Genomic DNA, 54,790 nt, shown 5'->3' on the forward strand with positions numbered 1-54,790 from the left:
CTTCTTGATCTGGTGCGCCGTGGACTTCAGTGCCGTGGTCAGCGCGTGGTCGATCTCCGTGGTGCTGATCACGACCAAGCCGGCCTCCCCGGCATCGAGCCACTCGCCGAGCTCCTTCAGGTCGTCCCGGAACAGCCCGTGCCACAAGTGCCCGACAAGGCCGCCGGCGGCCGCGGCGACCACAGTGCTGACGATGAACGCCGGCGGGAAAAGCACCCCCACCAAGGCGCCCACAGCCGCACCGTGCCAAGCCGAATGGGCGGCCGTGTGCTCGTGGCGGCGCACATGAACCTTCTGATCGGCCTCCTTCGTCACCACGGCCGCGTCGTAGGTCCGCAGCACCCCGTCGCCGTAGAGATCACGCACAACCTCCAGGTCGGACTTGGCCGCCTGCTCGTCGGCATAGGTACCGATGTAGACGTAGATCGGTTCTGACATACCTTCACTTCCTCGAAATCGGGCGGGCTCTGAAGCACACGGGAGGTGCCGAAAAGCTCGACAGCGCCCTGTAGGCACAGCAAACGAAGAACAGGCCGTGATGGAGAATCAGGCCACATCGTCCCCGGCCCCGGGCGTGCCTCGATCGTAGGTATGCGCCCGACCCGACGTCATCGGCGCCGGCCACGCAATCCTTTGGACACCGCGACAACAGCCTCCGAAGCATTCCGCCGGACCCCCAGCAGCAGCCTCCGGGCATGCGGAGACTGCGTCCCGGCTTCCACCTGAATTTCAGAGAGCCTAAATATCATCCACGCGGCCGACGACGACGGCTTCCACAACATGATCACCGCCTTCCCGCCGCGGTCTCGCGGACGCGGCGGCGATCGAACATCGCGTGCCACAGTTCACCATCCTCACGGCGTTGATCGGATATGAGGTTCATACAGCGCGGGAGTCGCGGCCCGACGGAGGCCGACGACACGCCCCTGGATTTCCAGGCGTTCGTCGCGGCCAGCGGAGCGCGGCTGTTCCGTTCCGCCTGCCTGCTCACCGGTGGGGACACCCATGCCGCCGAGGATCTGGTGCAGGAGACCTTCGGGCTGCTGTATCGGCGGTGGCAGCGCGTCTGCAGGGTGGACAACCCGGTCGGTTACGCACAGACCACCCTGGTCAACCGGTTCGTGTCGGGGCGGCGCAAACGGAGCAACACCGAGCTCCCCGCAGGTACCGGCGGGTTCGGCGACGTGGCGGATCGGCCTGACCGCGGTGACGACGTCGCGCTCCGTCTGGCGTTGCTGGCGGCGTTGCGGTCGCTGCCGCCGGTCGACCGTGCCGTGCTGGTTCTGCGGTTCTGGGAGGACCTGACCGTCGCGGAGACCGCGGCGCGGCTGAACCTGTCCGACACGGCCGTTCGCTCCCGCTCCTCCCGCGCGCTGGCGCGGGTTCGTGACCGGCTCGGTGGCGATTTCGCCGACCTGGCGCGTTCCTGAGCCACTTCATCAGCACCGGTCTGACACGAGCACTGATCCGCAACGAGAGAGGTGTACTTCCATGTCCACCGACCACTTTCAAGACATCGACCACGATCGACCGGACGGCATCGCCGAAGTGATGCGCGAAACCGCCTACTCCTTCGACGCGCCGGCTTCCACCGCGCTGCACGCCGGTGCACTGGCCCACGCGCGGCGCCACCGGCGCCGCTCCGCCACCGCCGGGACTCTGGCCGCGGTCGCGCTGGTAGGCGTCGCAGGAGCCGTCGTCACCCAGATCCCGACGCACGGCGGGGTGTCTGGCTCGTCGTCGACCGGGCCGGCCACGGGCGCTCCCTCGACATCGGGCTCGAGTCCGAGCCCGGACCACTCGACGTCGCCGACGACCGCGGCCCCGCCGAAGCACGTGACAGCGGCTGAAGGGAAAGCACTCGCGTACTTCGTCCTCAACACCGCGTTGGGCGCCCTTCCGCCCGGCTCGCATCCGGTCAACACGGGATTCGGCGCGGGCGGCACGAAGATCCCGGACGGGAAGCATCTGCCCGTCAACGGCGCTCCAGCGGACATCCTCGGCCTCGTCAACGGCACGTGGAACATGGGCACCACGGACGGTCCGGGCGCAGCGGTCGACGTCGCGGTCCGCACCGACGCACTCACCTGCCAGAAGTTGAAGCTGAACCCGCAGGACGTGTGCGCCATCACCCCGTTCGCCAAGGGCGGCGAACTCATCACGTACAGAAGCCGGAAGGATCCCGTAAACCAGACCGGCCCCTACTTCTTGGACTACATCTGGCTGCGCCCAGACGGCGCCGAGGTCGAGGTCAACATGGTGGGACCGTCGGCCTCGCAGTTCGCGTTGACCAGCGACCAGGTGAACGCACTGCTGGCGGCGCCGGGCTGGGACCAGGCCGCCGCGAGTTTGGAGGCCCTCATCGCCGACGCGGCCAACGCCACCGCGGAAAGCTGACGGCGTCGCTTCCCGCGGCCGGTCGAACCAGCGGTGACACAGGGCGCATCCATCTCACCGCCGGTTCAGCTCCGCCTTCATCTGAACCGTTCCGAATTTCGAACGCATACGGTAACCGGTGCAGATCACGGCCAGCGGCCTTTTGTAGCTGCCGACCAAATCCGTTGGCCACCTGAACAAACCCGCCCACGATGACTGGCCGTGAGGAGCCACACCAGGTGCCGTCGTCGTTACACACATAGTTTGAGGCCATGGGACTCGTCGACAAGATCAGGCGATCACGTCGCTGACGACCACTGAGCCCTTGCCAGGGGTCCGCCCCGTCGGCCCGGCCGGCGACCGCCCGGCCGGGCCAGACGTTCCGAGGCGTGAAGCAGGGTCCTGAGTCTCTATCGGCCATGAGGTGTTCGCGTGACGTTCAGTGCCGAATCAGGATTATGCAATGTCACACGTGACAGACTTCCCTTGGCGGACGGCCGGTCCCCAGACCGTCCGCAGTACCGATAAGGAGCCACCATGAAGAAGTCCCTCAGCCTGCTGGCCTCCGGCGCCGCGATCGTCGTCGGCGGCGTGGCCCTGGCCGCCCCCGCCTCGGCGGACGCGAGCACCACGACCAAGTGCAGCGACTGGAAGCTCAACGCCGACCGTTACATCCAGTCCTGCGTCGACATCACCGGCGACCAGGTGCACACCTACGGATTCATCAGCTCGGCTTCGTCGCGCGACAGCGCCGTCGGCATCACCGGCCGGATCGACCCGTTCGGCGCGAGTCTCGGCCGCGGGGAGAGCTCGGTCCAGCTGAACGCCGACACCGTGCTGGTCGACGGATCGACCACCACCGTCGCGGCCGGCACCAAGGTCCACTCCACCATCTACCTGCCGAACACCCCGGGCACCGGCACCCTCGTCGGTCCCGACGGGGCCACCTACGTCGACCCGGACGTCCCGCCCGGCCCGGCCGGCCCCACCGGCCCCGGCGGCGTGCCGAAGCCGACGGTGACCGAGCAGGTCACGGTGTGGGCGTACACGGCCGGCTGAACGATCGAGCCGGGCCGTGATCCGGCTCGGCGATAGCGCGAAGCGGGGCCCGAGAATCCTCCTCGGGCCCCGCTTCGCGTCCTGCCGCCCCACCGCGCCGGAGCAATCAACGGCGACGGATGAGCGCGGGCAGGCAGGACAGCACGGCGCCGGCCTCGACGAACAACGAGACCAGTCCCGAGAAGGCCACCACCCATGGCGCTCGCCGCGATCAGCGCCGCGGCCCACCGCACCGGGCCCCGGCCGTTGACGGTCAGCAACTGCGTCGACGCGACCGCCGACCCTGCGCGCTCAACGGCTCGACAGCTGTGTGATTCGACGTGCCAGCATCGAAGAAGTCCGCGTCGTCGGCGCCGGGCGGTGTCGAGCGAATTCCGTGCTGAGGTCATTGCCGCTCTCCCAGGCGCGAAGGGCTGCCACCAGGATCGAACACGAACGAACAGATCTCGCGCAGACCATCGAAGGTCCGGGCCATATCAATACCGTACCTCGGCCCGGAATCGCTTCCGTCGCTTGCGTGCAATGTTATACGCCATACCCTGCCACCTGGTTCCATACGGTTCATCTCGCCGATATCAGGGCTCGGAGGAGCCCGACCATTGACAGCGCCATATGACATGGTTACCGTCCAGCAACGTTGAGACTTGTTGACAGATGGGTGAACTCGTCGGGAAGACTCAGCCACCGACGAACGCCCCGGCACGCCTCAGGCGAGGTCACAGCTCAGTGCTCGCCCAGCACCGCCAGCTCGCAACCAGCAACTCCCATCTGCCGGTCCCCACTACCTGCCACCTGGAATGAGGCTGTTCATGGCACGAACACGCTCCTGGACACGTCGAAGAACTTCATTGCCGTCCTCAATGGCGGTCGCGCTGCTGCTGGCCGCGATCGGGTCGGTGCCCGCGGCCCACGCCGCCACAACGGTTCCGCGGTCGACCATGACGGCCATCGCGTCCACCACTCCGCCCTTGAACAACGGTCTGGCCCGCACACCTCCGATGGGGTGGAACTCCTGGAACACGTTCGGAACCCAGGTCACCGAGGCGCAAGTGGTCCAGACGATCGACTTCATGTCCGCCAGCGGCTTGGTGAACACCGGCTACAACACCGTGACCATCGACGACGGCTGGTCGCTGAACCACCGCAGCGGTCAGGCCTCTGATCCCGTCAAGACCTCATACGGCGCCCTGCAGCTCTACGGCACCGACGGCAATCCGGTCAGCGGCAGCGACGGCACCGGCGTGGACCCGACGTCCGGGCACCTCATCCCCGATGCGAACTTCCCGTCCCAGGTCGTGAACGGCCAGACGGTCAACGGCGTCGCCTACCTCGCCTGGTACGCGCACAGCAAGGGCATGAAGTTCGGGCTCTACACCACCGACACCTACCTCACCTGCCAGGGGCATCCCGGAAGTCTGGGGCACGAGGCCACCGACGCGGCCGACTTCGTGTCCTGGGGCGTGGACTACGTCAAGGACGACAACTGCCCGGACTGGAGCGGTCCCCACATCGTCGGACCGGACGGCCACGACTACGGCCCGCAAGGCGAGGGCAAGGAACTGACCCAGTCGATGTACGCCCGGATCCAGACCTTCCAGAAGGCCCTCGACGCGGCCTCGGCCGCTCAGGGACGTCCCAAGGTCGTGGTGAGTGTCTCGGCCCAGCCGCCCCACACCGGCGTGCCGTTCCTGGAGTCGCCGAGCGATCCGGCGCGCTCCGACTCGGTGATCGCCGCCGCCGGGACGCCGCAGTACGACGCCCCCGGTGACGCGCCGACCGGCGTCTGGTGCGGGCAGGTCGCGAATCTGTGCCGGATCGGCGGCGACCGGAGCAGCGATCTGAACGGCGTGCTCTACAACGGCCAGTTGGGCACCGCGCTGCAATACGCCGCCAACGTCCGGCCCGGCTCGTGGAACGACATGGACATGATGTTCGCCGGGTGGAACGACCCCTACGGCGACTACGGGGTCACCGACACCGATCCTGGCCACAAGCCGTTCACCGATACCGAGTCCCAGACCGAGATCTCCATCCTGTCGATGATGGCCGCCCCGCTGATCACCGGCGCCGACCTGCGCAGCGCGGCCGACTCCCAGCACACCGACCCCTCCACCGGCCAGACCTGGACGACCGGGATATCGGCCTCCAATCTGGCCCTCTACGAGAATCCGGACGTCGTCGCCGTGGATCAGGACTCGCTGGGCGTGCCGGCGACCCTGGTGGGCGGGCCGCCGTCTCCGACGCAGACCGGGCCCGTGACCCTCGAACGCCGACTCGCGGACGGCAGCACCGCCGTGCTCCTGATCAACCAGGACCCGGGCACCTGGCAGTGGATCGCCCCGACCGCGGCTTCGCTGGGCCTGACCGGGGGCAGCTACACGTACGAAGACCTGTGGACCAAGGCCACCGGCACGCTCACCGGTTCCGGAACCCTGGGCGGATGGGTCGCGGCGCACGGCGTCAGCATGTACCGGATCACTCCGACGGCCCCGGCGGCGCCGCCGTCCATCGTCGGCGACGGCGCGTTCCACGGCATCACCAACGTGGCGGCCGCCGGCGACGCCCTGGAGGTCGCCGGCGGGTGCGCCGCCCCGGCCAACGGACCCGTGGATATCAACCCATGGGTATCCAGTCACTGGTCGGAGTCCTGGCAGTTCATCCCCAACGCGGACGGGACGGTCCGGATCTACGACGCCTGCAACGGCTACGGCGGCTCCCAGGAATTCGGCACGCTCACAGCACCGAACTCGGCCGACGGCCCCGTGACGGATCAAAACGCCTTCGATCCCACGAACTCCCACCAGAAGTGGTTCGTCACGCAGTCCAACGGAGTCCTGACCATCACGAACGCCGCGACCGGCGGCGCCTTGGCAACCGCCGCGGCCTCAGCCGGGTCCGCGGTCGTCCTGGTCCCCGGCAACACCTCGGCTACCAGCCGGCAGTGGACGGCAGTCAGTTAGTTCCCACACCGTGCAGGGGTGGCGGCACGATGCCGCCACCCCTGTCCCCCTGTGCCGACTGCGACGGCCCGGTCCGTCGAGGCGATCAGGGCAGGCTGGTCGGCGCACGCCCGACACGGCGACGCCGCGGTGGAGCCGGCCCTGTGGTTCGCATGGAGCTCGTTCGGGTCGGGTCAGGGTTCTGTCCAGCGCGGCTGGATGACCTCGATACCGAGGAGTGATCAGGCGGGCGTCTTCACCGTCAACTCCTCGGCCCGGGCCTGGCCCGACGCCGCCACCGCGTCGGAGGCGGGTGGCGGCGTCGCTGAAGGCTTCTGTCGGTCAGTACCGCGTCGAGACGCTGACTCCGTTGAACGACGTGGCCGCGTACAGGCTGATGTAGCGGTACCCCGCTGTCGTGTTCGTGACGGTGATGCTGTGATCGGTGCCGCTACCGGTCGACTTCGCCGTGTGGGTCTGCTTCGTCGCCCATGTGTCGGGGTCGTAGTAGAGGTCCACGTCGCCGGTGCCGCCGCTGGTGGCGAGGTTCAGCGTCGTCGTTCCGGCGGGGAGGTAGATCCACAAGTAGTCATAGTTGCCCGCGGTCTCCGACTGGTTCCCCCGGGAACAGTTGCGGTCCATCGCCTGCGGGTTGGCCGACGGGCACGGCGGCGTGGCGGCGCCGGTCACCGTGACGTTCTGCGCGATGGTCGAGCTGAGCCCCTTCGCGTCGTCGACGGTGAGCGCGATCGTGTAGGTGCCGGGGGCAGGGAAGGTGTGCGTCGGGTTGGGGCCGTCGGTGGTGGAGATGGTGTTGTCGCCGTAGCTCCAACGCTCGAAGTTCAAGGGGCTGCCTGTGTCGGTGGAGACGTCGGACAGGTGGACGGACAGGCCGTCGGCAATAGAGGTGAAGGCTGCGGTCGGTGCGCCGGAGACCAGGCACGCACCGGCGGCGCAGGCGTCGAGCCAGGCGTCGAAGTCCGTGTCGTACTCAGTGCCGATCGAGTTGTAGACCGCGTATCCGCCGGCGAAGTCGCCGACCCGGAACCTGGCCAGCATCGCCTGGACGTCCTCGGGGTGCTTCTCCAGCATGTACCGCACCGCCAGGTAGCCCCAGGTGTAGGTGCGGTCGCTGGTGGTGTTGTCGTAGGTGGTCTGGAACAGGGTGCTCAGCGAGAAGGCGTGCTGGCTCGCCTCGCTGATCGCCTGGGTGTTGTTGATGCCGCGGTAGGTGTAGGAGACGTACTCGGCCTCGCCCTCGACCCACCAGATGTCGGGGACCGAGATCTCCTGCTCGAAGGTGCCCTTGATGTCGTACTCGCCCTGCAGCAAGTGCGTGTACTCGTGGTTCAGATTCCACACGCTCGCCGGGAAGCCGTCGCCGGGGAACTTCACGTACATCACCGAGATCGGCTGGTTGGCCGGGTCGGTGAGGTCGCCGCTGAGTGTCTCGCCGCCGTTGTCGGTGTCGTTGCCGAACAGCGCCGTGGAGTACATGGTGTAGTCCCACTTGGTGGCGAAGACCGCCAAGCGCAGGTTCGTGTCGTACTGCCCGGCGATCGGACCGTTGTCCTTCACCAAGGCGTGGTAGAACGCGTCTTCGCCTTGCAGGCTGGTGCAGGCCGCGGTCAAGTCCGCGGCAGTCATCGCCTGCGCCAGGATGGTGCGCGTCGTGCCGCAGGGGTAGGTCGTCGGCAGGATGGCCGCCTTGAGCGTGGCCGTGTAGTCGCAGACGTTGAACGTCCCGCAGTCCGCGTTGTCGACGTAGTCCACGACGATCGCCGCCCGAAGCCAGAGCGGCCCGTTCGGCCCGGGCAGCGGCGAGACCGCCAGCAGATGCGCGGTCAGCGGACGCACCTTGGCCTGCAGCGCCGGGGTGTCCAGGAAACGCACGGTCTCGGCGGCGGCGTTGGTGTCCAGCGCGTAGTTCGCGCCGGGAAGCAGGGCGGTGTTGTTCAGTGCGAACGTGTCGAGCGCGTCGATGATGCTCGGGTCCGCGGTGACCGCCGCTATGTACGCGGGGAAGAAGTGGCCGCGATAGATCGGGGTGAAGACCGCGTTCACCGCCGTGTCCATGCTCGGGAAGGCATCGTAGGAGCTGGTGTAGCCGCTCAGTATCCGCTTGTAGACGCTGATATAGCGGGCTTGCAAGTCGGCGCTGTCGCTGAGAATGACGATGTTGCCCAGGACGTCGCCGTTGGCGGCGCTGACGTCTGTGGAGTGGCGGGCGGAGAAGAAGGCGTCCAGGCCGGTCTGAACCGGATCGGCCAGGGTCGGGCCGTACGTCCCGACCGCGGCGGCGTTGTTGTACTGCACGTAGTAGCCGGCGGTCAGGAACAGACTGAGCTGCCAGATGCCGCTGGAATCATCGCCCCGGTAGCTGCGCGCCGCATTCTCGAACGCGTTCGCCACGGCCGTCATCTGCGACTCGTTGAAGACGGCGGCGGCATCGGAGCCGGTGAGCGAATACAAAGTGTTGATGCAGTCGGTGGTCGAGCTCTTGACATAGGCCGCCAGCTTGGCGCCGTTGCGGCTGCCGAAGTCGGCCGCGGTACAGGATTGCGTACTCGGCGTCGTGCCCGCGGGTGCGGCGGAGGACGCGGCGTCCGGGCCGGCCGGACCCGCCGGGTTCGTCACCGCCAAGGACGTGGCGGCGCCGATGGCGATCGGCGGCCCGGGCGGCGACGGCTTGGCAGCCCGGTGGCCGTCGGCCTGCTCCGGATCTGTCCCCGTCGCGGCGGACCCGCTCGGCGCGGGAGCAGCCGCCGGGGCGGCGTTCGGCCTACCCGACGCGGCACCGGCCGGGCCGGCGGCCAGCCCGACCGACGCGGCGCAGACCGCGAGGCCCAGGGCCAGGATTCTGGGCAGGGCGGATCGGTGGCGCATCAAATGCTCCTTCGTGAATTGGTGGGGATGCCACGCGAAACGATCAGCGCGGGGTGTGCCATGAAGCTCTCATCCGCACGAGGCGCTGACAATGGAGTGCGCGATAGAACAACTGCCTACGCGCGATAACACCGAGAAGCCTCACGTCGCGGTCGGTATCTGGAGCAGTGCGCGGTTCGGCCTTCCGCCTTGACGGAACGGTTGGCGCGCGGCCCCAGTGCGTCCATGCGGGCCGGCACGTCACGCGCCTGGGCCACGATCTCGGCGCCGAGGGCGGTCGGCGCGACGCCGACGCTGCTGCGGGCGAACAGCGGCTCCCCGAAGTACAGCTCTATACGTTGGAGTTGGGTAGTCAGCGCCGGCTGAGAGTATCCCTGAGCAGCGGCGGCACGGCGCAGGCTGTCGGTGTCGGCTATAGCGCACAAGGTGCGCAGATGGCGAACCTCCAGTCGCTCCATCAGCTCTCCCGCATCGGATTCGGTGCTATCACGGCGCCTGGCGAGGACTTATCGGGGCGCCGCTACGTGGACCAGCCACCCACGCCGGGCCGCCCATCCCGGCCGGGTGCCAAACCGGGTGGGGGGCGGGCGGATGGCTGAACCAAGGAAGTACCCGGACGAGCTGCGTGATCTCGCGGTGCGTCTGGTCCAGGAATCCGGCCGCCCGACCGCACACGTCGCCGACGATCTGGGCGTGCATCGCGAGGCGCTGCGCGGCTGTGTCCGCCAGGCTGCGGCCGATCGCGGACAGAGGCCCGACTTGCTGTCCACGACCGAGTATGAGGAGCTCAAGCGGCTGCGGCAGCAGGATCTCGACGGCCGACGTGCTGAGCCTCACCGGCTTGCCGTCAGGGGCCGTCGTGGCCGTGACGTCGGCGGGGACAAGGCAGATCCGCGCCGCATAGGTACCCGCGGTGTTGTTCTGCGCGGTGATAGCCAGGCGATACGCACCAGTGGCCAGATTACGCACAGCTACGCCTTGGCAGTCGTATCTACGGGTCACGAGAGAGAGTTCGCGTCGAAGAGCCGCCATTCCAAGTTCTCGGTGTTCGACGGGCACGACTGGAGGCCGACGAAGATGCCCTGGCCGGCCTGAACGGTGAAGGTGTAGTCGTCCTCCGCCGACGAGGTCTCGAGGTTTCCGACCCGGTCGCCGCCATGCAGGGGCGTGGTCGTCAGTTTTCGGTGTCCAGGCGGACGTGCTCGATGTCTTCGTCCAGGAAAAGGATCAGGTGCTGGGCTTCGGCGCGGACGGCTTCTGCTTCCAGGGCCGTGAGGGGACGGAGGGGGGCGATGCGAAGCCGGCGCTCGCGCACGGTCCAGGTGGCGGAGACGCGTCCGTCGACGACGACCACGCGATGGCCCGCGACGGACAGACCGAGGTGGGGGGTATCGATGATGCGGCTGCGATCGTGGTAGCCGAGGATGGCGTTGTCGAAGGCCGGTAGGAAGCGGACGGGGGCCGGGGTATCGGGGTGGGGGCGAGGCGCGTCGGGCAGGTCGAGGAGTTCGCGGCCGCGTTCGTCGCGGAAGGCGACGAGTCCTTCTCGGGAGGCTTTGACCGCGGCGGGAAGACCGGCAAGCCCACACCAGGCGCGGAGGTCCGCGCTGGCGGCGGGCCCGTAGGCGGCGAGGTAGCGGTGCAGCAACTGCTGCCCGACGGGATCGTCTCCGTCGGTGGGCAGGGGATCGATGTCCCGGTTCAGCCAGGCGGCCAAGGGCAGGTTGTGTACGCCGGCGTTCTGGTGCCAGAGGCCGCGAGGCGGGAGTTGGGCCATCGGGATGAGGGCTGCGACGAGCAGTTCGCCCAGGACACGGCGTGGTGGGCCGGGCCAGCGGTCTTCGAGGGCTTGTACGAGCTCGCTCATAGTGCGGGGCTGCCCGTCGGCCATGACCGCCCGGCCGGCGGCGGCGACCTCGTCCACGTCGATGCTGCCCAGTTCGCTCCGGTAGGTGCCCAGCACTCGCTGGCGCAGCATGCTGTCGTGGCGGGCTCGCCAGGACAGCGCGTCGTCAGAGGTGACGAGGTGCACGGTGCGGCGCATCAGGTGGGTGCGCACCACCGTGCGGCCGGTCAGGGCGTCGTCCAGGTGCTCGGGTTTGAAGTCGGCGAGGCGCGACCACAGCCCGATGAACGGTTCCTGTGGCTCTTGCGCCTGCAAACCGCACAGGTGCGCCACTGCCTCGGGTACGGATGTGCCGCTGCGCGTGAGCAAGTGTTGGCGGGCGAGGGTGGCGCGGTTGAGGGCGCGGCTGTCGAGGATGGTCATGGCGTTCTCAGGCTGCGGCTCGCTCGTGGGGCGGGCGTCGGCGCAGGTCCGTGCGGGTCAGGGAGAGCGGTGTGTAGGAGACGTCCAAAGGGTTGATGTCGGTGCCGGGCGGGACGATCGCGTCGATCTTGTCGAGGATGTCGTCGCCCAGGGTGAGGGTGGCTCCGGCGAGCAGGTCGTCGAGCTGGTCCATGGTGCGTGGGCCGATGATGGCGGCGGTGACGTCGGGGTGGCTGGTGGCGAAGGCCATGGCCAGGTGGGTGAGGGGGTGGCCGGATTCTTCGGCGAGGGTGAGCAGCTGCTCGACGGCATCGAGTTTGCGTTCGTCGGTGAGGTGCCGGGGGACCCAGCGCATGCGGGCGTTGTCGGGCCTCGGGGCGTTCTTGCGGTAGCGACCGGTGAGCAGGCCCATGGCCAGCGGACTCCACACGAGGACGCCCAGGCCGTAGCGGCGGCAGGCGGGCAGCACCTCGCGCTCGATGCCGCGGTTGAGGATGGAGTAGGTGGGCTGCTCGGTTCGCAGACGATGCAGGCCGCACCGCTGAGACACCCACTGGGCTTCGACGATTTCCGAGGCCGGCAGGTTGGAGGAGCCGATCGCGCGGACCTTTCCGGCCCGCACAAGGTCGGTGAGCGCGGAGAGGATCTCCTCCACGTCGGTGTCCGGGTCGGGGTGATGGATTTGGTAAAGGTCGATGCAGTCGGTCTGCAACCGCTTCAGCGAGCCCTCGACCGCTTGCATGACCCAGCGCCGCGAGCTGCCGCTGCGGTTGGGGCCCTCGCCCATATGCCCGTTGAACTTGGTCGCCAGCACGACCTCCTCGCGGCGTCCCTTGAGGGCCTTTCCGACGATCTCCTCGGTCTCGCTGTAGCCGTAGACGTCGGCGGTGTCGACGAAATTGACGCCGGCGTCGAGCGCGCGGTGGATCATTCGCACGCACTCGTCCTGATCCGGATTGCCGATCTTGCCGAAAACCATGGTGCCCAGGCAGTAGGCGCTCACTTCGATCCCGGTCCGTCCCAGCTTCCGCATTCGCACGGCGACCTGTTCCTTCCACTGCTGCTGTACGTGTTTGGTGGGTGCGTCGTCCGGACGGCCCGCGTTTCTGCGGCCGCCCGGACGACGCAGGTATGTCGGTGTCGGGCCGGCTGGTTCAGCCGGTGTACGGGGCGGCCCCGTCCAGGACCCAGGTGACGCCGAAGCGGTCGGTGAGCATGCCGTACAGCGGCGTCCCGGCGGCCGCCGTGACCAGGAGCGATGCCTCCCGAACGGCTCGTACACCACCATGACAGAGGTAGAGGACAGGCCGTGTCCTGTACTGCGGCGAGGATGGATCTCATGCAGAAGCCCTCCTCCCGGCTGCTCGCGCTGTTGTCACTGCTTCAAACGCACCGTGACGGGCCTGGCGGGGAACTCACCGAGCGCGACATCACCTCGCCCGCTGTGGGCCGTGACCACTGGTGCACATTGCCTGGCTACGAAATCGAACGTGCGATCCACGGGAGCGGCAACCTTCCGCCGGGCCGTCGCGCAGGATCCTCCTCGGCCACATAGCTTGGTTTCGTGAAGTCGCCTCAGACTCCTGCTGCTGAGCCTGCCAGCGCAGGGCTGCGCTACGGCACCGGCCCGGGCCGGTGGGTGCTCGCCGCGACCGTGCTCGGGTCGGCGCTGGCGTCCATCGACGCCACGGTCGTCGGGATCGCACTACCGGCGATCGGACGCGACTTCGGCGTGGGACTGTCTGCGCTGCAGTGGGTGGTCACCGCCTACACCCTCACCCTGGCCGGCCTGTTGCTGGTCGCCGGTTCGCTGGGCGACCACTACGGGCGCAAACGCTTCTTCGTGATCGGCGTGATCTGGTTCGCTGTGGCCTCTGGTCTGTGCGGGGTGGCCCCGGACGCCCCCACGCTCATCGTCGCCCGCGCGCTGCAGGGAGTGGGCGCGGCGCTGCTGACGCCGGGCAGTCTGGCGATTCTGGAGGCGTCCTTCACCCCGGAAGACCGCGGCAAGGCGATCGGGGCTTGGTCCGGGCTCAGCGGCGTGGCCAGCGCGATCGGGCCGTTTCTGGGCGGCTGGCTGGTGCAGGCAGTCTCCTGGCGGCTGATCTTCGCGATCAACCTGCCTCTCGCCGCGCTGGTCGTCGTGCTCGCCCAGCGCCACGTCCCGGAATCCCGCGATCCGGCCACCGTCGGGACCCGCATCGACGTGACCGGCGGCGCGCTGGTCACTCTCGGCCTTGTCGGCCTGACCTACGGGCTGATCGAGGGGCCGTCCGGCCACTGGGGCGAACCCGGCCCGCTCACCGCGCTGATCGGCGGGGTGCTGCTGCTGGTCGCCTTCGTCGGGTGGGAGCGGCGCGTTCCCGCGCCGATGCTTCCCCTGTCGCTGTTCTCCTCGCGGCAGTTCTCGGCGACCAACGCGGTCACCTTCGTGCTGTACGGCGCACTCGGTGGCGTCCTGTTCCTGCTGCCGATCCAACTGCAGGAGGTCTCCGGCTACACCGCCCTCCAGGCAGGCATTTCGTTGCTGCCACTGACAGCAGTGACCCTGGCGTTGTCGGCCCGCTCCGGCGCACTGGCCGCGCGGATCGGTCCCCGGCTGCAGATGAGCGTCGGCCCGTGCCTCGTCGGCCTGGGCTTGATGCTGCTGGTCCAGGTCGACGCCACTGGCACCTATGCGACGCAGGTGCTACCCGCCGTGCTGGTCTTCGGCCTCGGCCTGGCCGCCACCGTCGCTCCACTGACCGCCACCGCGCTTGCCGCTGCGCCGGCCAGCCAGGCCGGCGTCGCATCCGCCGTGAACAACGACGTTGCCCGCACCGCCTCGCTGATCGCGGTGGCGGTTCTCCCCGCGATCGCCGGGATCACCGGTGCTGCGTACCTGCACCCGGCTGTGTTCTCCCATGGTTTCCATAGGGCTTCGCTGGTTTCGGGAGCGCTGTGCGTGCTCAGCGGCCTGATGGCCGCGGTGCTGATCCGCAACCCGCGACCCGCCGCAGGCGCGCAGGCGCCCTCGGAGGCGTACTTCAGCCACTGCGCGCTGGACGCACCACCCCAACGAACGCGTGTATGAGCTCCTGGGCTCTGTTGGCAGCGCGGACGGTTCCGCAGCAGTGCGCGCCGCGGTCTCACCAAGTCGGGATCAGGCCGCCGTCGATCCGGAAGTCAGCCCCGGTGACGTTCCCCGTCCTCGGGCCGGCCAGCATGACGGCCAGGTCTGCGACTTCCTCCGGCCGGGTGAACCGGCCGGTCACGGTCGCGGCGGCGGCCGCGGCGGCGACGTCGTCGGGCCTGACCCCGGTGGACCCGCTCACCACGTCCGCCACGCCGCCCTTGCCGAGCCACAGATCGGTGGCGACCGGCCCGGGACTGATCGTATTCACCCGGATGCCCTTGGCGCCGACCTCCTTGGACAGGGCCTTGGAGAATGCGGCAAGCGCGGCCTTGGCCGCGCTGTAGTCGATGACCATCGGGTCGGGGAAGGAGGAGTTGACTGAAGCGATGTTCACAATCGACCCCCCGCCGTTGGCGAGCATGAGCGGAAGGGCGGCCCGTGTGGTGCGGACGGCAGCGAGCAGGTTCAGCGTGAGTGAGTCCAGCCACTGCTCGTCGGTGACGGACAGGAATCCACCAGGCCGGGGCGGCGCAGCCCCGACATTGTTGACAAGGATGTCAAGAACGGGACCAGCCCGCCCCACCAACAGGGCAGGTCCGTCCGTGGTGGCCAGGTCAACCTCCACCGCTTCCAGCCTGTCCGTCTCGGCCAGGCGGGCCAGGTCTGGGCTGGCGCTCCGAGTACCGGCGACGACTCGGGCTCCGGCGGTTGCCAGGGCCCGCGTGATAGCCAAGCCGATCCCGCGGCCCGCTCCGGTGACAACGGCGGTTCGTCCGGCAAGTTCGGACTCCATGGATCTGTCCTTTCGCCGGTTCAAGAATCGCGCAGCCGGTGCGTCGGTGCCACATCGCGAAATCCGGCAGCCGGCTCGCGGCCGTACCGCGATGGCTGCCGAGATCCTGTGCGGCTCGGAATTACGAATCTGGGGTTGACCTGCCTTTCTCCGCCGACGAGCGTGAGGTGCGGTCGGGCTGGAATCTGGTACTCGTGGGTGCGTCCTGTCGTAGTGCAAATCCGACCTGCGGAGTTCAATAGCCCTGCCGTGACGTCGACCTGGGGTTTTAGGCCGCGGCATCGTATTCATTGATGAGGCCGCCGAGGATCTTCGCTCGGGCGATCCGTTGGGCCGGGAACGGTATGACGTTCGGGTAGTCCATCGGCTCACGCAAGCCCAGACCGGCACTTCGATGGGAACGACCGGCGTTGTGTGTGCCACGTGCTGCAGCAGGACAACCCGCAGATGTTGGTCACCGACGATGAGCATCCGATCGGTGCGATCGTTGGAGTCCCTGCTCCCGATCCGTCACTGATAAACACGAGCCCTGATACGCAGTAGTGACAGCGATATGCGCGCTCAGTGCGGGCCGTCGATGTACGTGATCTTCTCGTCAGGAGACGCGGTGAAGGCTCTACCGGTGACGGTGTCGACGCCGTAGACAGTCCTGGTGTCACTGAAGCCGATGCCGCCGACCACGAGCACTGGTCCGGGCAGATGGACACGCTGCCCCGCACGGCCGTAGTCCACGTTCACCAGCACCGCGACGCTGACACCGGCATGGCCTGCGATGTCATCGACTGTTGACTGTGTGACGTGCGCCAGGCCGCCCAGCCGGTGACCCGAGTCGGCTGCCGCGCGGACCTGGTTCGCCGCCGGTCCGGCGACGGCCAAGGCCATGACCACGACCATCGCTGCTGTCACCCGCCGCACATCCCGTGCGGCAGTTTCGCGGATCCTGCGAGCGGTGGCGACCACGACGGCTCCACAGACCGCGAACGCGATTGCCGCGACCAGCAGCGGAGCCAGCGACGTGCTGCGACGTGCGGACTCCTGTGCCGCGCTGTAACTCACCCCGCGGAAACCCGCCGCGTGCAAGAACGCCTGCGTACGCCACGGTGCGTAAAGCTGCCATGCCTCCCACAGGGCGTACAGCAGCATGACCCCGCAACCGAGCACCACCAGACTCCGGCGCACGAAGCGCTCTTCGAGCTCCGGAACGGCGGCAATCCGGGTCAGGACGGTCATCGATTCCTCGGAACCTCGCCACGGCGGCGCAAAAGGCACGACCGGGTGCGTAGACCAAGAGGCTGTCCCGAGCTACCCACTCGGCTACCAAGTGCTGTCACTTTGGAACTGGTCAGCATCGGGGCTGCTCCGCTCCGCCTAGCTCGCCGGTACCCTAGTTGCGCACCGGATCGTTCCCGATCACAAGGCCCGACCTTGGGGGCCCGCCCGGGTTATTGCCTGGAAGTACGCACACCCACCGGGGCGCCGCCGGCGCGGACCGCTTCGCGCTCGGCTTCATCCGCCGTAGCGATGTGCCGACGACTGCGGCATCGCTCATACCCACCGCCTCCCTTATTTCTTCCGCTTGCGACGAGTGCTACGGACCGGCTGGACCCGCTGGTGCGAGACCGGGGCACGGTCCTGCGTCTTGCCGTCGGCTGCCGGCACCGCAGTTGAGACCGGACCGTTCCCCGCGGCGGCGAGGGCCTTCTTGGTCTCTTTCGCCTTCCGCCGGGCAATCATCTCCTGCTCAGCCTGACTGCCCGGCACCGGGCTGTTCCGCAGCGTGTAGAACTGCTGGCCGATCGTCCACACGTTCGTGGTCATCAGGTACAGCACGACGCCGATCTGCACGCTCAGACCGAAGAACAACATGCCGATCGGCATGGCGTAGAGCATGATCTTCTGGCTCTGCATCATCGGGTTCGGCATCGACTTGTCGAGGTTCGTGTTCTTGGCCAGCATCATGCGCTGGGTCAGGAACTGCGAGGCGGCGTAGAGCACCACCATGACGAGCGCGACGATTCGCAGGTTCAACAGCGACGTGTGCGCGAACTGCCCGTTCGCCGCGGTGTTCAAGTAGGTCTGCGTGGTGAAGAACCGAAGCGGGATCGGTGCACCGAAGAACGTCGAGTGCTGGATAGCGGTGGCGTCGGCCTGGTTGAGCGCGCCGACCGCCTTGCCGCTCGCCGCGTGGCTGAGCACGCGATACAGCGCGGTGAAGAACGGCAGCTGCACCACGATCGGCAGGCAGGAGGCGAACGGGCTGGTCCCGTTGTCCTTGTAGAGCTTCATCGTCTCCTGCTGAAGCCTCTGCTTGTCGAGCTTGTGCTTCTTCTGCAGAGCTTGAAGCTGCGGCTGAAGACGCTGCATATTCTGCATCGACTTGATCTGCTTGCGGAACAGAGGGATCATCGCCGCGCGGATCGTGACCGTCAGGAAGAGGATCGACAGGACCCATGACACCGAGGAACTCTCCCCGAAGATCGCTCCGAAGACCCGGTGCCACAGAACCATCACGAAGCTCGTGGCCCAGATGATCGGGTTGAGGACTGTGTCGATGACACCCACGGTCATGCTCCTCGGTCGGACGTCAGGTCGGTCCCGGCCGCCACGGACGCTGCAACGATTCCGGTCGTGAACGCTTGCAGACCGAATGCCACGATTCCGACAATAGTCAGGAAAAGGCGTTAACATCGAACAACGTCGCCCCGGGCACGCAACCGAGTCGGCGGACAGAGCGGGGCGGCCGGAGGCAGGCCGAGTGCTCCGAGCCCCCGAGCATGAGTTTCCTCGGCAGTCCGGAGTACTCCGTTCGCAGGTCAGTTTAGGTTTTGGTTCTGGCAGGCGTAGTCCGTTCGGGTGATGGACTGCTGCGTGGAGGGCCGTGCCACGACGGCGCGGCAACGACGAGCCAGGGATACTCAACCGAATACTCGGCTGGACTGGGTCAGTCGCCGGCCAGTGTGATCCGGTTCGTCAGATCTGCCAGCCCGTCGGCGTTCAAGCCGGGCCAGCCGTGGATGGCGCGTTGCCACTCGCCGGGGATCGCCGTACGTCCCCAGGCCGCGCCCAGTAGCGCGCCGGCGATCGCCGCTACGGTGTCGGTGTCGTCGCCGGCTCGGACTGCGGCGTGCAGGGCGAGGCGGAAGTGCGCCTCGGGGTCGTCAGTGGGGATCTTGGTGTGCCAGATGGCAGACCATGCGGCTTGCAGCGCGGTGACGACGAAGCCGTTCGGCTGGAAGGCGTGTGGCGGCTTGGCCTGGGCCTCGTCCAGCCAGGCGGTCCACTGGGCACGGCGCTCGGCGGGGAGGAAGGACACCGCGTTGCGGACACCGTGGAAGCGCCACAGACCCGGTGTGTCGTGCAGAACCGCCTGGCGGACGCCCACACTCCATAGCACGCAGGCGTCCGCAGTGAGGTCGTCATAGTGCGTCAGGCCGCTGATGGAGCGGGCGGCCTCCCGGGTTCGGTGCAGCGCTTCGGCGCCGCCGTCGAGGAAGGCCAGTCCCACGACGCCGGTGCGCATCAGGGAGCCGTTGCCGGCCGACTGCCCGGTGCGCTCGTGGACCGCCCGAGCCGCGTCGCGAATCGCGGCGAGCGGATCGCCGCCGGCCTTGCGCGCCGAGGTCAACACCGCCCGGGTCTGCGCGCCGACATCGCTGGCCCCGCCGGCCAGCCAAGCGATGAAGCCCTCGGCGATCCGGCGCTGGCCCTGCTCGGAGTCCAGCGCCAGGCCGGAGGCCGCGACCTGCGCGATCACGACCTGCATCTGCGTGTCGTCGGAGTACTCACCCTGGGGCGTAGGGGCCGAGACCGCCGCCGAGCATCACGGGCACCTCGTCCTCGCCGAAGGGCCGACCGGACTCATATGGCACGCCGAGGGCATCGCCGCAGGCCGCGCCGATCAGCGCACCGGCTGCCCGGTCCGCCCACACGGCCGCTTCAGCCGCGGTGAGGACCGGCGCGGGACGGCGCTCGCCCGGGGGGTCCACGGTGATGCCGAGCGGGCCGCTGAGGCGGTCGGCGCGCCACGCCGCTGCGGAGGTCTCCGAAACCGGCTCGTTCGAGGTCTGCGACCGGTCCTCGGTCATACGTGGGTCACCTTCCATGTCGCTAGCGCGCCTCGGTCAGAGCGATGTGCCAGGTACCGGACGCGTTGCTGAGCACTTTGAAGGTGGTTCCGGGGCGGAAGAGTATCTCCGACTCGCCTTGGACCTGGGACAACGACTGAATGTCCCTCCCGGTCAGCGACGATACCGTGAACTGCGTGTTCCCGGGCAACGGGCGGGTGGCCGAGGCGCTGAGGCCTTGATGTGCGCGTCCCATTTTGCCAGTTCAGCCGGGTCACCGTCGCGCAGGGCGGCGTTCATCGGGCCGTAGACGTCGCTGCCCGTGTAGCCACGGACCGCTGCCAGCGCCTCCGGATTCATGCCCGCGAATTGGGGGGCTGTCCGCGAGACCGCCCCCGTCAGCCTCGTTACTTTGTGGGAGCTCCCGCAAGGGGTCCGGCAGCGCCCTGCCACGGTCACCGTGTACCGCGGCTGCTGCTGGAGTTCTCGTCGTCGCTGCACGTTCGGACGGAGTCCGGGCCCGATGCGAGCTGATCGCCTCCCAAGTGGCCGAAAGTTTCGGTGCGTGGTGTCGATGATTATTCGAAACTTCTTCGAAACTCATTGACGAGGGCACGCCCGGATCCAACACTGCCGGTAGGTCTCAGTGACCTGATCCCGGTCGCCGTCTCTGGGCGACTCCATCACAGACAGGAGGCGCATTTCGCATGCCCGGCAATCCCCGTCTCCCCGGAATCCGTAGACGCAGCCGGCTCCGGCTGCTCCTCGGCGTCACCATCGCCCTGTTCGTGGCCACGGTGCTGCCGTCCGGCCCCGCCTCGGCGGCGACGAGCATCTGCTCGAACCAGACCGGCAACAACGGCGGTTACTACTACCAGATGTGGAGTAGTGGCCAGGGGTCGGCCTGCATCAACATGAGCTCGGGCAACAGCTACAGCTCCAGCTGGAACGGCATCGGCGACTTCGTCGCCGGCGTGGGATGGAACCCTGGCGACACGTCCACGAAGTCGTTCACCGGCAGCCTGAACGCTTCCGGGGGCACCTCGCTCGTGTCGCTGTACGGCTGGTCGACCGGACCGCTGGTCGAGTACTACGTCATGGAGAACTACGTCGGTTCCCCGCCCACCGCGGGCACGTACATGGGGCAGGTCACCAGCGACGGCGGCACGTTCAACATCTATGAGCACCAGCAGGTGAACCAGCCCTCCATCCAGGGCACCGCCACCTTCGAGCAGTACCTGGCGATCCGGACGTCGCCGGTGTCCAGCGGCACCATCACCGTGTCCAACTTCGTCAACGCGTGGGCCAGCCACGGGATGAACCTGGGCACGCTGAACTACCAGATCCTCGCCACGGAGGCGTGGGGCGGAGGCAGCGGTAGCTCCAACGTCTCGGTGAGCTCCGGTGGTGGTGGCGGCGGTGGCGGTGGCGGAGGAGGAGGGGGCAGTGGTGGCGGCAACGGTGGCTGCACCGCGACACTGTCGGCCGCCTCACAGGGCAGCAACTGGTACAACCTCAACGTCTCCGTGACCGGCTCCAACACCTGGACCGTGACGATGAACCTCGTCTCCCCCGCTGTCGTCTACAGCACCTGGAACGTCAGCGCCACGTGGCCGAGCCAATACGTGATGGTCGCCAAACCGAACGGGAGCGGCAACAACTGGGGCGTCACCATAAGTCCCAACGGCCAATGGACCTGGCCATCAGTGTCCTGTAGTACCTCGTAGCGCGTCGAGGACGACCGCGGCCCACGAGGCCGCGCGGCCGCCGCCGGCGGGCCCCGGGGCGAAACGCCTCAGCCCGCCGGCGGCGCCGTGCTCTCCCGCACCACCAGCTCGGTGACCAGGTCGATCCGGCTGGTACTCGGACCGCGGCCGTGGGCCAGGTCCAACACCATGCGCGTCGCGGTCCCGGCCATGTCCCTGATCGGCTGGTCGACGGTGGTCAGCGCCGGATCGGTCCAGGCCGCGACCTCCAGGTTGTCGTAGCCGATCACCGACAGCCCGCGCGGCACGTCGATGCCCAGCTGTCGCGCCGCCCGCAACACCCCCAGCGCCTGCATGTCGGAACCGGCGAACACGGCGGTCGGTCGGTCGCGGCGCTCCAGCAACGCCATGCCGTGCTGGTATCCGGCGTCGAGGTGGAAGGTGCCGTAGCGCACCAGGTCCCGGTCGACCTCCAGGCCCGCCTCCTCGTGCGCGGCGCGGAACCCGGCGAGCCGCGCCCGGCTGCACAGCACGTCTTCGGGCCCTGAAATGATCGCGATCCGCCGGTGGCCGAGCTCCAGCAGATGCCGGGTGGCCAGCAGGCCGCCGTTCCAGTTGTTGGAGCCGACCGTGGGCACCGAGGCGGTGGTGGCGCTGTCGGTGTCGACCACCACGAACGGTATGTCCTGGCGCCGCAGCCGCTCCTGCTGCGCCATGGTCGGGCTGCACAGGACGAACAGCACGCCGAGCGGCCGCCGTGCCAGGACCGCGTCAAGCCACTGCTGCGGCGGATGGTGCGCCCCGCCCAGCTGCGACAGCACCACGTCGGCCCCGACCGGTTCGGTCACCGCCTCCACGCCCCGGATGATCTCCATCGCCCACGCCGAGTCGAGCTCGTGGAAGACCAGGTCGACCTGCCCGGCACCGGCCGGCTTCCGCTTCGCCCGCCGCCGGTAGCTGTGCCGCTCCAGGCTCTCCTCAACCCTGGCCCGGGTCTGAGCCGCGACGTCGGCGCGGCCGTTGAGCACCTTCGAGACGGTCGCCACCGACACGCCGACCTCCTCGGCGATGGCCGCGATGGTGGCGGTCGGCGAGACCGGGTCCGGGCCGCTGCGCAGTCTGTGAGATGCCATCGAAACGTCACCCGTCTCCACCGAAACTTTCGGTCAGAGTAGCAGCGGATCGGGCCGGGGCAGAAGGGTCCTGACACGACCCGAGCGGGCCGATGGAACCATCTCGCCGGTCTTCACTGCTCCAGGGCGCGCCAAGCCTCTTCGAACAGCTCGCGTATGGTCCGCCGCAGCCCGGCGACCCCGGTCACCGGAGCAGGGAGCTGAAAGCACACGTCGAAAGCGCCGGCGCGGGGAGGCCGGCGGCGGCAGGGGCGGCGGGGCCGTGATGATGAACGGCCCTGGAGGCGACAGCGGAGGGGTCGGAGTCCCCCTCCACGTCCGTCCGCTGCCCCGGCACCGGGCCCGGCGGCACCCTTACGTAGCGGCGGGCCCTGCCGATCGGTACGCAACGCCCTGGTGCGGGCCCGGATCCCTTCTCAGCGGTCGAAGCGAACCGCGAACGCGTAGTCCGTGGTGTGGTCGAGATTCCCGACGTCGCTCGGATTCGCTGTCGGAAAGAACGTTCCCCGTGCGTCGATGCCGGCCAGGCCGAGCTCGCCGCCGTCGGACGTGAAGTCGCCGGTCACCTTGCCGTTCGGGGTGATCATGCCGTGGGTGTCCTTGAAGTAGAAGGCGCCGCTGTGGCCGAAGATCGTGCCGTATTCGGCTTCGCGGCCGGTGAAGGTGATCGTGCCCTCCGGGTATTCGCCGTCGTGGTGGACCGTCGCGAAGAACTCGGCGGTGCCGTGGCCTTGGAAGTCGCCGGTGAAGTCCTGATAGAGCGAGAGCTGCAGATGGACGTTCGGGTCGCCAGTGGGGCTCGGGACGACGTGCGAGGTGTGGGAGTCGTTGTGGACGACGATCTGCCCGTGCGCCACGCGAGCGCCTTGGCGGGTCGGCGCGGCGGGTGCGGCGAACGTCGACGCGGTCGTTGTCATCGTGACCACCGCGGCCGTCGCTGCGGCCAGGGCTATCAGTGTCGTGGGCCGGTTCATGGTTGTTCCCGTCAGTGCGGGCCCCGAGGCTGCTCGGGGCCTGGGCTTGGTATCGAAAGGCTGCCGGCGCCGGTCGCCGGCCATGACGTCGCGCGTTGCCATGCCCGGCCTACTCGTACCCGTACTCGGCCCAGTTCTCGACGACGTGACGCTGCAACTCCGGCGACCAGTTGTGGGCGAAGTCGGCGGCGATCGGGCGCTGGCCGACCGGGAAGCGGTCGGCGAGCAGGCAGTTGTAGACGACCTTGGAGGCGAAGTAGCTGAGCTTCTCGTATTCGTCGAGGTAGAGCGGCAGGATGTTCTGCGATTCGTGGTCGAAGTGGACCTCGCCGTGCTCGGGGTGCGCCCGCGTGGTGAACGCCCACATCACCTGCCCGACGTCGGCGATGTCGATGTCGTCCTCGACCACCAGCAGCTTCGGGATGCCGAAACCGAGCTTGCCGGAGCCGAAGACGACCTCGCCGATCTTGCGGCACAGCTCCTGCGAGGACAACCCGGTCGTCTCGTGCCACGCCGGGTCGACGGCGGCGACCCACAGGTGGGCGGCCGACTCCAGGACGCTCCAGGAGGCGGTCACCGGGAGCCCGGCCTTGCGCAGCAGGTAGGCCATCTCGGCGGCGTGCGGCAGGGCGAAGCCGGTGTGGTCCTCCTCCACGGGTGCACCCGCGACCACAACCGGCAGTATCGCCTTGTTCCGGTGCGTGACGGCGGTGACGTGCAGCACCGGCTTCGGCGACGAGCTGCCCCGGTCGAGGTAGCCCGGATACTCCCCCATCGGGCCCTCTTCGTAGGTGTCCTCCAAGGATACGTAGCCCTCGATGACGATCTCGGCGGTCGCCGGGACCAGCAGGTCGACGGTCTCCGCCGGCACCAGCTCCAGCGGCTCGCCGAAGTACGCACCGAGGAAAGCGGACTCGTCGTCCCCCTCCGGCAGGGGCATGCCGCCGACGTAGGGCAGGCCGGGTTCCACGCCGAGGGCCACCGCAACCGGCATCTGCTTGCCCTCCTTCGCCCACAGGGCCCTGATCATGCCGAAGTGCTGCGGCGGCGGGATCAGGCACGCCAAGCGGTTCCTGTCGACCAGCATCATCCGGTTGACCGACCAGTTGGTCCAGGACCCGTCGGGGGTCTTGGCGATGTTCAGTCCGAAGGACTGGATGTAGCGGCCGCCGTCGCCGTCGTGGATCAGCGGGGTAGGGAACTTCATGAGGTCGACGTCGTCGCCGAGCATGACGTTCTCCTTGCATGGCGCGCCCTGGGCCGGGATCTCCACCGGCGGGATCGGGTCGCGGTCGCGGGCCGCGGCCAGGGCGTTCACGATGTCGGCGCCCTTGGCGTCGGCGGGCAGTCCCAGGGCCAGGGCGATCCGGGCGAAGGTCTGCCCCGGCCGGGCCGACAGCCCGCCCGGTGCGGAGAAGACCCGGAAGCCGTTGCCGGTGTCCTTGATGGTGTTGAAGATCGGGGCCGCAGCCCGCAGCTCATAACTGCGTCGTGCGACCGCGCCGATCTCCAGGTTCCAGTCCACTTCCTTGTCGATGAACTGGATCTCGCCGATCTCATCGAGGGCTGTAATGAATTCGCGCAGGCTGCGCAGGTGCTTCATGGCTGTTGCCTTCCGGGTTGGTCGGGGTGCCTGGCGCCGTCCTCAGCGAAGGCGCTTGGCGAGGGTGGGAAACAGAGCCAGCGCGTTGCCGCGCCCGAAGACCTCGGTATCGAGGCCGGGATGCTCCTGGAGCAGGTGGCGGGAGGCCGTTAGGACGGCGTCGTTCATGAAGGGGAAGTCGGTGCCGAACAGGAGGTGACTGTCATCGGTCATCTCCTGAAGACAGGCGATGGTGCCAGGCGCGAAGGACTGCGCCGTCTCGTAGTACAGCCTCCCTAAAGCGGCGGCCACAGTCTCCGGCTCCGCGTCGGTGCGGCCCCGCAACACCCAGGTCTGGGCCAGTTCCATCCGGCCGGCCAGGAACGGTATCGTGCCGCCGGCGTGGGCGATGACGAACTCGATGTCCGGGCAGCGTCGGATGGTGCCGCCGTAGACCAGCCCCGCGACAGCGCGGCTGGTGTCCATGACGAAGTCGATCACGGGCGGCGGCACGAGCGTCCGGTAGCCGGGTCCTCCCGTGTCCGTACACCTGAACCCCGGGCGCGGGTGGATGAAGACGACCGCGCGCCGCCGGTTCAGTTCGTCGAAGACCGCGGCGAACTCCGGGGCGCCGACCAGTTGGCCATCGCCCAGGCTCGCGCTCAGTACCACGCCGTCCATGCCGAGTACACCCAGCGCGTACTCGATCTCACTGAGGCTCGCCTCGACGTCGGGCAGGGGCAGCGTGGCCAGTGAGCCGAACCGGCCGGGGTGATCGCCCACGACTTCGGCAGCGCACTCGTTCGCGCGCCGGGCCACCGAGGAGATGTCGTAATCGCCGTCCGGGAGCAGGACCGACAAGATCGCGGCTGACAGTCCGGCCTGGTCCATGACGCGTAGCGAGTCCTCCGGAGTCCACCGTGGCAACGGGACCCCGGGAGCCATCTCGGTCACGCCCGCGTCGCGCAGCGCTGCCATGAGTTCTGGGTGGTACGCGTGATGGTGCACATCGATCCATCCGGAACCCGGGTTGCGGTCGCTCATGTTCTCTCCTCGCCCAACAGGGGTGAGCTGGTCAGGCGATCAGGACTGCGTCAGCTGGTCGCCGAGCGCGGCGAGCAGCTTGGGAACCTGCTTGCCGAGCTGAGCCTTGGCCAGGTGTTCGGCCATGCGCGGGACGCCTTCGAGGCGCAGCCGGAACTCCAGGCGGCTGCCCGTTCCGTCGGTGACAGCCCGGTACGTTTGCTCGACCCCCGGGGACGCCCCCTCGGCGGTGGCCAGGACGATCAGCTTGCCGGGGTCGTACTCGGTGACGGTGAGCCCGACATCGGTGTGCCTGCCCATGATCTTGCGCACTTGGTGGTCCTCGGTGCCCACCGCGGCCGCGCCGTTCGCCTCGGCGGACAGCACGTCGGCCTGCCAGGCTGGGTAGCCGCCGAGGTCGGCGAGGACTGCGAACAGCGCCTCGGGCGGCTGCGGGTAGGTGGCGCTGGTCTGGATCTCGATCATCGTGGTTCTCCTGGATTCTCGTCGGGGTCTGGGATCGCCTGGTCCGGGATTGCCGGGTCCGGGCGTCAGGCCCGCAGCAGCTGCGCGGTGTACGGGTTCAGCTCGATGGGGCCGTCCTCGCCGATCACGACGGTGCAGCCGAGGTTCATGGCGCGGCCGCCGATGACGGCGTTCGGCTCGAAGGCGAACGTCATGCCCGGCGCCAGCGGCAGCTCGCCGCCCATCGTGGGCAGCTCGAACAGCCGGCCGTACTCCAGCGCCTCGGGGACCCGCGACAGGCCCTGGCCGAACCCGCAGACCGGACCGTAGGGATTCAGGGTGTGCACCATCGGGTGGATGTTCCAGGCATCGGCCTCCTTCAACACCCCGAGCATCGCCTCGGCCAGGTCACCGAAGCTGTTGCCGACCTGCGCGGCGGCCAGACCGGCGTCGTACGCGGCGCGGGCGATGACCGCCGCCTCCTCCAGGTCCGGGTGGATGTCGCCGACCGCGATCGCCACCTGGGTCTGGGTCTCCTTCATACCGAAGCGGCAGAAGGCTTCGGCCAGCACCACGTCGCCGTCCTGGACGACCCGCGGGGCCTGCGGACGGTAGGCCCACGCCGGTGAGCCCCAGGAGACGAATCCGGGCCCGGACCACAGCAGCATCTGGGGCGCCGCGGTGCCGCGGCGGAAGGCCGCGGACATCCCCGCTGTGAAGATCTCGGCCTCGTCCACGCCGGGTGCCGTGGCCTCCAGCATGGCCCGGGCCATCGCCTCGCCGGAGTCGGCGGAGTAGCGGATGACGGCGAGTTCCTCCTCGGACTGGCAGATGGTCGCGAACAGGTAGCTCATGCCGACCGCTTTGAAGGTGGCTTCCGGCAGATCGGCCAGGACCTGGGACCACAGCGCGTGCGGCATGATCGGCAGGATGTGGAACGGCGGGAACGGGTCCAGGCCCAGGACTCCGACCGCGGCGTTCTCCAGACGGTGCTCGCGCAGCACCTCGATGACGCCGGTGGCGTTCCGGCCGACGCGGATGTTGCGCGGCTCGAACCACATCTGGTCGCCGCGCTTGGTGGCCTCGATGTGGTCCTGGATCGGCAGGTTCGACCAGACCAGCTCGATCGGGTCGGCGTCCCGGCAGAAGATGACGATCGAGCCGGGGCGGTCGTTGGTGAAGTAGGTGTCGGGGGCGAAGGGTGCCAGGTCGGCGCACTCGTGCTCGCCGTAGGCGATGAGGGCGTCGATCCCTTCGGCCTCCATCAGTTCGCGGGCCAGCGCCCAACGGCGGTCGCGTTCGGCCAGGGAGTATGCGGGGACGTTGATGGTCATGGATGTCAGCCTTTTCTGGTGAAGGTGTGAAGCAGAGCTCATTCGGCGGGGGTGTAGAGGTTGTAGGTCGCCATGACGTTGAGCCGGTGCAGGTTGCGGCACAGGTCGAGGAACCCGGCCCGGGCGACGTCCTGCGGCACGGCCGTGTAGGCGGCGAACGCGGCGCTCAATACCGGGTCGAGCCGTTCGGCCCAGGGATTGGTGCAGGAGATCTCCGTCTGTTCCAGGGTGAGTTCGGCGGCGACGGCCTCGGTGACTTCGGTGTGCAGCCGTTCCAGGTATTCGACGAGGGTGTCGATGGCGGTCGGGCCGTCGCCCATCGGGCCGTGGCCGGGAACGATCGTCCGCAGTTCCGGTAGCGCCCTCTTCATCCGGCGCAGCGATTCGAGGTAGGGCAGCGGGCCGCCCTGCAGAAGCATGTGTGCGGTGCCGGCGTGGCACAGGAAGTTGCCGGTCCAGGCGGTACGGACATCAGGGACGTACACCACGGTGTCGCCGGGGCCGTTGCCCGGGCCGAAGTGCCAGAGCTGGATGGCACGGCCACCCAGATCGATCTCGACGTGCCCGTCGAAGGCGACGTCCGGGGTGCGCCAGCGCGTCACGGCATCGAAGAGGCCTTCGTCGCCGTACATGTTCCCGGATCGGACCCGCTTCTCGTAAGCGAGATCCGCCATGTTCTCCTTGTTGATCCGTGAGGACACGACGACCGTCTGCGCGGGGAACGCCATGTTCCCGAAAGTGTGGTCACCGTGGTAGGTCGTGTTGACCAGATAGCGCAGCGGCCGATCGGTGAGGTCCGCGACGGTGTCCTGGATCAGCCGCGCGACCGTCGGGGTGATGCCCGCGTCCACCACCAGGGCGGCCTGCGTGCCGATGATCAGGCCGTTGTTGTCCTTCGGTGGGATCGTGGCCATCAGGGCGTGGACGCCCTCGCCGAGCGCGACCGGGGTGAGAGCCGAACCGCTCGGCGAGAGATTCGGCCCCTGGTAGCCGTGCGGACGATCAGCGATCTCACGCTTGGGGATGTAGGTGTTCGCCATCGAGAACTCCAGTGACTCGGACCGGGGGTGCGGTCCATGACGCTATGAGCGTTGGCGGTCCGTCGAATCTGTCTTGTGACCTGTGCTCCTGCGGTGATGACTGGTCCGAGATATCGGCGCGATAGGTATCGCTCCTACGTTGCATGTCCAGATCGGGCTGAGGCCTTCAGACAAGTAGAGGGAGGGGAAGCCATGTTGTACGGACGTGACGACGAGCAATCCGTGATCGACGATCTGCTGGCCGAGGTCCGCCGAGGATGTGCGCGCGCGCTCTTCGTCCGGGGCGAAGCCGGCATCGGCAAGTCGGCTCTGCTCGACCACCTGGCCGACAAGTGCCGGGAAGACTTCCGGGTCCTGCGGGTCACCGGCGTCGAATCCGAGATCGAGCTCCCGTTCGCGGCACTGCACATGATCCTCGCCCCGGCACTGTCCGCCCTCGATGACCTGCCCGGGCCGCAGGCGGAAGCGCTGCGCGTGGCGTTCGGACAGACTCCGGGCGGGACCGCCAACCCGTTCCTGGTGGGCCTGGCGAGCCTGAGCCTGATCGCGGAGCTGTCGCCGGACCGACCGTTACTGCTCCTCGTGGACGACGCGCAGTGGGTGGACCACGCTTCGACGGCCGCGCTGCTGTTCGTCGTGCGCCGGCTGCACGCCGAGCCAGTCGGCGTCGTCTTCGCCGCGCGGGACGGGGAGCGGGGCCGGACGTGCCTCGCCCCGCTCGGCGGTATGGCCGAACTCCGGCTCACCGGGCTGGGCCGGGCCGCGGCGGAGCAGTTGGTCGCCGAGACCCGGCAGGGGCTCGCCGTCGCCGTCCGAGAGCGGATCGTGAAGGAGTCGGAAGGCAATCCGCTCGCGCTGGTCGAGCTGACCCGGCAGCTTACCGAGCAGCAGTGCGCCGGCGGCTTCGTCCCGTTGGCTTTCTCGCTGGACGCACCGCCCAGCCCGGCGAACCGGGTGCTGTCCAGTTTCCGGGAACGGATCCTCGGCCTGGAGCCGGCCGCGAGACAGTGTCTGCTGGTCGCCGCCCTCACCGATTCTGAGGACGCCGACACCATCGCGGCGGCTGTGACCGCGCTCGGACTCTCCCTCACCGACTTCGCCCCCGCCGAGCATCTCGGCCTGGTCCACCTCACGCTGGCCGGCAGCGTCCGGTTCCGGCACCCGCTGGTGCGCGCGGCGGCGCTGGCGGCCTCCGACGTCCGGTGCCGGATGACCGCGCACCGGGCGCTCGCCGACACCTCGGACGCGGACGTGCGGGTCTGGCATCTGGCCGCCATGGCCACCGGGCCCGACGAGGAGGTCGCCGCCGCCATGGAACAGGCGGCGTTGCGGGCCGGGGACCGGGCGGCACCGGCCGCGAAATCAGTGGCCTTCGAGCGGGCCGCGGACCTCACGGCCGATCATCGGACGAGGGCCCGGCGTTTGCTGGAGGCCGCCGCGGCGGCGCTGGATGTGGCGCAGCTGCCCCGGGCCCGCGACCTGGCCGTCCGTGCCGCGCGGCTGACGGCCGATCCGGCGGTCCGGGCCGGCTCCGCCGCCATCCGCGGTGCCGTCGAGTTCGAATCCGGAATGCCGCACCGTGCGGCGCGAACGCACCTGGATGCCGCGGAGCTGGTGGTGGAGTCCGACCCGGGATTCTGCGTGACACTGCTGAGCATCGCGGCCATCGAGAACTGGTACGCCGGCGCTCGTCCGGAGCTGACCGTTCTCTCCCTTCTCATCAAAGGGCTGATGGAGCGGTTGCCCGAGACCACCGGGCCGCTCCGCGAACTGTGGCTGGCCATGCTCCCGCTCGGGGAGCACCCGTGGCGGGCCGCACCCCTGGTGGGCGGACCGCTGGCCGCGATCGAGACGGACCCGTCCTGGACCACGCCGGCGGTGCGCGCCACCGTGCCCCAGCTGTATCTGGTCTTCGGCGACCTGCGTGCCACCGCCCGGGCGGCGGCCCGCCTGCAGGCCGAGTTCCGCGCTGTCGGCCTGATCGGGCTCCTCGTCCAGCCACTCACGACGCTGGCGATCGCGGATGTCTTGCAGGGGCGGCTGCGCGACGCGATGACGACTGCGGAGGAAGCGCTACGCATCGCGCGGGATACCGATCAGCGCTACCGGGTCGCCTATCTCTGCGCGGTCCTGGCGTGGATCCACGCGCTGACCGGTGGTGCCGACGCCAGCCGGCGCCTGGCCGACGAGGCGGAGACCCTGGACCGGGCGGGGAGCCATGTCGGCCAGGTCCTGGGCCGCGTGTATCAGGCGAGGACGACGCTGGCGCTCTCGCAGGGACGGTACCCGGAAGCCGCCGACCTCTACACACGTGCCAAAAACTGTCCCGCTACCATCGGCCTCACCTGGGTGATCTACTCGGCGCCGGATCAGGTGGAGGTGCTGGCCCGCACCGGCGACACGGCGGAGGCCGAGCTCGTCCTGGAACGGTTTTCGCAATGGGCCCAAGCGGTGCAACAGCCCTGGGCGATCGCTGAAGCGGCTCGATGCCGCGCCTTGCTGGTGGACTCCGCTGAGGCGGGGCCCTATTTCGAGAAGGCCCTCGACCTCTATCAGGAGGCCGACCACAGGTACGGGCAAGCTCGCACCGAGCTGCTCTATGGCGAATGGCTCCGCCGCGACCTCCGTCGCGCTGAAGCCCGAAGCCACCTGCGGGCCGCCATCGAGCTCTTCGACGCCCTCGGCGCGTCGCTGTGGCTGGAACGCGCTGCGAACGAACTGCGGGCCACAGGCGTGCCGGTTCCGTATCGAACCCAACGTCCTGACCCGCTGGCCGAACTGACTCCCCAGGAGATCCAGGTCGTCCGTCTGGCCGCCGCCGGCGCGTCCAACCGGGAGATCGGCGCGCAGCTGTTCCTGAGCCCACGGACCGTCGGCTACCACTTGTACAAGGTCTTTCCCAAGCTGGGTGTCAAGTCCAGGGCCGAGTTGGCGGGATTCCAGTTCTGAGAGCGGACAAGGGTTTGCTCCACGACCTGCGAGCTGGGAATGTGACCAATCTCGCCGACGACGCCGCGCGCCGCTCCTCCATTGGAAAGGCGAGTTAGGGTTGCCGGGGCACTGGTCGTCGGCGGGGAGGAGCTGGGATGCACGTGGCGATCCTCGGACCGATTCAGGTCGGGACGAACACCACGGAACAGACGACGGTCGCCGCCGCGAAGCAGCGCGTCATTCTGGCGCACCTGGCGCTGCGTCCCAACCAGCCCGTCTCGACCGACTTCCTGATCGAAGCCCTGTGGCCCGAGGTGAAACCCTCGAGTGCCAAGGCGGCGGTGCTGAACTACATTGCCCGGCTGCGCCGCGCCATGGGAGCGGCTTCCGGGCGGCTCCAGACGGCTTCCGGCGGATACCTGCTGGAAGTGCGCGATCCGTGCGAGCTCGATCATCTCCACGCCGCCGACCTGGAATCCCGGGCCCGCCATTCGTTGTGCGGCAGTGATTTCGAGGCCGGCGGGCGTCTGGCCGACGAAGGGCTGGCGCTGTGGCGGGGCGAGCCGCTGGAGGACGTGCCGTGCGAGCAGTTGCAAGCCGACTGCCGTCCAGCGCTCGACGCGCTTCGGCTGCGGCTGGAGGAGACCCGCCTGGACGCGTTGCTGTGTCTTGGGCACTTCGACCGGATCCTGCCCCGGCTCGCCGCCCTGATTCTGAGCCATCCATTCCTCGACACGCTGCAGGAGCGTCGCATGGTCGCGTTGTACGGCGCCGGCCGGCGGACCGAGGCGCTGGACTACTACCGCATGGTACGGGCACAGTTGCGGGAATCGATCGGAGCCGACCCGTCGTCGTGTCTTCGAGAGCTGCACCAACAGGTGTTACGCGGAGCGCCGGTGCCCGAAGTGGTCGAGCTGTGGCGTGCGGACCGGGCGATGGCCCATTCCGGGGGCGCGCACACCCTGGCACAGAACTCGGTGCCGGCGCCGACACCCGCACCGGCACCGGCACCGGCACCGGCACCGGAAACCGTACCCACCGCCGAACCAGCGCTCGACGAGCGCGCACCGGCCGTGCCCTCGCAGTTGCCGCGGCGACCACGGCTGGTCGTCGGGCGGAACTCGGAACTGGTCGAGCTGACGCGCCTGCTCGCCGGACCGGAAGCCTGGGACGCCGAGTCGGCATGCCACATCGGGGTTCTGGCCGGGCCTGCCGGAGTCGGCAAGACAACCGTGGCGCTGACCTGGGCGCACGAGATGGCTGCGGCCTTCCCTGATGGCCGGATGTACCTGGATCTCAACGGATTCGCCGCCGATGGCCGGCCGTTGTCCACGGACACCGCCATCAGTGCCCTGTTGGACTTCCTCGGAGTGCCACCCAAGGATGTGCCCGCCACACCGCAGGGCCGCGCGGCGTTGTACCGGAGCCAGGTCGCCGTCCGGCGGGTCCTGCTGGTCATCGACAACGCCCGCGACGCGAACCAGGTCCGCCCGCTGCTCCCGTCCGGCGACGCCGCCCGCACCCTGGTCACCAGCCGCCGATCGCTGGCCGGGCTGGTGGCCCTGGACGGCGCGGAGGCGCTGACGCTGGAGCCCTTGGCGGCGACCGACTCGCACGAACTGCTGGCACGCAGGATCGGACAGGACCGCGCGACTGGTCAGGAACGGGCGATCAAGGCGATCGCCGACAGCTGCGGCAACTTGCCGTTGGCCCTGGCCGTCGCCGCCGCCCGAGCCGTCTCCCTGGTGAACGTCCCGCTCGGGGCGCTCGCCGCCCAGCTGGAGTCCAATGCGCTCAACGTGCTGAGCCCCGGCGACCACACGAGTGATGTGCGCAATGTCCTGTCCTGGTCGTATCTGCAGCTGCCGGAAGAAGCGGCGCGGGTCCTGCGGTTCCTCACGTTGCATCCGGGTCCTGAGATCACGGTCCCGGCGGCCGCCGCCCTGGCGGACGTCCCGGTCGCCGAGACGGCGGCGCTGGTCACCGAGCTGGCAGCGGTGAACCTGCTGACCGAGACCGGGCTCGGCCGCTATTCGCTGCACAGCCTGGTACGTGCCTTCGCGACCGAGCACATCGAGAAGGACACCACCGATGAACAGCGCCATGCAGCGCAGCATCGGCTGCTGGAGTACCACCTGCTCTGGGCCGTCGCCGCCGACCACACTTACACGTCGCTGCCGACCGAGATCGCGTCCGACCACGTGCCGCTGCCGTCCGGCCTGTCCGCGCCGGCCTTCGCTGACGAGCACGGGGGCATGGCCTGGATGGTCCAGGAGCAGAACGTCCTGATGGCGCTGGTCGCCCACGCCGTCTCGATCGGTTTCGATTCCTATGCCTGGCGCCTGGCGGTCGCCCAGTCATGCAGCCTCATGCTGCGGGGGCAATGGCAGGAGGACGTCCGGCAGGCACGGATCGGCCTGGCCGCGGCCAAGCGGCTCGGCGAGCCTGAAGCGCAGGCGCACTCCTACCGGCAGATCGGGCGAGTCCTGGCGCACACCGGCGAGTACGACACAGCGCACTTCCAGCTCCGGCGCGCACTGCGGATCTACCGCGCACTAGGTGACTGCGCAGGGATCTGTGAAACGGAGCGCACTTTGGGCACCTTGTACTACCAGCAGCGAGACTATGGGCGGGCCGTGGTCCACAACCGTCGATGGTTGGCCAAGGCACGGGAGTTAGGCCATTTGCGCAACCTCGCCAACGCGTTGAACGGTCTGAGTTGGATGCTGGCGCATGCCGGCGAGTACACCGAGGCCGTGGTGCACGGCCGGGAGGCGCTGACGATCGCGCAGGACATCGGCTGGCTCCAGAAGCAGCGCGACACCTGGGACACCCTGGGTCTGATCCATCGCGGCCTGGGCGACACGAACACTTCCGCCGCGTGCTACCAGCGGGCCGCCGACCTGAACGACCGGATCCGGCCGCCGGTGGACGCGCCGACGCCCGGGCACTACCCGCTGATGACGCTGGCCGAGCTGGCGATCTCCCGCAACGACGTGGACACCGCCCGCGAGTTGCTGACCCGGATCAGTCTCGACGCGCGGGAGGTCCACCGGTTCGATGCCGACAAGGCGGCGCGCAAGCTCGCCGAGCTGGACGGCGGAGCCGCCGCTTGATTCCCGGCATGACCACTGTCTGATCCCTGCTTGACCTGTGCGGTCAGCGGCGATCGAGGCGGCGGTATCGCCGCGATATCCGCGCGTTGTCCCGCGTTCCTACTGTCGGCCTTCGAAAGAAGGAGGACAGTATGGACAAGCGTCGGCTGGTTGTCGGCATCAGCGGGGCGACCGGGATCGTGTACGGGATGCGGGTGCTCGAGTTGGCCCGCAAGGCCGGCGTCGAAACCCACCTTGTAGTGACTCCCGCTGGACAGCAGACCCGGGCTTATGAGACGGGCCCGTCGATGGCTGACCTGGCCGCGATGGCCGATGTCGCCTATCGGCCGGCGGATGTGGGGGCCGCCATCGCCTCGGGGTCGTTCCGGACCGCGGGGATGATCGTGGCGCCGTGCTCGATCCGGACGCTGTCCGCCGACGGGGCGGTGAAGACCGTGGACCCCGTGGGCTCGCCGGGACCGGTCACGGCCTTCACCAGCCGCCGGCCTCTCGGGGTGGTCGCCGCGATCACGCCGTTCGACTTCCCGCTGATCCTGACGGTCAGCAAGATCGCGCCCGCCCTGGCCGCCGGCAACACTTTCGTCCACAAACCCTCCGCCGACACGCCGCTGTCGGCGGTGGCGCTGGCCGAGATCATGATGGACGCCGGGGTCCCGGAGGGCGCCTACAACCTGCTCACCGGCGGCGACGGCGCGACCGGCCGGGCTCTGGTGGTCGACCCCCGGATCGACAAGGTGGCGCTCACCGGGTCCACAGCCACCGGTCGGGCGATCATCCGGGACTCGGCACAGTCGCTGAAGCATCTGACGATGGAGCTCGGGGGCAAGAGCCCGAACATCATCTTCGCCGACGCCGATCTGGACGCCGCGGTACCGACCGCGTTCTACGCCTTGTTCTGGAACAAGGGCGAGGTCTGCGTCGCCGGCTCGCGGCTGCTGGTGCAGCGTCCGGTCTACGACGAGGTGGTGGAGCGGCTGGCGGCGATGTGCGCCGCGGCGAAGACCGGCGACCCGTTCGATCCCGCGGCCGACTTCGGCCCGATCGCCTCGCGCGCCGAGTACGACAAGGTGCTGCGCTACGTCGACGTCGGCCGCGACGAGGACGGCGCTCGCCTGATCATCGGCGGCGAACCGCTGAAGGTCGCCGGGCGCGGCCTGTACATCGAGCCGACGCTGTTCGCCAACGCGACCAACGACATGCGCATCAGCCGCGAGGAGATCTTCGGCCCGGTGCTGCCGGTGATCCCATTCGACACCGAGCAGGACGCGATACGTCTGGGCAACGACACCGACTACGGCCTGGCCGCCGGCGTGCAGACCCGCGACGTGGCCAAGGCCATGCGCGTGGCCGCGAAGCTCGACGCCGGAACAGTCTGGATCAACACCTGGCACCTCTACGACCCGGCCGCTCCCTTCGGGGGGTTCAAGGCCAGCGGCTACGGCCGCGAGAACGGTCTTGAGGCCTTCGAGAACTACATGCAGTACAAAACCACCTGGCTCAGCCTTCAGTCGTGAGGAACGGACTATGAGAATCGGCATCATCGGAGCCGGGCACATCGGCGGCAACATCGCACGCCAGGCAGTGCGGGTCGGCCACGACGTCATCCTGAGCCACTCGCGCCGACCCGAGACGCTGGAGCGGCTCGCGGCCGAGCTCGGGCCACACGCGATGCACGCGACGGTCCGCGAAGCCGTGGAGAACGCGAACATCGTCATCCTGTCGGTCCCATGGAAGGTCGTCGACGCGGCGCTGGAGGCGGCCGGCCCGCTGAACGGTCGGGTGGTCGTGGACACCACGAACTACTTCGGAATCGGTCTGGGTCCGGCCCAGGGGCAGACGGCAGCCGCGTTCAATGCCGGACGCATGCCGCACGCGCGTTACGTGAAGTGCTTCAACACACTCACCGCGGCTTTCCAGGCTGAGGCTGCACTGCGGTCCGGCGACGGTCGCGTCGTCCAGTGGTTGTGCGGTGAGGACGCAGGGGCGGTCCAACTGGTCGAGACATTCGTCGACAGCCTTGGATACGTACCGGTGGACCTCGGCGGCGTGAACGACTGCGCGGTGATGGAGTCTCCGCGGCGGCCGGGCTCCGTATACGGGGAGGAGTACCGGAGCGCGGAGGCGCTCCTCGTCGTCCAGGCAGTGAGGTCCGGCCGTCCGATCCCACCGATTCCTGTCTACCAGCCGTGACCGCTCACCAGGAGAAGAGGTCGTCCGTGACCGAGCAAGGAAGTGTCCTGATCGTCGGAGTGGGGCCGGGTCTGGGCTTGGCGGTGGCTCGTGTGTTCGCCGAAGCCGGCCACCCGGTCGCCCTGATCGGCCGCAACAACGCCAAGCTCACGCAGCTGGCTGCCACACTCCACGAACAGGATCACACTGCGCGGATCTATCCGGCAGACGCCGCTATACCGCTCGAGCTCGAAGCCGCGCTCGACGCCGCCGTCAGCGATCTCGGCGCGCCCGACGCCCTGGTGTACAACGCGGCGTTCGCCCGTCCCGACACCCCGACCGCCATCACTGCCGAGCAGTGGACGCAGAGTCTGGCCGTGAACGTCGTCGGCGCCGCCGTGGCCGCGCGGCACGTGATTCCCCAGCTTCGGGGTGGCCGAGGCACGGTGCTGTTCACCGGTGGCGGCCTGGCGCTGGCGCCGTCGCCGGACTACACGAGCCTGTCCGTGGGCAAGGCTGCGCTGCGCGCTTACGCGCAAGCGTTGCACGCAGAACAGGTGGAGAGCGGCGTGCACGTCACGGCGGTGACGATCCGCGGATTCCTGAGGCAGGGCGACGAGCGGTTCGACCCCGACGTCATCGCGCCGACCTACCTGGCGCTGCATCGGCGCCCCCGGGACCGTTGGCAGGCCGAGTACGTCTACGCCTGAGCCGGAAAGGCAGCGGCCGGACCCGGATAGTCCGGGCTCCGGCCGCGGTCACTTGTCCTCATAAGGTCGTTCGGGGGTACAGGCGGCTGTGGTCCTACCGCGCTGCTCGGCGTCCGACGACGTGGACCAACCGCGCGACCGCTCGGTACGGATCAGTCCGCGCCGCGATGAGCTCGGCCTGCTCCAGCAGGCGATAGCCGGATTCGTCGAGCGCGTCGAGGTCGCTCCGATGGTCGCCACCCGCAGCGGAATCGCCGGCGGCGCGGTGATCCCTGATCCGGGCTGGCCGGCGGCCTCTAATCGCTACAGCATCGTCAACAGCGCCGGGGTCTCCGCCTTCACCCTCACCAGACACGGCTAGTCACGTCCCACGGCGTGCCGACGGAGACCGGGACTTCCGTCTCAACCCATCGTCTTCGCACCGTCGAGCGACTCGCGGATGATGTCGGCGTGGCCGGAGTGCTGGCTGATCTCGCCGATCAGGTGCAGGACCACCATGCGGATCGACCAGCTGGCGCCGGGTTCGAACCAGGGGGCGGAGGGCAGGGGCCAGGTTCGGTCGAGGTCCGCGGTGCCGAGGAAGGCATCGGTCCCGGAAGCGGCCTGCGAGAAGTCGGCCAGTACGCCTTCCAGGGTCTCGCCCTCCAGCATGCGGAACTGGTTCGCCCAGTCGACGGGCACGCTCTCCATCGCCTCGGCGCCGCCGGTGGCGAAGCGTGTCCAGCGCCGTTCCATTTCGGCGACGTGCTTGATCAGGCCGCCGAGACACAGTTCGCTCACGGTGGTGCGCTCGCGCGCCTGCTCGTCGGTGAGGTCACGGACAGTGCGGCGCAGCAGGTCGCGGTGACTCGCGAGCGCGGCGAGCAGGTCGGTGTGTTCTGCGGACCTCGCAGTGGAGGGTGCGGCATCGCCGGGGTTTGTCATGAGTCCAAGCTTGCCCGCGCCGCATGCGACTGTGGTGGCGCCCCGCCGGTGCCGCTGCCGGAGTGGGCTGATCCACCCGGGAAGGCGGCACCCCGCGGCAAAGCCGATTCCCGGCTCTGCCGCGCAGACATCGGCCTGAGCATCGCTAACAGACCTGCGCCTTGATCTCCGCCGCGGTCCGCTCCCCCGAACGCACCGCCGCATCAAGGGTCATGTTGTCGACGTCCGTGTGTTCGCCGGCGAAGTGCACTCTGCCCTCCTGGACCGCCTCGTATCCCGCGAACGCTGTGTACTGCCCGACGCCGTAGTAGTGGTACGCGCCGAGGTGCCAGGGGTCCACGCTCCAGTGGTCCTCATAGGCCAGACCGTTGTACGCCGCCGTCGTGCCGGGGAAGACGTTCTCGATCTGCCCGAGGAACCAGTTCACGTCCGTCGCCGGGGCCGGTCCGTGGGCCGCGCCGGTCAGGGTGCTCCTGGCCACGTTGCCGCCGGGGAAGTTCACGAGCAGCGCCGGGGAGCCGTTCGCCCCCACGTTGACCGAGCCGTCCCAGGCGGTCTGGTAGCCGGTCGGGCCGGTGTTGCTGACGCCGTTGTAGCCGGTATGCGCCCACGTCTTCTGACTCAGTTGGAGGACCAGCTTCGCGTTCTGGCCCATCGGCTGCTGCTGGATCGCCGTCTTCTTCAGCGCTGAGAATCCGGCGCCTGAGTAGTCCACGTTCCTCAGGGTGCTGAAGGGCAGCGCCAGCACGACATGGTCCGCCCCGACGGCGACCGTCGTCCCGCCCGCGTCGAAGGTCAGCGTGTAGCTGCCATCAGTGTTCTGCCGCAGGGCGATCAGCTGGTATCCCTGCCGGACGGTGCCGGCCGGAAGCCGGCTCAGCATTCCGGTGACGAGCTGGTCGTTGCCGCCGGCCAGGTGGTACTTCTCGTCGAAGCCCGCCGAGCTGTCAAAGGTCTTCGACGAGCCGAGGAAGCCGATCAGGCCGACCGCGGAGCTCGCCGCCGGCTCGCCGCCGGACTGGAGTTGCAGCGATTCGATGATCTGCGTCAGCGGAGCCCCCGAGGCAAGGCCGATCGAGGACAGGTAGTCCAGGCACGACATCCGGTCGAGCTTCAGGGCGGTCGGCGTGGCGCTGTTGTAGCGCGGCGTCCCCATCGCCTGGTACGAGGCGTTGAACGCGCTGTACGCCTCGGCGACCCAGTCGGTCTGCTGCTGCTTGTTGTCATAGCGCGCGCCGTTGATCCAGCCCGCGTATGTGCCGGAGTCCAGCGCGCCGCCGTTGGCGTACTCGGTGCTCAGGCCCAGACTCGAGGCCAGGTTCAGCACCGCGGTGTCGGTGGAGCTGACGAACGCCCCGCCGTGCTCGTGGACCTGGCCGCCGGCGAAGAACCCGCGCATCGACCAGCAGCGGCCCCCGATGTGCGTGGTGTCGGCCTCGTAGACGGTGGACGCTATGCCGCTGCCGGTCCACAGGCTATGGGCGCAGCGCAGACCGGCCAGGCCCGCGCCGACGATGACGACGCGCGGTGCCGTCGCGGCGTCCGCGCGCGCCGCCCGGCTGATCGCGGCGGTCCCGAGGGCGGCCCCGGCGCCGCCGGCGATCAGCGCCCGCCGGGACACCGTCCGTGCTTCCCAGTACCGCTCGGTGCGACTCGTGTGAAGGCGCTGCGTCCGTTCGGCACGGATCGCGAGCAGTTCGTCCACCGGGACGCCGGTCCGCCGTCGTTCCGCCTCGGCGGCGAAGAGCATACGCAGTCTGTTCGGAATACCGCTTCCAGTGATTCGCGTCATGGACCGGAAGTGAAGCGCGTCACAACGCCGCTGTCAACGGTGTTGCGCTATGTTGTGCGACCCCGGGGCCGGGTGGCGCGCGCGGCGACCTATGCCGCCGCGCGCGACGCGATCCGGTCGATCAGCGCCTCGACCCGCGCGGCGTAGATCTCCTCATGCGTCACCGCGGCCAGGTCCTCGGTCAGTGCCGCGATATGCGGGAACCGGTCCGGGCCGGCCAGCCGGTACTCCCGGCCCCATGCCGACTGGTCGCCCTCTCGCTCGTTCGGCGCGAACAGCTGCAGCGCGGCATGTTGCCCGACGTAGGCCAGGATCGAGTCGCCGAACATGCGGTAGTGCACGACCGCCTCGCGTCCGCGCAGGCCGGCCTCGTCCACCGCGCCCAGGATCAGCTCCACGACCCGGAACTCGTTGGGCCGCCTGGTGGTCCGCGAGGCCATCAGGGAGCTGACGACCGGATACTTCATCCCGACCCGCAGCGACTGCTCGGCCAGGGCTCGCAGCCGGTCCTGCCAGCCCAGGCCGTGCGGCACGCCGTCCAGGACCTCGCCGAGCGTGCGGTCGGCGACCGAGAGCAGCAGCTCGTCCTTGTCGCGGAAGTGCCGGTAGACCGCTGTCGGGTCGCAGCCCAGCTCCTGCCCGAGCCGGCGGACGGTGAACGCGTCGTCGCCGCCGCGTGCGGCGATGCGCAGCGAGGCGTCGATGATCATCTCGGGGGTCAGCTGGCTGCCCGAGCGTCTGGTGCCGGCAGCCCTGCCGGCGGGTGTCTTGGTGGCCATGATGGCAGCCAGTATAACGAGACGGAAACGGCGGAGCGCAACACTGTTGACAGCAGTGTTGCGCATGCGCTTCGATCCAGTCGCGGCGCCGAGCCGCCAGGACGGAAGGGTGGGCGATGCGGGGAGATGCGAACGAGACCGTCACGGTCTTCACCGGCGGGTCCGTGTACGTGGACGGTGCGTCCCGACACGTCGACGTGGCGGTGCGGGACGGCCGGATCACCGCGGTGGGCGCGGACCTCGCCGGCCGGGCGGCGGGGTCCGCCCGGGTCGCCGATGGCGTGGCTGGCGTGGATGGCGTGGCTGTCGTGGACCTGGAAGGCGGCCTGCTGATCCCCGCCTTCCAGGACGCCCACAACCACGCGGTGTTCGCCGGCCTCCAACTGCTCCGCTGCGACATGTCGGGCCAGTCGGAGGTCGGGCAGTACCTGGAGACGATCGCGGACTACGCGAAGCGGCACCCCGACGCCGAATGGATCCTCGGCGGCGGCTGGTCCATGGACAGCTTCCCCGGCGGGGTCCCGACCCGCCAGGCACTCGACGCGATCGTGCCCGACCGCCCCGTGCTGCTGACCGTGCGCGACGGTCACGGCGCCTGGGCCAACACCCGGGCCCTGGAGCTGGCCGGGATCACCGCGGACACCCCGGACCCGGCCGACGGCCGCATCGAACGCGAACCGGACGGCACGCCGATCGGCATGCTCCAGGAGGGCGCCGTGGACCTCGTGGCCGTCCCGATCGCGACCGCCGAGGAAGCCCGCCAGGGGCTGCTGGCCGCACAGAGCTACCTGTTCTCCCTCGGCATCTCCGGCTGGCAGGACGCGATGATCTCCGCCTACCCCGGCAACCCCGACAACTACGACGTCTACCGCGACGCCGCACGCAGCGGCGAACTCAAAGCCCGCGTCGTCGGGGCGCTGTGGTGGGACCGGGACCGCGGCCTGGAACAGATTCCCGACCTCGTCGGGCGCCGCGCGAACGGCACCGTCGGCCGATTCGCGGCCACGAGCGTGAAGCTGATGCTCGACGGCATCGCCGAGAACTTCACCGCCGCGATGCTCGCCCCCTATCTGGACCGCTGCGGCTGCCCGACCGCCAACCACGGCCTGGAGTTCATCGACCCCGACGTCCTGCGAGATGCCGTCGCGCGGCTGGACGCCCTCGGATTCCAGCTCCACTTCCACGCCCTCGGCGACCGCGCGGTCCGGCAGGCGCTCGACGTCCTGGAGCACGCCCGCGCAGCCAACGGCGCCACGGACAACCGGCACCAGCTCGCCCACCTGCAAGTCGTGCACCCCGATGACATCCCGCGCTTCGCAGCCCTCGGTGCCACCGCGAACATCCAGGCGTTCTGGGCCGCCCACGAACGCCAGATGGACGAACTGACGATCCCGTTCCTCGGCACGGAGCGCTCAGCGCGGCAATACCCGTTCGGCGATCTGGCCAGGGCCGGAGCGCACATCGCGGCGGGCAGCGACTGGAACGTCAGCACTCCCGACCCGCTGCTCGGCATCCACGTCGCGGTGAACCGTTCGCGGATCGGCGAGAACCCGGCGCCGTTCTACCCCGAGCAGGCCCTCACCCTCACACAGGCGCTGTCCGCGTACACCGAGGGCAGCGCCTGGATCAACCACCTGGACGCGGTCGCGGGGACGATCGCCGTCGGCAAGTACGCGGATCTCGTCGTCCTGGACCGAGACCCCTTCGCCCGCCCCGCCGACGAGATCGGCGCGACGCGCGTCCGCCGTACCTACGTCGAAGGCGAACTCGTATTCGCAGCCGACCTGTAGAGCCATCCGTTCCCGAAGGAGAGTGCAGTGAGAGCAATCCATCCGCACCGCAGCACCGCCCTCGCCGTGGCGACGGCGCTCGCGCTCGCCGCGAGCAGCACGGCGTGCAGCGGCAAAGCACATCAGGACTCTGGGAGCACCGGTGGCTCGACGAACAGCGCCGCCGGCAAGACCGGCTACACGCTGACCGCGAGCACCGGCACGCCCAAGGGCGACATCGGCTCCTTCACCTGGTCGATCTACGCCGAGCCCCCGTCGCTGGACTACGCCCAGGCCTTCGACTACCCGCCGAACCAGGTGCTGGCCAACGTCTGCGAGAGCCTGCTGCGCTGGAACCCGGACCTGACGACCTCGCCGGGCCTGGCCACCGACTGGAAGAACCCTGATTCCAAGACTTGGGTCTTCGACATCCGCTCCGGAGTGAAGTTCCACGACGGCACCACGCTCACCGCCGACGACGTCGTCGCCTCGCTCAAGCGCAACCTGGACCCGGACGTGGCCAGCGTCTGGGCGAACTCCTACCGGAACGTCGACTCGATCGTGAAGACCGGCCTCCTCCAGGTCACCGTGCACCTCAAGCAGCCCGACTCCACGTTCCCGGAGTACATGGCGGCCAGCCCCGGCACCGTTGAGTCCGCGGCGACGCTCACCGCCGACGGCAAGGACTACGGCAACCCGACCAAGGGCGTGAACTGCACCGGCCCGTTCTCGTTCGGCTCCTGGCAGCCCGGCCAGTCCATCACCCTCAACCGCTTCGACGGCTACTGGGACCCGGCGCTGAAGGCCCACAGCAAGCAGGTGAAGTTCGTCTTCATCGCCGACCCGACGGCGCGGGTCAACGCCTTCCAGACCGGCGAGGTCGACGGCGGCTGGATGGTGCCGCCGGACGCCTACTCGCAGCTCAAGGCGAACCTCTCCTTCGGCGACTCGACGACCGTCGCCGACGAGGTCGTCTCCAACCTGTCCGGGCCGCTGGGCGATCCGCGCGTGCGGCAGGCCCTGCTGATGGCCACCGACCGCAAGGGCATCATCAACGCCGGCAACGGCGGCGTCGGGGAGATCGCGGACTCGCTGGTGACGGCGAACAACTGGGCCAACGCCCCGGCCGGCCAGAAGGCCGCCGGGACGACGGGCCTTCCGGCCTATCCCTACGACAAGGCCAAGGCGAAGGCGCTCGCGCAGCAGGCCGGCGTCCACGGCCAGACCGTCGTCATCGCCACCAGCCCGCTCGACACCCAGACCACGATCATCACCCAGGCGATCGCGCAGGCCTGTACCGACATCGGCCTGACGCCGAAGATCGACACCATCTCGGCCGACAAGTACACCGCGCTGTTCACCGATCCCAATGCGCGCAAGGGCATCGACCTGTTCCTGACCTTCTGGTACACCTCGATCACCGACCCGCTGGACATGTACTCCTCGCTGGAGACCAACGCGTACAGCAACTACGGCGGGTACTCGAACAAGGCCTTCGACACCGCCTTCGAGCAGGCCGTCGGGAGCTACGACCCGCAGACGCGGGCCCAGGCGACGGTCGCGGCCCAGAAGATCGCGCTGACCGACCTGCCGTGGCTGCCGCTCTACGACGAGCCGGTGAGCGTGTATCAGGGCTCGAAGATCACCGGCGTGAAGCCGTCGATCGACTACCTGTACTACCCGTGGGCCGCCGAGATCGGGGCCCGGTGACCGTGACGGTGCAGAACATGGGCACCCTCCTGGCGGTGCTGCGCAGGGTCGGTACGATGGCGCTGACCCTGCTGGTGACCTCCTTCCTCGTCTTCTCCTCCCTCTACCTGGCCCCCGGCGATCCGGTCGCGTTCCTGGTGAAGGGCCGCTCGCCGAGCCCGGACCAGCTGGTCGCGATCCGGCACGAGTACGGCTTCGACAAGCCGTTCCCGGTGCGGTACTGGGACTGGCTGGTCGGGATGCTGCACGGCGACTTCGGGCAGTCCTACCTCTTCCACGAGAGCGTCGCGGCGGTCATCGGGGCGCGGCTGCCCGCCACCCTGCTGCTCGTCGCCTTCTCCACGGTGCTGATCATCGTGGTCGGCATCGGGCTCGGCGTCCTGGGCGCGCTGCGGCGCGGCAAGACGACGGTCGTGCTGGTGACGGTCGGCGCCGCGGTGCCGTCGTTCACGGCGGCGATCGTGCTGCGGTCGGTGTTCGGCGTGCGGCTCGGCTGGTTCCCGACCGTGGGGACCGGGTCGGGGTTCGGGGACGAGCTGGACCACATGGTGCTGCCGGCGGTCGCGCTGGCGATCACCTTCATGGCGCTGGTGACGCGGGTGACGCGCGCGGCGATGCTGGAAGAGCTCGGGCGGGAGCACGTGGAGGTGGCGATGAGCCGGGGGCTCTCGCGGGCCTCGGTGATCCGGCGCCATGTCCTGCGCAACGCGCTCGGGCCGATCGTCACGGTGTCGGCGCTGTTGATCTCAGGGCTCTTGGTCTCCACGGCGATCGTGGAGTCCGCGTTCGGCATGTCGGGCATCGGGTCGCTGCTGGTGCAGAGCGTGGACGAGATGGACTTCCCCGTGGTGCAGGCGATCGTGCTGCTCGTGGTGGCCGCGTTCGTCGTCGTCAACACGATCGTCGACCTGGTCCATCCGCTCATCGATCCGAGGGTGCGTGGTGCGCGATGAGTATCGCTGTCATTCCTTCGTCGCAACGGCGGCGGCGGTTCGGTTCCTGGCCCGCGCGGCTCGCCGGGCTCACCTGGCCGACCCGGCTGTGCGTGGCCCTGTTGGCGCTGGTCGCGCTCGGCGCGGTGCTGGCGCCGTGGATCGAGCCCTACGACCCGACCTCCGGCGACCTGTCGAGCACGCTGGCCGGGCCCGGCGGCGGGCACTGGCTCGGCACCGACGGCGGCGGGCACGACACGTTCTCGCAGCTGCTGGCCGGCGGCCGGACGAGTCTGCTCGGCCCGTTGGGCGTCGTGCTGTTCTCCACGGTCGCCGGCGTGCTGGTCGGCCTGGCCTGCGCGTGGCGCGGCGGCTGGGTCGACGCGCTGATCGGGCGCGTCCTGGACGTGCTGTTCGCGTTCCCGTCGCTGCTGTTGGCGATTCTCGCGGTGGCGCTGTTCGGCAAGGGCCTGGGCGCGCCGGTCGTCGCGATGGCCATCGCCTACATGCCCTACACGGCCCGGCTGGTGCGCGGGCTCACGGCCCAGGAGAAGACCCGTCCCTACATCGCGGCCTACCGGGTGCAGGGGCACGCGGCGACGTTCATCGCGCTGCGGCGGCTGCTGCCGGCGATCGCGCCGACGGTCCTGGCGCAGTCGACGGTGAACTTCGGCTACGCGCTGCTGGACCTGGCGGCGTTGTCGTTCCTGGGGCTCGGCGTGCAACCGCCGACGCCGGACTGGGGCGCGATGATCAACCAGAGCCAGGCCGCGGTGCTGGAGGGCCAGCCGCTGTCGGCGGTGCTGCCGGCGCTGCTGGTCGTGATCGTGGTCGTGGCGGTGACGGTCGTCGGCGAGCACTTCGCGGACCGGCTCACGAAGCGGGAGGCGTGATGGCTGCTCTGCTCGACATCAGGGATCTGCGGGTCACGATGCCCGGCCTCGGCCGGCCAATCCTGGACGGGGTGCGGCTGAGCGTCGCCGACGGCGAGGCCGTCGCGCTGGTCGGCGAGTCCGGCTCAGGGAAATCGGTGACGGCGCGCAGCGCGCTCGGGCTGTTTCCCTCCACGGCCTCGGTGACGGGATCCGTTCTCGTCGGCGGCACGGAGATCGTCGGAGCCACAGCCTCGGCGGTGCGCGGCGTGCGGACCTCGGTCGCATCGATGATCTTCCAGGATCCGCGCGCCGGGGTGAACCCGGTGCGGCGCGTAGGGGACTTCCTCACCGAGCCGTTGCGCAGGATCCGGGGGTTCGGCAAGCGCGAGGCGGACGCCCGGGCGTTGGAACTGCTCGACGCGGTCGGCCTGCACGACCCGGGACACGTGCTGCGGTGCTTCCCGCACGAGCTGTCCGGCGGCATGCTCCAGCGCGTGATGATCGCCTACGCGCTCACCGCCGACCCGCGCCTGCTGCTGTGCGACGAACCGACGACGGCGCTGGACGTCACGACCCAGGCCGAGATCATGGCGATCCTGGGCCGGCTGCGGCGCGGGCGCGGACTGGGCATGCTGCTCATCACGCACGACCTGGATCTCGCGGCCGCGGTCTGCGACCGGGTGTACGTGATGTACGCGGGCCGGATCATGGAGTACGCGCCGGCCGCCGCGCTCGTGGCGCACCCCCGTCACCCGTACACCGCCGGCCTGCTCGGCTCCGCGCCGCCGTTGAGCGGCGAACCGCGTCGGCTGACCCCGATTCCCGGTTCGCCGCTGAGCTTGGCCCACGGCGTCGACGGATGCCCGTTCGCGGCCCGCTGCACATTCGCCGAGCCAGGGGTCTGCGACGTGACAGTTCCGGCCCTGCAGAAGTACGGCGATTCCGAAACGGCGTGCCTGCGCGCCGGACAGATCCTGGAGGCCCGATGACCCCGGTGCTGGAGGTCGCGCACCTGCGCAAGACGTACGGAAAGACCGTGGCCGTCGCCGACCTCTCCTTCACCCTCGCGCCCGGCGGCGCCCTCGGGCTGGTCGGCGAGTCCGGCTCGGGCAAGACGACGACCGCGCGCATGCTGCTCGGCCTGGAGAAGCCGGACAGCGGCGACATCCAGGTCTGCGGCCGTCCGCTCACCGAGGCGCCGCGAGGACGCCCGGCCCGCCTGGCCCGCGCCAAGGCCGTGCAGATCGTCTTCCAGGACCCCTATCTCTCCCTGGACCCGCGACTGACCGTCCGTGCCGCACTGGACGACGTCCTGCGCCTGCACGGCCACCCGGACCGCCCAGCCCGCGTCCGCGAGCTGCTCGACCAGGTCGGGCTCGGAGAGCGCGAAGCCGGAGCCCTCCCCCGCGCCCTGTCCGGCGGCCAACGCCAGCGCGCGGCGATCGCCCGGGCCCTGGCGGTCGAGCCGGACGTCCTGGTCCTGGACGAGGCGGTATCAGCACTCGATGTCTCCATCCAGGCCCAGATCCTCAACCTGCTGGCCGACATCCGCCGCGAAAGCAGGATCGGCATCGTCTTCGTCAGCCACGACCTCGCCGTCGTCCGCTACCTGTGCGACGAGGCCCTGGTCCTGCACCGGGGCGTCGTCGTCGAACACCGCGGCATGGAGGAACTGCTCCGCGACCCCCGCGAGGGGTACACCAAGCTGCTGCTGGCCTCGGTGCCGCACGCGGGGTGGGATCCGGAGGAGATCGCCGAGCGTCGCAGGGCTCTGTGAAGACGTCGAGGGAGGCACGCCGGGAGCAGCAGACGGCTCGCGCGTCGTGAAGAATGCCGCTGCGATCGTGTAGACCACCAGCAGAGCTGCCGTTAAGTACAGCGAGTCGGTCAGCGCCGCGTTGAACGGCGCTTTCACGGGCCCGATGGCCATCTCACATCCGGAGACACGCCCTACCAGCGACAAACCCTTACGCCATTTCACAGAAAGGCAACCAGCCCTTTCTCAAGCGTCTGCCACCTGCGCGCCGGGCGGCAAAGCCGCCTCCCACTGGTCGCGAAGCGAGTCCCGGAGACGGGTGACATGCGACCAGCCGAGCACGGCCTGGGCACGGCGTACGACCACGTTCGTACAACTGCTGCCTCCCGGGCTTTCGGGGCCGGCCGCCACGTTCATCAGGAGTCGACTGCGCGGGAGGCCGGCTACGTCGGCCATCATCTCGACCACATCCGACACAGCGTGCACCTCGCCGCGGCCGATGTTGACGACCAGACCGGCCGCCGGCGCGGCAGCGGCCCGCACGACAGCGTCGGCGATATCTCGGATGTCGATGAAGTCCCGCATGTCGGGAGTGACCGCCAGGTCCAATCGCCCTCCAGGAGGCAGCTCCTGCAATCGCTTGGTCAGCGAGCCAAGAAGGCTGCCGGCCGGCGCACCGGGGCCGCACACGTTGGTGACCCGCAGGACCACGGCGTCGGTCCGGCCTTCGGCGGCGGCTGCCAGGATGGATCTGCTGCCCATCAACTTGGCCTGCCCATACGGCGTCGACGGCTGTTCGGGGTGGTCCTCGTCGGCGGCCTCGTGCGGGGAGATCTCGCCCTACTCGTGGACGGTGCCGAGCTGCACCAGTCGGATATGTGGCGGTATGAGGCGCAGCAGCCGTTCCACCAGGACCGCGTACGCATCAAGCATCTGCTCCAACGTCCCGCGCCAGCCGGACCCCGCCGCGTTGACGACGACATCGCTGTCGGCCAGTAGGCGCTCCAGCGCTCGGTCGCTGCCGTCGTGCAGGAGGTCTGCCCGCAGCAGCTCGACTCCCGGCACCGTGGAGAACTGATCGACGGCAACGGCGAGGCGCCCTGCCTTACGGGGCGGCCGCACGGTCTGCACGAACTGTCCACGGTCACACCGACCCTCACCACGACCGGATCCCTGGCGGGGAGAGTGCCGAACACGGACAGAAGATTAAAGGGGAGGACAAGAATGCTGAAACGCTCGCGGCCGATACTGGATATCAAGCTCAAGTCAAAATTAGCTAGATCCCGCCCGGCATCGCCGCAAGGAAAAGCAGCGACGCCGGGTCCTTTCGACAGGACCCGGCGTCACGGCGGAGAGCGGAAAGCGCGCGCTCAGGCGATCTGGCGGCGGTAGGCGACCATGGACAGCAGGTACGCGACCACCAGGACGCCGACGCACCACACCGCGGCGAGCCAGCCCTGGCTGCCCACCGACTGCTCGTTGATCAGGGACCGGATCGAGTTCACCACCGGGGTCACCGGCTGGTTGTTCGCGAAGGCCTGCAGCGGCCCGGGCATGGTCTTGGTGGGCACCATCGCCGAGCTCAGGAACGGCAGGAAGATCAGCGGGTAGGCGAACGCGCCCGCGCCCTCGGCCGTCTTGGCGGCCAGCGCGGCCAGCACCGCGATCCAGCTCAGCGCCACGGTGAACAGCGCCAGGATGCCGGCGATGCCGACCCAGGAGACCAACCCGGCGCCGGACCGGAAGCCCACGAGCAGGGCCACGGCCACCACGATCACCAGCGAGATCGCGTTGGCGACCAGCGCGGTCAGCACGTGCGCCCACAGCACGCTGGAGCGCGCGATCGGCATGGAGTGGAAGCGTTCGAAGATACCGCTGCGCCGGTCCGTGAACAGCCGCAGGTTGGTGTAGGAGATGCCGGAGGCGATGGTGATCAGCAGGATGCCGGGCAGGATGTACTTCACGTACGCCGCCCGCCCGCCGGGGTCCACCGCCCCGCCGAGCACGTACAGGAACAGCAGCATCATCGCGATCGGCGTGATCGCGGTGGTGATGATGGTGTCCGGGCTGCGCATGATGTGGCGCATGGCGCGGCCCATCATCACAGAGCTGTCGCGCAGGAAACGGCTCATCACTGCTCCTTGCTCAGGGTCTCGACGGGCTGGTTGTCGACAGCCTGGCCCGGGACGGCCGCGCCGTCCTTGCCGGCCCCGCCGACGACGGCGAAGTAGACGTCCTCCAGGGTCGGCTTCTTCTCCACGTACTCGACCTTCGGCGGTCCGAGCAGTTCCTGGAGCTCGGCCAGCGTGCCGTTCACGATGATGCGGCCCTCGTGCAGGATGGCGATCCGGTCGGCGAGCTGTTCGGCCTCATCCAGGTACTGGGTGGTGAGCAGCACCGTGGTCCCGCGCCCGGCCAGCTCCTTGACGGTCGACCACACCTCCTGGCGGCCCTCGGGGTCCAGCCCGGTGGTCGGCTCGTCGAGGAAGATCACCGCCGGGCTGCCGATCAGGCTCATGGCCACGTCGAGGCGGCGGCGCATGCCGCCGGAGTAGGTCATCGCGCGCCGCGCGCCGGCCTCGGTCAGCGCGAACCGCTCGAGCATCTCGTCCGCGACCCGCCCGGGGTGCGGCAGGTGCCGCAGCTTGGCGACCAGGACCAGGTTCTCCCGCCCGGTGAGGATGTCGTCCACGGCTGTGAACTGGCCGGTGAGGCTGATGGACTCGCGCACCTGCCCGGCCTGGCCGACCACGTCGAAGCCGTTGACGCTGGCGGTCCCGGCGTCCGGCCGCAGCAGCGTGGACAGGATCTTCACCAGGGTGGTCTTGCCGGCGCCGTTCGAGCCCAGCAGGGCGAAGATGCTGCCCGGCTGCACCTCGAAGTCCACGCCGCGCAGGACCTTCAGGTTCTTGTACGACTTCTCCACGCCCTGGACGCGGATCGGCAGGACTTGTTCTGTCGTCATCGGTCGGCCCCCTCCACGCTCCCGCTGCTGTCACCGGTGCCGGTCATCAGGTACGGTTTGTTCTGTCCACGTGCTGTGGCCATGTCGTGGACCCCTCCTCGTCGGAGCGTTCGACCCGTGTTCTGGCAGGGGGCTCCAGGTCCTGCGGAACTCTGTTTGCACGCCGAGGCCGCGCTGCCCGGTTGCGACGAGCAGCGCGCAGACCCGAGGTCTGGTCGGCGGGTGTTACCGGCCGCCCTGGGACTTGCGGTAGACGTGGGCGTTGGTCTCCGAGTCCTTGATCAGGCTGTCGGCGAAGGCCGCGACGTCGGTGCCGGTGAGTTCGAGGACTCCCTTGCCCTCGGCGACCCCCTCCTCGAAGAAGTCCACGATCCGGGAGAGCAGGTTCCCCCCCTCCAGATCGACCGGCCCCACCTTGAAGAGGTACTTCTGCATCTCCTTGTAGACGATGCGGTAGTCCGGCGGCAGCGCATCGACCCGGGCCACGTGCTCCCGCCACTGCTTCTTGCCCGCGATGATGTCCTGGATTCCCATCTCAGCCTCCCTGCCGGCCCAGCTTCTTGGCGACGTCCCGGTTCAGCTGCTCGCGCCACTTGTCGCGGTAGCTCCGGGCCTGATCCCCGCCGTCCACCAGGGCCGCGGCGAAACCGTCGATGTCCTCCCCGAGCACCTCCGCGATGCCCAGCCCTTCCCCGGCCGACTCCTCGAGCAGGCCCAGGACGCCGTCGAGGATCGGCATCAGGTTGCGGCCCGAGAAGTCCGCCGAGGGCAGCAGGTCCGCCCTGATCCGCTCCCACGCCGCCTGGTATTCGGCCGGCAGCGCCGTGGCCCGGGCCTCGAAACCCTTCCACTCCTTCGTTAGGTCGCTACCCGTGATGTTCTCCCAGAACGTCATCGGCTGCCCTCCTTCAGATCGTTGATGCGCGACGAGAGGTACTCCCATTTCGCCCAGAACCTCGCAAGTTCTTCACGTCCGGCCTCGTTGAGCGCGAAGAACTTCCGCGGGGGGCCCTGCGCCGATGGCCGTTTCGCCACGTCCACGAGCCCGTTCCTCTCCAGGCGGACCAGGATCGTGTAGGTCGTCCCCTCGACGACGTCGGGGAAGCCGAGATCGTTCAGCCGACGGGTGATGGCGTAGCCGTACGTCTCCTCGTTGCCGATGATCTGAAGAACACAGCCCTCGAGCGTGCCCTTCAGCATCTCTGTCAGATCGTCCATCGCGAGCCCTCCTCCCAGTACTGAGTAGCGCTGAGTACCACTACAAAGTATCACGGAGTAGTGGGCGGCGGAAGCCGGCAGCGCGCCCCTCCCGCCGACCTCGCGCTACAGGACTTCGCCGTCCTTCGTCCGCCTGCGCAGAGCGGGCCTGGTGGACTGGGCCAGGCTGCTCCACATCTCCGCCAGGCCGGTGACCGTCCGGACCGCGAACAGCGTGCGGATGGACAGCTCCTGGTTCAGCTCCGAGCGGATCAGCCCGACCAGCCGGATCGCCCGCAGCGAGTTGCCGCCGAGGTCGAAGAAGTCCTCGTCGATACCCACCCGCTCCACGTCCAGCGCCTCGGCGAAGACCTCGGCCAGGATCCGCTCGGTGTCGTTGCGCGGCGCCCGGTAGGCCGGGCCGCCGAACTCCGGCTCGGGCAGCGCGGCCGGGTCCAGCCGGCCGCCGGGGGTCAGCGGGAGGGCGTCCAGGACGACGAAGACGGACGGGACCAGGTACTCCGGCAGCCGCTCGGCGGCGAAGTGGCGCAGGTCCTCGCCGGCCGGAGCGGCCTGGCCGGCTGCCGGGACCACGTAGGCCGCCAGACACTGCCGGCCGGAGTACCGGGCGATGGACCCGCGGGAGCTGCGCCGAGTCGCGGTGGCCGGGGCCGGCCAGAGCGCCGCGGAGATCACCAGATTCCTCTACGACGAGCTCCCGCACGCCCGGCTGCACGCGATCGTCCCGGCCTACGGCTACCCCAACCGCCTGCGCGACCCGATGCCGGCCCGGTTGGAAGACCTCGCGGACGCCATCGCCGACGGGATCGGCGGTCCGACGGAGCACCGGCTGGTGCTGTTCGGCCACAGTATGGGCGCCACCATCGCGCACGAGGTCGCGCTGCGTCTGCGGGAGCAGGGAAACCCGCCGGCCGCGCTGTGCGTGTCCGGGCGCCGGCCGACCCACGCATTGACCGGACGCAGGATGATCGCCGGCTCGGACGAGCAGATGATCGAACACATCACCAGCTTCGACGACAGCCGGGCCGCCGTCTTCGATGACGAGGCCCTGCGCGAGCTGGTGCTCCCCGCGATCCGCGCGGACTACCGATTGGTGGACGGCTTCGACGGCGGCGACCGCCCGCTGCTGGACTGCCCGGTCTACGGCTACACCGGCGACGTGGACACCGAGGTGACCCCGCGGCAGATGGAGCACTGGGCGGAGCTGACCAGAGGGCCCTTCAGGCTGGTGGTGATGCCCGGCGGGCACTTCTACCTCAGGGCCGCCGAAGACGCGCTGCTGGCGGACCTTTGCGACGCCCTGGCCGACATCAGGGCGTCGACGACGACCGCCTTCTGAGCCGCTGATCCACCGGAAGATCACCGCTGTTCAACGGGGTTCAAGCCGTGACCGCGAACCGGCCGGGGCAGCCCGACAGGCGCCGCGGCCACATTCGCCGGCCGTAGGCTCGCCGGGCGATCAAGTCAGCCGGTTCATCCAGTCCCCCACGGCCTGGCGCCTGGTATCCGAGTGAGCGCGGAATGATCGCTCCACCTGAGCCCGGACCGGACCGCTCTGCTCCTGGCTCAGCTTGAACATTCCCTCAGCGCCGGTCACCTCGACGCGGAAGGCACCGACCCCGGGAGCGATGCGGCGGAAGTAACCCACCGACTCGGTCATGTCCCAGCGGCTGCCGAAACGATCCTCGAAGGTCCGCACCGTGGCCATGAGCACGTCGAGTGTTTCCTCGAGAGAATCGATCTTGTCGATGGTCCACACTGACCGCACTCTGGGCGGGCGTGCCCCAACTGCTCCCGACATTCGCCTCCGAACAAGCCGCCTCAGCGGCCCGAGTGGCCGACGCCGGAGGCGGTATCCAGCTACCGGGCCACTTGGCCGACGCCTCCGCGATCCGCAAAGCCGTCGACGACCTCCTGGCCGACGACAGCTACACGACCTCAGCCCGCACGGCCCGCGACGAGATGCACGGGCGCCCGGCGCCGCTGGAGCTCATCAGCATGCTGATGGCCTGAGCGGGCTCGGGGCTCGGCGGCGCGGCTGGTGCGCCTCGTGGGACCAGTTCTGGTCCCGGGCCTGCTCGACCGGCCCAGCCCGTGTCGATCGTCGACATCTTCGGGATCTTCGAGACCACCAGGTCGACGATCATCGGTGGCATGCCATCCCTCGTCGTCGGCCTTGCCGGCCGTGACTCCGGACGCCTGATTCGCCAGACTGCGTCAGGGCCCCTCGGTCCGGTTCCGGATGATCGCGTTGTGCCACTCCTGAGAAGACATGGCGACCGCGGCATCGGCTAGTACTGCAGCCGCACTTGGTGGTTAGGGTGGGGTCTGGCCGCGTCGTCGGAAGTGGCTGCGTTGAGCGCGTTTTTGATGATGACGGCGCCAG

General features: G+C 69.0%; 51 protein-coding genes and 2 pseudogenes (1 of these 53 running past the window's edge). 22 read left to right on the forward strand and 31 right to left on the reverse strand.

Going from position 1 to position 54,790, the window contains the following annotated elements; genetic code table 11:
- Positions 1–438, reverse strand: the 5' portion of a protein-coding gene (locus tag ABIA35_RS37755; protein WP_370361133.1) for a DUF1269 domain-containing protein. 60 nt of this gene lie to the left of the window's left edge; the window shows 438 of its 498 coding nt (coding positions 1–438); its start codon is at positions 436–438; its stop codon lies off the left edge, out of view.
- 434 nt (positions 439–872) lie between these two features.
- Between ABIA35_RS37755 and ABIA35_RS37760 the strand changes: the two genes are divergently transcribed.
- The 4 genes from ABIA35_RS37760 (at position 873) to ABIA35_RS37775 (ending at position 6,395) form a co-directional block, all read left to right on the forward strand.
- Positions 873–1,430, forward strand: a complete 558-nt coding sequence (locus tag ABIA35_RS37760) for a SigE family RNA polymerase sigma factor (protein ID WP_370361134.1) — start codon at positions 873–875, stop codon at positions 1,428–1,430.
- A 61-nt stretch (positions 1,431–1,491) separates the two neighbouring features.
- A complete protein-coding gene (locus tag ABIA35_RS37765) occupies positions 1,492–2,397 on the forward strand; it encodes a hypothetical protein (RefSeq protein WP_370361135.1) in 906 nt (301 codons plus the stop codon).
- 516 nt (positions 2,398–2,913) lie between these two features.
- Positions 2,914–3,435, forward strand: coding sequence for a hypothetical protein (locus ABIA35_RS37770; protein ID WP_370361136.1), 522 nt, complete (start codon positions 2,914–2,916; stop codon positions 3,433–3,435).
- An 848-nt stretch (positions 3,436–4,283) separates the two neighbouring features.
- Positions 4,284–6,395, forward strand: a complete 2,112-nt coding sequence (locus ABIA35_RS37775) for a glycoside hydrolase family 27 protein (RefSeq protein ID WP_370361137.1) — start codon at positions 4,284–4,286, stop codon at positions 6,393–6,395.
- A 321-nt stretch (positions 6,396–6,716) separates the two neighbouring features.
- Here the strand turns inward: ABIA35_RS37775 and ABIA35_RS37780 are convergent, their stop codons facing one another.
- Both ABIA35_RS37780 and ABIA35_RS37785 read right to left on the reverse strand, forming a co-directional pair.
- Entirely contained in the window at positions 6,717–9,260 is a 2,544-nt protein-coding gene (locus tag ABIA35_RS37780) for a collagenase (RefSeq protein WP_370361138.1), read from the reverse strand.
- Positions 9,261–9,376: 116 nt separating this feature from the next.
- Positions 9,377–9,718 carry a LysR family transcriptional regulator gene (locus tag ABIA35_RS37785; protein ID WP_370361139.1) on the reverse strand — a complete coding sequence of 114 codons (342 nt, stop codon included), beginning with the start codon at positions 9,716–9,718 and terminating at the stop codon, positions 9,377–9,379.
- Between the two features lie 133 nt (positions 9,719–9,851).
- Here ABIA35_RS37785 and ABIA35_RS37790 point away from each other — a divergent pair, with 133 nt between their 5' ends.
- Entirely contained in the window at positions 9,852–10,355 is a 504-nt protein-coding gene (locus ABIA35_RS37790) for a transposase (protein ID WP_370361140.1), read from the forward strand.
- Between the two features lie 79 nt (positions 10,356–10,434).
- On the opposite strand, the gene ABIA35_RS37795 is transcribed toward ABIA35_RS37790, so the two are convergent.
- The 3 genes and pseudogenes from ABIA35_RS37795 to ABIA35_RS37805 form a co-directional block, all read right to left on the reverse strand.
- Complete coding sequence (locus tag ABIA35_RS37795) at positions 10,435–11,529, reverse strand: winged helix DNA-binding domain-containing protein (protein ID WP_370361141.1); 1,095 nt, start codon at positions 11,527–11,529, stop codon at positions 10,435–10,437.
- 7 nt (positions 11,530–11,536) lie between these two features.
- Entirely contained in the window at positions 11,537–12,568 is a 1,032-nt protein-coding gene (locus ABIA35_RS37800) for an aldo/keto reductase (RefSeq protein WP_370361142.1), read from the reverse strand.
- 115 nt (positions 12,569–12,683) lie between these two features.
- Positions 12,684–12,770: pseudogene (locus ABIA35_RS37805) on the reverse strand (VOC family protein); the annotation flags it as partial.
- 98 nt (positions 12,771–12,868) lie between these two features.
- Between ABIA35_RS37805 and ABIA35_RS37810 the strand changes: the two are divergent.
- Together ABIA35_RS37810 and ABIA35_RS37815 are read left to right on the forward strand one after the other, a co-directional pair.
- Positions 12,869–12,985 (forward strand): annotated as a pseudogene (locus ABIA35_RS37810) (transcriptional regulator); the annotation flags it as partial.
- A gap of 108 nt (positions 12,986–13,093) precedes the next feature.
- On the forward strand, positions 13,094–14,602 hold the full coding sequence (locus ABIA35_RS37815; RefSeq protein ID WP_370361143.1) for an MFS transporter: 1,509 nt from the start codon (positions 13,094–13,096) through the stop codon (positions 14,600–14,602).
- Between the two features lie 55 nt (positions 14,603–14,657).
- Here the strand turns inward: ABIA35_RS37815 and ABIA35_RS37820 are convergent, their stop codons facing one another.
- The 6 genes from ABIA35_RS37820 to ABIA35_RS37845 all read right to left on the reverse strand — a co-directional run bounded on the left by ABIA35_RS37820 (position 14,658) and on the right by ABIA35_RS37845 (position 19,757).
- A complete protein-coding gene (locus tag ABIA35_RS37820) occupies positions 14,658–15,437 on the reverse strand; it encodes an SDR family NAD(P)-dependent oxidoreductase (RefSeq protein WP_370361144.1) in 780 nt (259 codons plus the stop codon).
- A 561-nt stretch (positions 15,438–15,998) separates the two neighbouring features.
- Positions 15,999–16,667, reverse strand: coding sequence for a hypothetical protein (locus tag ABIA35_RS37825; protein ID WP_370361145.1), 669 nt, complete (start codon positions 16,665–16,667; stop codon positions 15,999–16,001).
- 333 nt (positions 16,668–17,000) lie between these two features.
- On the reverse strand, positions 17,001–18,005 hold the full coding sequence (yidC, locus tag ABIA35_RS37830) for a membrane protein insertase YidC (protein WP_370361146.1): 1,005 nt from the start codon (positions 18,003–18,005) through the stop codon (positions 17,001–17,003).
- Positions 18,006–18,378: 373 nt separating this feature from the next.
- Positions 18,379–19,200, reverse strand: coding sequence for an ADP-ribosylglycohydrolase family protein (locus tag ABIA35_RS37835; RefSeq protein ID WP_370361147.1), 822 nt, complete (start codon positions 19,198–19,200; stop codon positions 18,379–18,381).
- A gap of 19 nt (positions 19,201–19,219) precedes the next feature.
- Positions 19,220–19,522 carry a hypothetical protein gene (locus ABIA35_RS37840; RefSeq protein ID WP_370361148.1) on the reverse strand — a complete coding sequence of 101 codons (303 nt, stop codon included), beginning with the start codon at positions 19,520–19,522 and terminating at the stop codon, positions 19,220–19,222.
- A 22-nt stretch (positions 19,523–19,544) separates the two neighbouring features.
- Positions 19,545–19,757: an ADP-ribosyltransferase domain-containing protein gene (locus ABIA35_RS37845; protein WP_370361149.1), complete on the reverse strand. Its 213-nt coding sequence runs from the start codon at positions 19,755–19,757 to the stop codon at positions 19,545–19,547.
- A gap of 451 nt (positions 19,758–20,208) precedes the next feature.
- Between ABIA35_RS37845 and ABIA35_RS37850 the strand changes: the two genes are divergently transcribed.
- A complete protein-coding gene (locus tag ABIA35_RS37850) occupies positions 20,209–21,228 on the forward strand; it encodes a glycoside hydrolase family 11 protein (RefSeq protein WP_370361150.1) in 1,020 nt (339 codons plus the stop codon).
- Between the two features lie 68 nt (positions 21,229–21,296).
- On the opposite strand, the gene ABIA35_RS37855 is transcribed toward ABIA35_RS37850, so the two are convergent.
- From ABIA35_RS37855 to ABIA35_RS37885, 7 genes are all read right to left on the reverse strand, one after another.
- Positions 21,297–22,340: a LacI family DNA-binding transcriptional regulator gene (locus ABIA35_RS37855; RefSeq protein WP_370361151.1), complete on the reverse strand. Its 1,044-nt coding sequence runs from the start codon at positions 22,338–22,340 to the stop codon at positions 21,297–21,299.
- Positions 22,341–22,756: 416 nt separating this feature from the next.
- Positions 22,757–23,314, reverse strand: coding sequence for a hypothetical protein (locus tag ABIA35_RS37860; protein WP_370361152.1), 558 nt, complete (start codon positions 23,312–23,314; stop codon positions 22,757–22,759).
- Positions 23,315–23,423: 109 nt separating this feature from the next.
- Complete coding sequence (locus tag ABIA35_RS37865; RefSeq protein ID WP_370361153.1) at positions 23,424–24,917, reverse strand: UbiD family decarboxylase; 1,494 nt, start codon at positions 24,915–24,917, stop codon at positions 23,424–23,426.
- A 42-nt stretch (positions 24,918–24,959) separates the two neighbouring features.
- Positions 24,960–25,940, reverse strand: coding sequence for an amidohydrolase family protein (locus tag ABIA35_RS37870; RefSeq protein WP_370361154.1), 981 nt, complete (start codon positions 25,938–25,940; stop codon positions 24,960–24,962).
- A 39-nt stretch (positions 25,941–25,979) separates the two neighbouring features.
- Positions 25,980–26,405, reverse strand: a complete 426-nt coding sequence (locus ABIA35_RS37875; RefSeq protein WP_370361155.1) for an SRPBCC family protein — start codon at positions 26,403–26,405, stop codon at positions 25,980–25,982.
- Positions 26,406–26,470: 65 nt separating this feature from the next.
- A complete protein-coding gene (locus ABIA35_RS37880; protein WP_370361156.1) occupies positions 26,471–27,718 on the reverse strand; it encodes a M24 family metallopeptidase in 1,248 nt (415 codons plus the stop codon).
- A 38-nt stretch (positions 27,719–27,756) separates the two neighbouring features.
- Positions 27,757–28,758, reverse strand: coding sequence for an MBL fold metallo-hydrolase (locus ABIA35_RS37885; protein ID WP_370361157.1), 1,002 nt, complete (start codon positions 28,756–28,758; stop codon positions 27,757–27,759).
- A 192-nt stretch (positions 28,759–28,950) separates the two neighbouring features.
- Here ABIA35_RS37885 and ABIA35_RS37890 point away from each other — a divergent pair, with 192 nt between their 5' ends.
- The 6 genes from ABIA35_RS37890 (at position 28,951) to ABIA35_RS37915 (ending at position 38,045) form a co-directional block, all read left to right on the forward strand.
- Positions 28,951–31,707, forward strand: a complete 2,757-nt coding sequence (locus ABIA35_RS37890) for a helix-turn-helix transcriptional regulator (protein WP_370361158.1) — start codon at positions 28,951–28,953, stop codon at positions 31,705–31,707.
- A gap of 137 nt (positions 31,708–31,844) precedes the next feature.
- A complete protein-coding gene (locus ABIA35_RS37895; RefSeq protein WP_370361159.1) occupies positions 31,845–34,805 on the forward strand; it encodes a BTAD domain-containing putative transcriptional regulator in 2,961 nt (986 codons plus the stop codon).
- Positions 34,806–34,936: 131 nt separating this feature from the next.
- On the forward strand, positions 34,937–36,319 hold the full coding sequence (locus ABIA35_RS37900) for an aldehyde dehydrogenase family protein (RefSeq protein ID WP_370361160.1): 1,383 nt from the start codon (positions 34,937–34,939) through the stop codon (positions 36,317–36,319).
- Positions 36,320–36,329: 10 nt separating this feature from the next.
- On the forward strand, positions 36,330–36,995 hold the full coding sequence (locus ABIA35_RS37905; protein WP_370361161.1) for an NADPH-dependent F420 reductase: 666 nt from the start codon (positions 36,330–36,332) through the stop codon (positions 36,993–36,995).
- A gap of 26 nt (positions 36,996–37,021) precedes the next feature.
- Positions 37,022–37,684 carry an SDR family NAD(P)-dependent oxidoreductase gene (locus ABIA35_RS37910; protein WP_370361162.1) on the forward strand — a complete coding sequence of 221 codons (663 nt, stop codon included), beginning with the start codon at positions 37,022–37,024 and terminating at the stop codon, positions 37,682–37,684.
- Between the two features lie 88 nt (positions 37,685–37,772).
- Entirely contained in the window at positions 37,773–38,045 is a 273-nt protein-coding gene (locus ABIA35_RS37915; protein WP_370361163.1) for a hypothetical protein, read from the forward strand.
- Positions 38,046–38,086: 41 nt separating this feature from the next.
- On the opposite strand, the gene ABIA35_RS37920 is transcribed toward ABIA35_RS37915, so the two are convergent.
- The 3 genes from ABIA35_RS37920 to ABIA35_RS37930 all read right to left on the reverse strand — a co-directional run bounded on the left by ABIA35_RS37920 (position 38,087) and on the right by ABIA35_RS37930 (position 41,179).
- Positions 38,087–38,608, reverse strand: a complete 522-nt coding sequence (locus tag ABIA35_RS37920; RefSeq protein WP_370361164.1) for a DinB family protein — start codon at positions 38,606–38,608, stop codon at positions 38,087–38,089.
- A 145-nt stretch (positions 38,609–38,753) separates the two neighbouring features.
- Entirely contained in the window at positions 38,754–40,358 is a 1,605-nt protein-coding gene (locus ABIA35_RS37925; RefSeq protein ID WP_370361165.1) for a flavin monoamine oxidase family protein, read from the reverse strand.
- A gap of 131 nt (positions 40,359–40,489) precedes the next feature.
- A complete protein-coding gene (locus tag ABIA35_RS37930) occupies positions 40,490–41,179 on the reverse strand; it encodes a TetR/AcrR family transcriptional regulator (RefSeq protein WP_370361166.1) in 690 nt (229 codons plus the stop codon).
- 116 nt (positions 41,180–41,295) lie between these two features.
- On the opposite strand from ABIA35_RS37930, the gene ABIA35_RS37935 reads away from it, so the two are divergent.
- The 6 genes from ABIA35_RS37935 to ABIA35_RS37960 are packed head-to-tail and all read left to right on the forward strand — an operon-like array spanning position 41,296 to position 48,242.
- Positions 41,296–42,969 (forward strand): amidohydrolase, encoded by a 1,674-nt coding sequence (locus ABIA35_RS37935; RefSeq protein WP_370361167.1) that lies wholly within the window; start codon positions 41,296–41,298, stop codon positions 42,967–42,969.
- Positions 42,970–42,996: 27 nt separating this feature from the next.
- The gene (locus ABIA35_RS37940) at positions 42,997–44,658 is read left to right on the forward strand and encodes an ABC transporter substrate-binding protein (RefSeq protein ID WP_370361168.1); all 1,662 of its coding nucleotides are present in this window, start codon (positions 42,997–42,999) and stop codon (positions 44,656–44,658) included.
- Between the two features lie 17 nt (positions 44,659–44,675).
- The gene (locus ABIA35_RS37945) at positions 44,676–45,611 is read left to right on the forward strand and encodes an ABC transporter permease (protein WP_370361169.1); all 936 of its coding nucleotides are present in this window, start codon (positions 44,676–44,678) and stop codon (positions 45,609–45,611) included.
- Positions 45,608–46,483: an ABC transporter permease gene (locus ABIA35_RS37950; protein WP_370361170.1), complete on the forward strand. Its 876-nt coding sequence runs from the start codon at positions 45,608–45,610 to the stop codon at positions 46,481–46,483. Before ABIA35_RS37945 ends, ABIA35_RS37950 begins: the two co-directional genes overlap by 4 nt.
- Positions 46,483–47,454 carry an ABC transporter ATP-binding protein gene (locus ABIA35_RS37955; protein WP_370361171.1) on the forward strand — a complete coding sequence of 324 codons (972 nt, stop codon included), beginning with the start codon at positions 46,483–46,485 and terminating at the stop codon, positions 47,452–47,454. Before ABIA35_RS37950 ends, ABIA35_RS37955 begins: the two co-directional genes overlap by 1 nt.
- On the forward strand, positions 47,451–48,242 hold the full coding sequence (locus ABIA35_RS37960; RefSeq protein ID WP_370361172.1) for an ABC transporter ATP-binding protein: 792 nt from the start codon (positions 47,451–47,453) through the stop codon (positions 48,240–48,242). Before ABIA35_RS37955 ends, ABIA35_RS37960 begins: the two co-directional genes overlap by 4 nt.
- Before the next feature lie 225 nt (positions 48,243–48,467).
- Here ABIA35_RS37960 and ABIA35_RS37965 read toward each other — a convergent pair whose 3' ends face one another.
- The 8 genes from ABIA35_RS37965 to ABIA35_RS38000 form a co-directional block, all read right to left on the reverse strand.
- Complete coding sequence (locus ABIA35_RS37965; protein WP_370361186.1) at positions 48,468–49,055, reverse strand: NAD-dependent epimerase/dehydratase family protein; 588 nt, start codon at positions 49,053–49,055, stop codon at positions 48,468–48,470.
- Positions 49,056–49,061: 6 nt separating this feature from the next.
- Positions 49,062–49,286 carry a hypothetical protein gene (locus ABIA35_RS37970; RefSeq protein WP_370361173.1) on the reverse strand — a complete coding sequence of 75 codons (225 nt, stop codon included), beginning with the start codon at positions 49,284–49,286 and terminating at the stop codon, positions 49,062–49,064.
- Positions 49,287–49,591: 305 nt separating this feature from the next.
- Entirely contained in the window at positions 49,592–50,353 is a 762-nt protein-coding gene (locus ABIA35_RS37975) for an ABC transporter permease (protein WP_370361174.1), read from the reverse strand.
- Positions 50,353–51,186: an ABC transporter ATP-binding protein gene (locus ABIA35_RS37980; RefSeq protein ID WP_370361175.1), complete on the reverse strand. Its 834-nt coding sequence runs from the start codon at positions 51,184–51,186 to the stop codon at positions 50,353–50,355. The genes ABIA35_RS37975 and ABIA35_RS37980 overlap by 1 nt, the downstream gene beginning before the upstream one ends.
- Positions 51,187–51,411: 225 nt before the next feature.
- On the reverse strand, positions 51,412–51,720 hold the full coding sequence (locus tag ABIA35_RS37985) for a DUF1048 domain-containing protein (RefSeq protein ID WP_370361176.1): 309 nt from the start codon (positions 51,718–51,720) through the stop codon (positions 51,412–51,414).
- A 1-nt stretch (position 51,721) separates the two neighbouring features.
- Entirely contained in the window at positions 51,722–52,081 is a 360-nt protein-coding gene (locus ABIA35_RS37990) for a DUF1048 domain-containing protein (protein WP_370361177.1), read from the reverse strand.
- Positions 52,078–52,404, reverse strand: coding sequence for a PadR family transcriptional regulator (locus ABIA35_RS37995; protein WP_370361178.1), 327 nt, complete (start codon positions 52,402–52,404; stop codon positions 52,078–52,080). The genes ABIA35_RS37990 and ABIA35_RS37995 overlap by 4 nt, the downstream gene beginning before the upstream one ends.
- A gap of 105 nt (positions 52,405–52,509) precedes the next feature.
- The gene (locus tag ABIA35_RS38000) at positions 52,510–53,079 is read right to left on the reverse strand and encodes a phosphopantetheine-binding protein (protein ID WP_370361179.1); all 570 of its coding nucleotides are present in this window, start codon (positions 53,077–53,079) and stop codon (positions 52,510–52,512) included.
- Between ABIA35_RS38000 and ABIA35_RS38005 the strand changes: the two genes are divergently transcribed.
- Entirely contained in the window at positions 53,015–53,743 is a 729-nt protein-coding gene (locus ABIA35_RS38005; RefSeq protein ID WP_370361180.1) for an alpha/beta fold hydrolase, read from the forward strand. The genes ABIA35_RS38000 and ABIA35_RS38005 overlap by 65 nt on opposite strands.
- Before the next feature lie 120 nt (positions 53,744–53,863).
- Here the strand turns inward: ABIA35_RS38005 and ABIA35_RS38010 are convergent, their stop codons facing one another.
- On the reverse strand, positions 53,864–54,163 hold the full coding sequence (locus tag ABIA35_RS38010) for a hypothetical protein (RefSeq protein ID WP_370361181.1): 300 nt from the start codon (positions 54,161–54,163) through the stop codon (positions 53,864–53,866).
- Positions 54,164–54,183: 20 nt separating this feature from the next.
- Here ABIA35_RS38010 and ABIA35_RS38015 point away from each other — a divergent pair, with 20 nt between their 5' ends.
- On the forward strand, positions 54,184–54,417 hold the full coding sequence (locus ABIA35_RS38015; protein ID WP_370361182.1) for a nucleotide disphospho-sugar-binding domain-containing protein: 234 nt from the start codon (positions 54,184–54,186) through the stop codon (positions 54,415–54,417).
- Positions 54,418–54,790: the final 373 nt, after the last annotated feature.

This window comes from Catenulispora sp. MAP12-49 (assembly GCF_041262705.1).
GTDB lineage: Bacteria > Actinomycetota > Actinomycetes > Streptomycetales > Catenulisporaceae > Catenulispora.

What these genes read in the sequence shown, in the direction of transcription:
- ABIA35_RS37760 (WP_370361134.1), top strand. Translation starts at nt 873, where the DNA reads ATGAGGTTCATACAGCGCGGGAGTCGCGGCCCGACGGAGGCCGACGAC.
- ABIA35_RS37765 (WP_370361135.1), top strand. Translation starts at nt 1,492, where the DNA reads ATGTCCACCGACCACTTTCAAGACATCGACCACGATCGACCGGACGGC.
- ABIA35_RS37770 (WP_370361136.1), top strand. Translation starts at nt 2,914, where the DNA reads ATGAAGAAGTCCCTCAGCCTGCTGGCCTCCGGCGCCGCGATCGTCGTC.
- ABIA35_RS37780 (WP_370361138.1), bottom strand. Translation starts at nt 9,260, where the DNA reads ATGCGCCACCGATCCGCCCTGCCCAGAATCCTGGCCCTGGGCCTCGCG.
- ABIA35_RS37785 (WP_370361139.1), bottom strand. Translation starts at nt 9,718, where the DNA reads ATGGAGCGACTGGAGGTTCGCCATCTGCGCACCTTGTGCGCTATAGCC.
- ABIA35_RS37790 (WP_370361140.1), top strand. Translation starts at nt 9,852, where the DNA reads ATGGCTGAACCAAGGAAGTACCCGGACGAGCTGCGTGATCTCGCGGTG.
- ABIA35_RS37795 (WP_370361141.1), bottom strand. Translation starts at nt 11,529, where the DNA reads ATGACCATCCTCGACAGCCGCGCCCTCAACCGCGCCACCCTCGCCCGC.
- ABIA35_RS37820 (WP_370361144.1), bottom strand. Translation starts at nt 15,437, where the DNA reads ATGGAGTCCGAACTTGCCGGACGAACCGCCGTTGTCACCGGAGCGGGC.
- ABIA35_RS37825 (WP_370361145.1), bottom strand. Translation starts at nt 16,667, where the DNA reads ATGACCGTCCTGACCCGGATTGCCGCCGTTCCGGAGCTCGAAGAGCGC.
- yidC (WP_370361146.1), bottom strand. Translation starts at nt 18,005, where the DNA reads ATGACCGTGGGTGTCATCGACACAGTCCTCAACCCGATCATCTGGGCC.
- ABIA35_RS37835 (WP_370361147.1), bottom strand. Translation starts at nt 19,200, where the DNA reads ATGCAGGTCGTGATCGCGCAGGTCGCGGCCTCCGGCCTGGCGCTGGAC.
- ABIA35_RS37840 (WP_370361148.1), bottom strand. Translation starts at nt 19,522, where the DNA reads ATGACCGAGGACCGGTCGCAGACCTCGAACGAGCCGGTTTCGGAGACC.
- ABIA35_RS37845 (WP_370361149.1), bottom strand. Translation starts at nt 19,757, where the DNA reads ATGGGACGCGCACATCAAGGCCTCAGCGCCTCGGCCACCCGCCCGTTG.
- ABIA35_RS37850 (WP_370361150.1), top strand. Translation starts at nt 20,209, where the DNA reads ATGCCCGGCAATCCCCGTCTCCCCGGAATCCGTAGACGCAGCCGGCTC.
- ABIA35_RS37855 (WP_370361151.1), bottom strand. Translation starts at nt 22,340, where the DNA reads ATGGCATCTCACAGACTGCGCAGCGGCCCGGACCCGGTCTCGCCGACC.
- ABIA35_RS37860 (WP_370361152.1), bottom strand. Translation starts at nt 23,314, where the DNA reads ATGAACCGGCCCACGACACTGATAGCCCTGGCCGCAGCGACGGCCGCG.
- ABIA35_RS37865 (WP_370361153.1), bottom strand. Translation starts at nt 24,917, where the DNA reads ATGAAGCACCTGCGCAGCCTGCGCGAATTCATTACAGCCCTCGATGAG.
- ABIA35_RS37870 (WP_370361154.1), bottom strand. Translation starts at nt 25,940, where the DNA reads ATGAGCGACCGCAACCCGGGTTCCGGATGGATCGATGTGCACCATCAC.
- ABIA35_RS37875 (WP_370361155.1), bottom strand. Translation starts at nt 26,405, where the DNA reads ATGATCGAGATCCAGACCAGCGCCACCTACCCGCAGCCGCCCGAGGCG.
- ABIA35_RS37880 (WP_370361156.1), bottom strand. Translation starts at nt 27,718, where the DNA reads ATGACCATCAACGTCCCCGCATACTCCCTGGCCGAACGCGACCGCCGT.
- ABIA35_RS37885 (WP_370361157.1), bottom strand. Translation starts at nt 28,758, where the DNA reads ATGGCGAACACCTACATCCCCAAGCGTGAGATCGCTGATCGTCCGCAC.
- ABIA35_RS37890 (WP_370361158.1), top strand. Translation starts at nt 28,951, where the DNA reads ATGTTGTACGGACGTGACGACGAGCAATCCGTGATCGACGATCTGCTG.
- ABIA35_RS37895 (WP_370361159.1), top strand. Translation starts at nt 31,845, where the DNA reads ATGCACGTGGCGATCCTCGGACCGATTCAGGTCGGGACGAACACCACG.
- ABIA35_RS37900 (WP_370361160.1), top strand. Translation starts at nt 34,937, where the DNA reads ATGGACAAGCGTCGGCTGGTTGTCGGCATCAGCGGGGCGACCGGGATC.
- ABIA35_RS37905 (WP_370361161.1), top strand. Translation starts at nt 36,330, where the DNA reads ATGAGAATCGGCATCATCGGAGCCGGGCACATCGGCGGCAACATCGCA.
- ABIA35_RS37920 (WP_370361164.1), bottom strand. Translation starts at nt 38,608, where the DNA reads ATGACAAACCCCGGCGATGCCGCACCCTCCACTGCGAGGTCCGCAGAA.
- ABIA35_RS37925 (WP_370361165.1), bottom strand. Translation starts at nt 40,358, where the DNA reads ATGCTCTTCGCCGCCGAGGCGGAACGACGGCGGACCGGCGTCCCGGTG.
- ABIA35_RS37930 (WP_370361166.1), bottom strand. Translation starts at nt 41,179, where the DNA reads ATGGCCACCAAGACACCCGCCGGCAGGGCTGCCGGCACCAGACGCTCG.
- ABIA35_RS37935 (WP_370361167.1), top strand. Translation starts at nt 41,296, where the DNA reads ATGCGGGGAGATGCGAACGAGACCGTCACGGTCTTCACCGGCGGGTCC.
- ABIA35_RS37945 (WP_370361169.1), top strand. Translation starts at nt 44,676, where the DNA reads ATGGGCACCCTCCTGGCGGTGCTGCGCAGGGTCGGTACGATGGCGCTG.
- ABIA35_RS37950 (WP_370361170.1), top strand. Translation starts at nt 45,608, where the DNA reads ATGAGTATCGCTGTCATTCCTTCGTCGCAACGGCGGCGGCGGTTCGGT.
- ABIA35_RS37955 (WP_370361171.1), top strand. Translation starts at nt 46,483, where the DNA reads ATGGCTGCTCTGCTCGACATCAGGGATCTGCGGGTCACGATGCCCGGC.
- ABIA35_RS37960 (WP_370361172.1), top strand. Translation starts at nt 47,451, where the DNA reads ATGACCCCGGTGCTGGAGGTCGCGCACCTGCGCAAGACGTACGGAAAG.
- ABIA35_RS37975 (WP_370361174.1), bottom strand. Translation starts at nt 50,353, where the DNA reads ATGAGCCGTTTCCTGCGCGACAGCTCTGTGATGATGGGCCGCGCCATG.
- ABIA35_RS37980 (WP_370361175.1), bottom strand. Translation starts at nt 51,186, where the DNA reads ATGACGACAGAACAAGTCCTGCCGATCCGCGTCCAGGGCGTGGAGAAG.
- ABIA35_RS37985 (WP_370361176.1), bottom strand. Translation starts at nt 51,720, where the DNA reads ATGGGAATCCAGGACATCATCGCGGGCAAGAAGCAGTGGCGGGAGCAC.
- ABIA35_RS37990 (WP_370361177.1), bottom strand. Translation starts at nt 52,081, where the DNA reads ATGACGTTCTGGGAGAACATCACGGGTAGCGACCTAACGAAGGAGTGG.
- ABIA35_RS37995 (WP_370361178.1), bottom strand. Translation starts at nt 52,404, where the DNA reads ATGGACGATCTGACAGAGATGCTGAAGGGCACGCTCGAGGGCTGTGTT.
- ABIA35_RS38005 (WP_370361180.1), top strand. Translation starts at nt 53,015, where the DNA reads ATGGACCCGCGGGAGCTGCGCCGAGTCGCGGTGGCCGGGGCCGGCCAG.